The following is a 56,822-nucleotide window of genomic DNA, read 5'->3' on the forward strand; positions in this document are numbered from 1 at the left end:
CGCAACATGGGCATCGAATTCCCGGGCAAGTATTTCGAGCCCGGCCGGCCGCAGGACTAGGCCGGTGTTCGAGGGATTCAGCCCGATCTACGTCGTTTACGCCGCGGCGGCGCTCACCGGCATCATGATCGCCGAGGGCCTTTACCTGCTCTATGCCGGGCGCAGCGACAAGCGCATGGCGATCAACCGCCGCATGAAGCTTGCCGAGAACAAGATCAGCCAGGAGCAGGTGCTGATCCAACTGCGCAAGGAGCGCGGGATCGACGGCCACAGCTCCGTCTTCTCCCTCGACCGTTTCCGCGCCCTGCGCACGCAGTCCGGCATGACCACGCCGTTGCCGAAGTTCCTGATGATCACATCGGGGGTCGCTTTCGCGCTGGCGCTTCTCACGATTTGGAAGGGCTTGCCGCTTCTGTTCGGCCTGATCCTGTTTCTCATACTGCTGCCGGTGCTGCCGGTGATGGCGATGCGCTTCATGCGCAAGCGCCGGCACAAGCGGTTCGGGATACAGTTGCCCGAGGCGCTGGAACTGATCACGCGCGGCCTGAAGGCCGGCCATCCGGTGCCGGTGGCGATCGCCATGGTGGCGCGCGAAATGGCCGACCCGATCGGCACCGAGTTCGGCGTCGTCGCCGACGAGGTGACCTATGGCTCGGACCTGGTGTCGGCGCTGAACAATCTGTTCGACCGGGTGGGGCACGAGGACCTGCCGCTGTTCGTCACGGCGGTGTCGATCCAGAGCAGTTCGGGCGGCAATCTGCGCGAGATCCTCGACGGCCTGTCCGCGACGATACGCGAGCGCGGCAAGCTGCGCCGCAAGGTGCGCGCCATTTCGACCGAAGGGCGCATGTCCGCCTACATCCTGACCGCGGTGCCGGTGCTTTTGTTCACCGCCATCATGGTGCTGATGCCGCAGTTCTACCAGGACGTCTGGGACGAGCCGAAGACCTGGTACATGCTGAGCGGAACCATCCTGTGGCTGCTGCTCGGCAACGCCATCATGTTCAAGATGTCGAATTTCAGGTTCTGAAATGGAAGACGTCATCCGCTTCCTCGCCTCGCTCGCGCCGACGTCGCTGATGCCGGTTGCCGTGCTGCTGCTGGTGCTGGGCGGCGGCGCCGTCGCCTGGCCGCTTGTGCTCGCCAAGGGCGATCGCGGCGAGGTCAAGCGCCGGCTGAAGGTCGAGGTGGTGCAGCCGGTCGAGCAGGCGGAAGCGGCGCCCAAGAAGAGCACCAGCGCCGTGCGCGAGAAGGCGGTGAAACGGGCGCAGGAGTTCTATGCCAAGAGCGACCCGGAAAATGTCGCGCGGCTGCGCATGAAGCTCATCCAGGCCGGCTATATGGAGCCGCGCGCCGTCGGCATGTTCTTCCTGATCCGCTTCGCCACCCTGATCGGCGCGGCGTTGGGCGCGTTCCTGATCAACCATTGGGCGGCGAGTGCCGAGTCGACCATGACCAGCCGCTGGACCTTCATCATCCTATCGGGCGCCGGCGGCTACTTCCTGCCGGGCCTGGTGCTGACGCAGAAGGTTCGGGAGAAGATGCGCGAATACCGCAACGGCTTTCCCGATTTCATGGATCTGATGATCGTCTGCTCCGATGCCGGCATGAGCATGGAGGCTGGCATCGAGCGGGTCTCAAGGGAGCTTTCCAGGACCTATCCGTCGCTCAGCCAGAACCTGATCCTGGTGTCGCTGGAACTGCGGGCCGGGCGCAGCCTCGACGACGCGCTCAAGGCGCTCGCCGACCGTCTCAGCCTCGACGAGGTGCGCTCCTTCGCGACGCTGCTGCAGCAATCCAAGGAACTCGGCACCAGCCTGTCGGGCTCGCTGCGCGTCTTCTCCGACGAAATGCGGCACAAGCGCATGTCGCTGGCGGAGGAAAAGGCGCATGCCTTGCCGGCCAAGATGTCGGTGCCGGTGACCGTCTGCATCCTGCCGGTGGTGCTGATGATCGCCATCATTCCGATCATCGTTAAGCTGACCACCCACCACTGAGGATTCAGGTGAGGCCGGTCTGCAAACGGCGGCTTCCTGCGCTTCCGGTGCTCACGCACTTTAAGTACGCTCCGCTTCGGTTCTCGGAAACTACCGTTTTCGACTCGGCCTGACCTGAATCCGGCAGCACCTCAAGGGGCGCTGGTTAACGCATCCTTGGCGGGCAACCAAAATTTAGCTGCATTTCGGCACCGAAGCTTAATCGCTCTGCCGTATCGTCTTTTCCTGAAGAACGACCCGGCAAATCGGGCGATGGGGCAGGGGCATGCGTCAGAGACTTCCCACGGCAGCAGCGGCGTTGGCAGCCATTTTGATGATTGCGGGCTGCACGACGAACAACAACGTCGACACGACCAAGACCACGGCAATCCAGCCGGTGGCCAAGGATGTCAGCGCCGATGATCTCGTCGAAGGCAAGGCGCAGTTCCGCGAGGCGAATTTCGGCCTGGCCGAACAGCATTTCCGCAAGGCGGTCGAGCTCAGATCAGACAATGCCGAAGCCTGGATGGGGCTTGCCGCTTCCTATGACGAACTCGGCCGTTTCGACTTCGCCGACCGCGCCTATGCGCAGCTCTTGAAGGTCGCCGGCCGCAAGCCGCAGATCGTCAACAATATGGGTTATTCGCAGCTCCTGCGCGGCAACAAGAAGAAGGCGCGCGCGCTGCTACTCGAAGCCAAGGCCGGCATGGCTGATCCGACCGTGGTCGACGCCAATCTGGCACTTCTGAACAAGAGCTAGAGCCTTCTCGGGCTTGGGTTGAATCGTTCCGCCCGAATTCCTCGGCCGCCGGCCGAACGCCGTTTCAGCGAAACGGGACAAGTTCCACCCGGTACGATTTTTGTTTGTCGATTGGCGAAATCGAAGCGCCAGGGTGGAACTTCCGGGCTGGCGGACGCATGCCTGTGGATCGCCTCGCGCTGGTGAGAAGAACTGTTTCAATATAAACCAACAATTTCTAGTCTTCGCGTCTGCTGGATGCACTGGTGGATGCTTTGTAAACCTTGTCGGAAGGTTAGGTCGAAAGGTTAGCTGAAAACGGTATCAGCGGGCCGCCGTTAACCTAGAATGCAGCGTCACTGACGACTCCCAAGAGGTGGCGGCTCAACAATGTTGGATTTTAGTTCGCTCCTGCTCGCGGCGGCGTTGTCGGGCACGTGCCTCAGCATCACCATGCTTGCGATCTGGCTCACCGCTCCGCGGGCGCCCTTCGTGCTGACGGTGGCGTGCGGCATCCTTGTGCTTGTCGCGCATGTCATTCTGTTCTGGCAATACACCAAGGAACCCAACCCCTGGCTCTGCCAGGCAGCGCTGGTGCTGCTCAGCCTGGGTTTCCTCATCATCTGCCTGTCGGCGATGCAATATCTAGGCGTCGGCAACCATGGTAGGGTTGTTCTGCCGACATTGGCAGCCATGGCCGCCTGCGCCGTCTTCACCTATCTCGGATTCGACGGCATCGGCTTCCTCATCACCTATTCGGCTGTCACGGCGCTGCTCGCGGCGATCGGAACGATGTTCTGGATGAAGGGCGATCACGACCGCAGGATTCTGTTCGTCGTCTCGTTCCTGAGCGGAGCCTGCGGCTTGTCCTTCGCGCTGTGCGGCCTGGTGTTGCTCGAGCAAGGGCAATGGGTTCTCGGTGCTGCGCCCGACAACTGGGCGGAGCGGCTGAATACCGTCGTCGCGGTCGCCTGCATGACTGGCCTCGGCGCGCTGACGCTTTCGCTGCATCATCTGCAAGCGCAGATCGAGCTCAAGGCCGAGACCATGACCGATCCGTTGACCGGCCTGATGAACCGCAGGGCGCTCAACGAACTCTACGGCGATCGCAGCTTCGGTCCGTTCATGGCGATCGCGATGTTCGATCTCGACCATTTCAAGACAACCAATGACGTCTTCGGCCATCCCGTCGGCGACCAAGTCCTTTGCCGCTTCGCGGCGGTGATCAAGAAATATGGCAGGACAGGGGTCGACGCCTTCCGGCTGGGCGGCGAGGAGTTCGCGATCGTCATGTCGCGGATCACGCCTGAAAAGGCGCATGACATGGCAAGCCGCATCGGCGTCGCCTTCGGCACCGAGGTCGTCGCGACGCATCGCGGCCCGCTGCGCAGCAGCGTCAGTGGCGGCATGGGATTTGGCGCAGCTAGCGGCCGGACCCTGGACGAGATGCTGGCCGAAGCGGACGCCGCGCTCTATGCCGCCAAACGCGCCGGGCGGAACCGCGTTATCGCCCAACGCCAGGAGGGCCGGCCTGATAGCGGGCCGGCCCAGAAAACCGCCTGAACGACTACTCGGCAGCGCCGAGATATTCCGACAGCGGCGGGCAGGAGCAGACCAGGTTGCGGTCGCCGGCGACATTGTCGATGCGAGAGACCGGCGGCCAGTATTTCGCCGCCAGGTCGGCGTCGCCCGCTGGATAGGCGGCCTCCAGGCGCGAATAAGGATGGGTCCATGTACCGGCAAGCGCTTCCGCCGCGGTATGCGGGGCGTTGACCAGCGGGTTGTCGGTGAGCGGCCAATCGCCCTTCGCCACTTTCGCCGCCTCGCCGGCGATGGCGACCATCGCCTCGCAAAAACGGTCGAGCTCGCGCTTAGGCTCGGACTCGGTCGGCTCGACCATCAGCGTGCCGGCGACCGGGAACGACATGGTCGGTGCGTGGAAGCCGTAGTCGATCAGCCGCTTGGCGATGTCGTCGACGCTGATGCCGGCGCGCTCCTTGAGCACGCGGGTGTCGAGGATGCATTCATGGGCGATGCGATCGTGCCTGCCCTTGTAGAGGAGCGGGAAGTGCGGCGCGAGCCGGGTCGCGATGTAGTTGGCGGAAACGATCGCCGTCTCCGTCGCCTGCTTGAGTCCCGAAGCGCCCATCATGCGGATATACATCCAGGTGATCGGCAGGATGGAGGCGCTGCCGAACGGCGCCGCCGCCACGGCATGGGTCGTGCCTTCCGTCACGTGGCCCGGCAGATAGGGCTTCAGATGGGCCTTGACGCCGATCGGACCGACACCCGGCCCGCCGCCGCCATGCGGGATGCAGAAGGTCTTGTGCAGGTTCATGTGGCAGACGTCGGCGCCGATATCGCCTGGGCGGGCGAGGCCGACGAGCGCGTTGAGGTTGGCGCCGTCGAAATAGACCTGGCCGCCATGCTCATGGACGATGGCGCAGAGGTCGCGCGCGCCTTCCTCGTAGACGCCATGCGTCGAGGGGTAGGTGAACATCAGCGCCGCGAGGTCCTTCGAATGCTCGGCCGCCTTGGCCTTGAGGTCCTCGACATCGATGTTGCCGTCCTCGGTGCAGCGCACGACGACGACGCTCATGCCGGCCATCGCGGCGCTTGCCGGATTGGTGCCATGCGCGGAGGATGGGATCAGGCAGACGGTGCGATGGCCTTCGCCGCGCGAGCGGTGATAGGCGCGAATGGCGAGCAGGCCGGCATATTCACCCTGGCTGCCGGCATTGGGCTGCAAGGTCACGGCATCGAAGCCGGTGATCTCCGACAGCCAGGCTTCGAGATCGGCTATCATGGCGCGATAGCCGCCCGAATGGCCGGCAGGCGCGAAGGGATGCAGGTTGGCGACGCTCGGCCAGCTCACCGGCATCATTTCAGCCGCGGCGTTGAGCTTCATGGTGCAGGAGCCGAGCGGGATCATGGCGCGGTCGAGCGCGAGATCCTTGTCGGCCAGCCGACGCAGGAAGCGCATCATGTCGGTCTCGGAGCGGTTCTCGTGGAAGACCGGCTGCGTCAGGAATTCCTTGCCACGCGGTTTGCCGGGCATCGAGCTGGCCCCCGCACCGGGCTTGGCGCCGAACAGGCCGGCGATCGCCTCGAGATCGGCTTCCGTCGAGGTCTCGTCGAAGGCGATACTGACATGGTCCGCATCGATGACGCGTAGCAGCCGGCCTGTCTTCTCGGCGGCAGCAGCAATGGAGCCGGCCTTGCCCTTCACTTCGGCGGTCACTGTATCAAATCGGCTCGCGCCGACCACCGATACGCCGGCGGCCTTGAGACCTGAGGCGAGGCGGTCGGCAAGGCCGTGGATACGACCGGCAATCGCCTGCAGGCCGGCAGGGCCATGCCAGATCGCATAGGCCGTGGCCATACTGGCCAGCAGCGCCTGCGCGGTGCAGATGTTGGAGGTGGCCTTGTCGCGGCGGATGTGCTGCTCGCGTGTCTGCAGCGCCAGCCGGTAGCCGGGGCGGCCCTTGGTGTCGGTCGACTGGCCGACGAGACGGCCGGGCATCAGACGGGTCAACTTGTCGGAAACGGCGCAATAGGCGGCGTGCGGACCGCCGAAGCCCATCGGCACGCCGAAGCGCTGCATCGGACCGACGGCGATGTCGGCGCCAAGCTTCGCCGGCGCATCCGTCAGCGTGAGCGCCAGCGGATCGGCGATGAAGACCACCAGCGCACCGGTAGCGCGGGCCTTCTCGATCGCCGCCTTGTGGTCGCCATAGACACCGAAGGTGTCCGGCCAGGAAACGAGCAGCGCGGCGGTGTTGTCATCGATCGTCTCGCCGTCGACCTCGATGCCGAGTGGCTCGGCTCTGGTGCGCACGACATCCAGCGTCTGCGGATGCGGAGTCCCGGCAAGCGCCACCTTGGTGCGCTTGTCGCGATGGTGGCGCAGCGCAATGCCGACGGCCTCGGCAACGGCGGTGGCTTCATCGAGCAGCGAGGCCGACGCCACCGGCAGGCCGGTGAGCTCGGTGACCAGGGTCTGGAAGTTGAACAGCATTTCCAGCCGGCCCTGGCTGATCTCGGCCTGGTAGGGCGTGTAGGCCGTGTACCAGGCCGGATTCTCGAACAGGTTGCGCTGGATGACCGGCGGCACGAAGACGTCATGATAGCCGGCGCCGATGAAGCTCTTCAGCACCGTGTTCTTCGCCATCATCGCCGACAATTCGGCCAGCGCTTCGGCTTCGCTCGCCGGAGCGGGCAGGTCGAGCGGCCGATCGAGGCGGATCGACTTCGGCACGGCCTGGCTGATCAGCGTTTCGACGGATGGAACGCCGATGGCGGCGAGCATCGCCCTGACGTCGTTGACGGAGGGACCGATATGGCGGGCCGAGAAAGGAATAGGTGCTGCGGTCATTTCCAAGATCCTGTTATCAGCCGATATGGGCTTTGTAGGCGGCCTCATCCATGAGGCTGTCGAGTTGGCTTTCGTTGGAAAGCTTCATTTTCCAGAGCCAACCGTCGCCGGTCGCCGCCGAATTGACCAGCGAAGGGTCGGCCGACAGTGAGCCGTTGGCCTCGGTGATCTCGCCGTCGACCGGCGCGTAAACGTCCGAAGCCGCCTTGACGGATTCGACAACGACGGCTGTATCGCCCTTGGCGAGCTTGCGGCCGATTTCCGGCAGCTCGACGAAAACGAGATCGCCGAGCTGTTCCTGCGCATAGTCGGTGATGCCGACAGTGGCGACGCCGCCTTCGATCCGGAGCCATTCATGATCTTCAGTGAAGTAGGTCTTTGCCATCTGGAAATCATCCTTTGCGGTAGCGGTGTGGGGTGAAGGGCAGGGAGACGATATCGATCGGGATTTTCGTCCCGCGAACATCGGCGAAGAGTTTCGTGCCGGGCTTGGCCAGCGCGCTGTTGACGTAGCCCATGGCAACCGGGTGCCCCGTCGAAGGGCCGAAACCGCCGGAGGTGACGTGGCCGGCCGGGTTGCCGTCGGCATCAACCAGCGCCGCGCCGGCGCGCACCGGCTGGCGGCCATCGGGCTTCAGGCCGACGCGCTTCTGCGACGGCCCGCGCTCGACGATGGAGCGTAGCGCGTCGGCACCGATGAAATGGCCGGTGGCGCGAACCTCCTTCGGGATCGCCCACATCAGCCCGGAGCTTGCCGGATCAATCTCCGGCGTCAGGTCCTGGCCATGCAGGCAGAGACCGGCCTCGAGGCGCAGGCTGTCGCGGGCGGCGAGGCCGATCCATTGCACGCGTTCGTCTTCCAGGAGTTTGGCGACGAGATCCCGCGCGTCCTTCTCCGGCAGGCCGATCTCGAAACCGTCCTCGCCGGTGTAGCCGGAGCGGCTCATGAACCAGTTCTGCCGCGGCTCGACACCGTGCATGAACAGCACCGAGCCGGTCTCGATGCCGGCTCGTGCCAAAGCCGCCCAGGCGTCCGGACCCTGGATCGCCAGGAAGACGCGGTCGAGCGGCTCGACTTTGGCGTCGAAATCCGTTGCCAAAGCGCGCAGATGCTTCTCGTCCTCGACAGCGTTGCCGGCATTGGCCACGACCATGAACCGGTCTTCGCCGAGGCGGGTGACGATCAGGTCGTCGATAATGCCCGCGGCCTCGTTGAGGAAGAAGGTGTATTTGGACTGCGAGATGTCCAGCGCGCCTGCATCGAGCGGGCAAGCCCGGTTCAACAGCGCCGCGGCCCCCGGACCACCGACCTCGAACAGCTTCATATGCGAGATGTCGAACAGCCCGGCGTGCTCGCGCGTGTGCAGGTGCTCCTTCATCACGCCGGGCGGATAGGTGAGCGGCATCGACCAGCCGGCGAAAGCGCCGAAGCGCGCGCCCGCGGCCTGATGCAAATCCTCGAGGGGTAGGTGCCTGGTGTCTTCGCCTGTCATGTCTTCTCCAGAGTCGCACGCAATCGACCGCCATTGGCGGCCTAGTCCGTGCCCCTCTGTCTGAAGCCTGAGAGACTCGCGCCCCGTAACTCTGTCGGCAGCGCTTACACCTTCGGCGCGGGGCCAGGCCCCGACTTTCCAGAGTTGTCTTTCCCGTCCACGGTTCTTTTGCCTGAGAGATTTCGGGCGATTTCCCCTTCGGCGACAGCTCTCGCTGCTCTCTCCCGCAAACAGGTGGGACTCACAACCGAGCCCCCGACGCGCCATCCATAGCCCGTCGGCGACACGTTGTCACCTCCCAGCGACATGTTGCTGACAAGTCTTCGCTAACCACGCCATTTGCCGGTTTCTCAAGACAATGCTGATAAACCGGCAAAATGACAAAGGCTCGCCGGCAATAGGCGACAGGGCAGGGACGGCGGATGGGCGAATTGATCATGAGCGCTCCGGTGGCGGGGTTGACCTCGAAGAACAAGATCTCGGCCGAGGACGTGGCGATGCTGCGGCGCGAGGTGTTCGCGGATGGCGTGGTGAGCCGCGGCGAGGCCGAGGCGCTGTTCGCGCTCGACCAGAGCGCGCGCGACAAATGCGGCGAATGGGCGCCGTTCTTCGTCGAGGCGGTGACCGACTACATCGTCCACCAGGAAAAGCCTGAGGGCTACATTTCTCAGGAGAACGCCGACTGGCTGGTTCGCACGATTTCACGCGACGGCATGGTCGACAGCCGCACGGAGCTCGAGCTGCTGGTGCATGTGCTGGAGGAAGCGAAATCCTCGCCCGGCCAGCTTTCGGCCTATGCGCTGGAGCAGGTCGCGCATGCGGTGATCGACGGCAAGGGGCCGTTGATGCTCGGCGGCGAGCTGGTTCCGGGCTTGATCGCCAAGGCCGAGGTCGATCTCCTGCGCCGCATCCTCCATGCCTTTGGCGGCGACGGCAACATCGCCATCACCAAGGCCGAGGCAGAGGTGCTGTTCAGGATCAACGACCGGGCCGCGGCCGCGGACAACGATCCGTCCTGGAACGAGCTCTTCGTCAAGGCGATCGCCAACTATGTCATGTGCTCGGCCGGCTACGAGCCGCCGACGCGCGAGGTGGCACTGCGGCACGAAAACTTTCTCGACGAGGCGGCGCCGACGCTGGGCGGGTTCTTCAGCCGCATGGTCTCGGGCGGGTTCGCCGCGATCCTCGAAGCCTATCATTCTCCCGGCGATATCGAGGCCGAATGGGAAGCCAGGAACCGGGCCGCCGAGGCGCTTGCCCGCCGCGCCGAGACCATCGATGCCGACGAAGCCAAATGGCTGGCCGAGCGCATCGGCGGCGGCCAGCGGCCGCTGCGCGACAACGAGCGCGCGCTGCTGGCGCTGATCAGGCACGCTTCGCCGGAAATCCATCCGGCGCTGAAGCCGCTGCTCGATAAGGTCGCCTAGGCGTTTCCTGGAAGTGTCTTGCACAGGATGATGTTGGAATGGCCTTCGGGCCATCCAGCGAATTCGGCCATACGTTCGAAGCCCGCCTTCTCGTAGAGGCCCGGCGCCTGGAAGTCGTGCGTTGGGACCCAGATGCGTCGCACGCCACGCGCGGTCGCCTCGGCTACGAACGCATCAAGCAGCTTCCTGCCGTGGCCAAGACCGCGATGCGCCTCGTCGACCCACATCAGCGTGAGCTCGGCAATGCCGGCCCAGGAGTAACCGGCGGCGATCCCGACGGCGCGCCCTTGCTCATCCCGCAAGGCAAAGATGAGGGTACGGTCGTCGTCACGACCGGTCAGCCGCCGATTGTCGTCGTGCAGGTGCTCCTCGATGGCATCAAGCTCGGCGGACGGCAGATCGTGCTCGGCCCGCAGGCGAGGGACCATCAAATCCCGCCATACCAGTCGTAGCCATTGTCCTCCCAGTAGCCGCCGCGGCCGCCGCCGACATTGGCGAAACTGTCGACCAGCTCGATCTTGTAGATGTATTTCGGCATCTTGTAGCCAAGCTGGCGTTCGACGCGTACTCTGAGCGGCGCGCCGTTCTCGACCGGCAAGGGCTTGCCGTTGAGACCGTAGGCCAAAATGGTCTGCGGATGGCGGGCATCGATCAGGTCGATGGTGCCGTAATATTTGATGTTGCCGGACAGGCTCTGCTCGATCGTGTCGAGGCAGTGGAACATGACGTAGCGCGCCTGCGGCTTGACCACCGCCTGGTCAAGCACCAGCGACAGCGGCGTGCCGGTCCACTTGGCGATGCAGCTCCAGCCTTCGACACAGTCGTGGCGGGTGATCTGGGTACGGCTCGGCATGTTCTGGAGTTGCTCGCGGGTGAGCGACAGCGGCTTTTCGACAAGGCCGGTCACCTCCAGGCGCCAGTCGGCATAATTGTTGGCGAGCAGGCCCTTGTAAGTGTCGTCGTCCGGCGCGGTGACGCCGTTCGGCCGCTGCGGCTGGAGGATGTCGGCCTCGGTGAATTCCGGCGCCAGCGCGTCGCGACCTGCAAGTAAGCGTTGCGCGCGGTAAGTCAGGCCGTTGGCGTTCTCGAGGAAGCTGCGCAGGCCGCCGCCGATGCCGAGACCGCTGTCGAAGGCATCGCAACCCGATAGCGCGATGCCTGACAGGCCGAGGCTGCCGGCGGTCAGGAATTTACGGCGGCTGATCTGAAATTTGGCCATGTCAGGCGCTCCTCTCGGTAGGCTCGGCATGCTTCGCCGGCGGGTCGGTGCGGTACCAGCCGGTGATGATTGAGCGGAGTTCATTGATCGGGCCGGCGGCCAGGATCATCAGGATGTGGACGATGAAGAAGAGGACGAGCAGCACCATGACTGTGAAATGGATGGTGCGCGCGCTCTGTCGGCCGCCCAGGATTTCGTTGAGCCACGGCAGCACCGAATCCATGCTCGGCGACATTGCGAGGCCGGTCACGATCATCAGCGGCAGCAACACGAACAGCACGCCGCCATAGGCCATTTTCTGCAGCGTGTTGTATTCGCGCGTGTGATGAAACTTCAGCTTGGCGTGTTCGACGATGTCGCGCGGCAGCTTGCGCAGGTCCGACACGCGAGGGGCGAGGTCGCGGCGGATATGACCGTTGACCAGGCCGGCTATCAGCCAGACGAGCAAGGTCGTGGTCAGGATCCAGGCGAAAAAGAAGTGCACCACGCGGGCCGTGCCGAGATCGTAATAGGAGGGGATCGTCGCCCAGGATGGAAAGGCGCGAGGCGTCTCCTGCCCGGGCGGACCCGACCAGCCGAGCACGCCGGTGGTGTCGAAGCGATGGCCGAAGATTTCGGTGAAGCCGCGCGGACCGTTGGCCGTGTTTTCGGCGCCGATCTGGAGGATCGTGTTGTTGAATTGGAAGCCGGATTGCTTGCCGATATAGAGCTGCGGCCGCGCGTTGAAGATCTGCAGGCCGGAAAGCAGCATGAAGAACAACGAGAAAGCCCAGATCCAGTGGGTCAGCCGCGTCCAGCGCGATTGCCGATAGATGAGGGTCTTATCCTTACCGTCCGCCTCGGCGGCGGATTGGTTGTTGGCAGCAGTGTCCATCTTGCCTCCGGCCGCCTCATGCAAGCGGCTTCTCAGGTCATTGTCTTCCCCTCAATACGTCGCCGCACAAGGCAATGTTTCATGCGATCACGGATTTATTACGGAGAGCCCAGGCTGACCGCGAGATTGACCGCCGCCGCAACGATCACCGTGTTGAAGAAAAAGGTCAGGATCGAATGGACGAGCACGACCATACGCATCTGCGAGGTGGTGATGGCCGTGTCGGCGGTCTGCGCCGTCATGCCGATGACGGTCGCGAAATAGAGGAAGTCCCAGCCTTCCGGCCGCTTGCCCCCGGGAAAATCGAGCCCGCCGACCGGCAACTTCTTTTGTGTTTTCTCGTCGGTCTCGCAACCGTCCTTCCAGTAGACATGCGCGTAATGCAACGATGCCATGGCGTGGATCGTGAACCAGCCGAGCGGGATCGACAGAATGGCAAAGCCGAGCTGCCAGGGGTGCGTGGCGGCTTTCTGGTTGATCAAAAGAAACAGCGAGACGATGGCCGCAACGACTACGAAGAACGTAACGGCGAAGATCAGCAGCACGGGCATGTCTGTGGCGCGGGCGTTCTTGCTGAGATAGCGGCCGGTAAGCCGTGGCATCAGCGTCAGGACCAGGACGATATAGCTTGCAAAGAATACATTAGCGCCAATGGAATAGGGGAGCGGCGCGCGCAAAAGCAGGGCTAGGAGCAGTGCGACGACGCCGATGGCAAAGGCCAGAGCGAACTGCATATGCCGATGCATCGGCGTCTTAAGGTCTTCACCCATGGCTCGGGTCCCTGAAGACGTTGGATCAGTTCGGTGTGACGGATTTGAGCGCGCGCCGCAAGATGCGGTCGAGCTCGCCGAGAAACTGCGACCTGTCCTTCTGCGTGAAGGAGGCGTTGAAGCCGCGGCTTTCGCCGGTCTCGCGCAGATGCTGCTTCAGATCGCGCATCGCCATCGCCATGCCGATGGTCTCCGGCGTGAAGGGGCGGCCGGTGGGTCCCAGCACATGCGCGCCGAGCGCCACCGTGCGTGCGGCAAGCGGGATGTCGGCCGTCACCACAACGTCATTGGCTCTTGCGTTCTCGACAATCCAATCGTCCGCCGCATCAGCACCCTTGGAGACCACGACGTTGCGGATCATCGGATCGCGCGACGGCCGCAGCCCGCCATTGGAGACGTAGGTAACGACGACGCCATGGCGCTCCGCCACCTTCTCGACCTCGGCCTTGACCGGACAGGCGTCGGCGTCGACGTAGATCTGCGGGCGAGCAGGCTCCCGCTGAGCCCGGTTTTCATTCGCGTTCATAGGGCGTGAATTTCAAATTATAGCCGCGCGGCTTATCGCCTGGTGGCTCGGTGGGCTCGGTATCATAGACGTAGACGTCGCCGGTACAGGCGAAACCCAGGTGCTCGCCGATTGCCCGCGTCATGTCGATTGCCTGATCGGAATCCGAAGCCCAGACACTCATTCCGAAGAAGGCAGGACCAGGTTGGATTTTGAAGTCCGGATTCAGGGCCGTCACTTCGCCATGGGCTAGAATGGTGAAATGACGGAATTCAGTTTTCGCTCTTCCGTAGCGGAGCTTCAACTTCCAGTTCTTGACGCCGCGAAGATCCATGGAGCGCTTTGTAGGCAGGAAGGGCCGGTCTGTCGATCGGCCCTTCCTATCCTGAATCAGGCCGGAAGCGCGCCGGTCTTCTTCGCCGTCCAGGTGGCCATATAGTCCATCAGGCCGGGATTGAGGCAGTCATAGGGCTCCAGCCCGATCGACTTCAGCTGGCCGCGAATGCCGCCCATGCGGTTCGGGTCGACGCCGGATTCGATGATCGAGGAGACGAAGGCGGCAAAGCCCGGAGGCGACCAGCCGTCCTCCTCGAAACGCTCGGGATGGATGAAGGACAGGCCCTTGAAGGGATGGTCGCGCTCGACGGGGCCATGCATGTGGACGCCGCAGCCGGTGCAGGCGTGCCGCTGGATGAGCGCCGAGGGGTCGACCACCTTCAGCTTGTCGCCGTTCTCGGTAACGGTGACGTCGCCCGTGCCGACGACGGCCACGACCGAGAAGATAGCGCCGTCCGGCTTCCAGCACTTCGTGCAGCCGCAGGCATGGTTGTGGGCGATCTGACCCTTGACCTTCACCTTCACCGGCTTGCTGGTGCAGAGGCAAACCAGCGTGCCGCCGGAGAAGGATGCGCTTTCCTTTGGCAAGCCATTGTCAATCTTCGGATGCAGTTTCTCGGCCATTCCATTCCTCCCATGTTTTACCACAGAGGTCGCCGGCGTTCCGGCCTGCGGCCTGGTGGCTTTCCTCAATAAACCACGACGCTGCGGATCGACTTGCCCTCATGCATGAGGTCAAAACCCTTGTTGATGTCCTCGAGCTTCAGCGTGTGGGTGATCATCGGGTCGATCTCAATCTTCTTTTCCATGTACCAGTCGACGATCCGCGGCACATCGGTGCGGCCGCGCGCGCCGCCGAAGGCGGTGCCCATCCAGGTGCGGCCGGTGACCAGCTGGAAGGGCCGCGTCGAGATCTCCTGGCCGGCGCCGGCGACACCGATGATGACCGACTTGCCCCAGCCGCGATGCGAGGCTTCCAGCGCTTGGCGCATCACCTTGGTGTTGCCGGTGCAGTCGAAGGTGTAGTCGGCGCCGCCGATCTGGTCGGCGCCTCGCTTGGTCATGTTGACGAGGTAAGGCACGATGTCGCCGTCGATCTCCTTCGGATTGACGAAATGCGTCATGCCGAACTTCTCGCCCCAGGCCTTCTTATCATTGTTGACATCGACGCCGATGATCATGTCGGCGCCGGCAAGGCGCAGGCCCTGGATGACGTTGAGGCCAATGCCACCTAGACCAAAGACAACGGCCGTCGCGCCTTGCTCGACCTTGGCGGTGTTGATGACCGCGCCGATGCCGGTCGTGACGCCGCAGCCGATGTAGCAGATCTTGTCGAAGGGGGCGTCCGGATTGACCTTGGCGACCGCGATCTCCGGCAGCACGGTGAAGTTGGAGAAGGTCGAGCAGCCCATATAGTGGAAGAGTTTTTCGCCGCCGAGCGAGAAGCGCGAGGTGCCGTCCGGCATCAGCCCTTGCCCTTGAGTGGCGCGGATGGCGGTGCACAGATTGGTCTTGCGCGACAGGCACGACGGGCACTGCCGGCATTCGGGCGTGTAGAGCGGGATGACGTGGTCGCCCCTCCTGACCGAGGTGACGCCCTTGCCGACATCGACGACGATGCCGGCGCCCTCATGGCCGAGGATGGCCGGAAAGATGCCTTCCGGATCGGCGCCCGACAGCGTGAACTCGTCGGTGTGGCAGATGCCGGTCGCCTTGACCTCGATCAGCACCTCGCCTTCGCGCGGGCCTTCGAGGTCCACCTCCATGATCTCCAACGGCTTTCCGGCGGCTACGGCAACGGCGGCACGCGTTTTCATCGAGGCATTCCTCCCAAGCGATTTGTAAGTCTTAGCTAACGGCAAGCTGCCCGTGGCGAATGCCAGCCTGCCATCCCTTCAGCCTTGTGGGTAACTTTAGCGAGTTCCGCGCTGGCGGCCAACGTCTCTTGCGACGTTTTTCGGCGCGGTTTCCGCAATCGGCGCCAGCCGCAGGGGCCAAGCGGCTGGCACTTGAGGCGCGCCGGAATTGTCCATAGAACTGGTCCGCTTTGCCGGAGGAACGACATCCGAATGTTCAAGAAGATCCTGATCGCCAATCGCGGCGAGATCGCCTGTCGCGTCATCAAGACGGCGCGCAAGATGGGGATTGCCACCGTCGCGGTCTATTCGGATGCCGATCGCGATGCCGTCCATGTCGAGATGGCCGACGAAGCGGTGCATATCGGGCCATCGCCGGCGGCACAGAGCTATCTGCTGCCGGAGAAGATCATCGCCGCCTGCAAGGAGACCGGTGCCGAGGCCGTGCATCCGGGCTATGGCTTCCTGTCGGAGCGAGCCTCATTTTGCGAGGCGCTGGAGCAGCAAGGCATCGTCTTCATCGGGCCGAAGCCCAAGGCCATCAAGGCGATGGGCGACAAGATCGAATCGAAGAAGTTCGCCAGCGAAGCCAAGGTCTCGACCGTGCCTGGATGGCTGGGCGTCATCGAAGACGCCGACCATGCCGAGAGGATCGCCGGCGAGATCGGCTATCCGGTCATGATCAAGGCTTCGGCCGGCGGCGGCGGCAAGGGCATGCGCATCGCCTGGAGCCAGGCGGAGGTGCGCGACGGTTTCGACAGGGCACGTTCGGAGGCGAAAAGCTCCTTCGGCGACGATCGCGTCTTCATCGAGAAATTCGTCGTCGATCCGCGCCATATCGAGATCCAGGTGCTGGCCGACGCGCATGGCACAGCGCTCTATCTCGGCGAGCGTGAATGCTCGATCCAGCGTCGCAACCAGAAGGTGGTCGAGGAGGCGCCTTCACCTTTTCTCGATGCCAAGACAAGGAAGGCGATGGGCGAGCAGGCGGTGGCGCTGGCGAAAGCCGTCGACTACCAGAGCGCCGGCACCGTCGAGTTCATCGTCGACAACGACAAGAACTTCTATTTCCTTGAAATGAATACGCGATTGCAGGTCGAGCACCCGGTGACCGAACTGGTCACCGGCATTGACCTGGTCGAGCAGATGATCCGTGTCGCCGCCGGCGAGAAGCTCGCCATCAAGCAGAGCGACGTCAAGCTCAACGGCTGGGCGGTGGAGAGCCGCCTTTACGCGGAGGATCCTTTCCGCAACTTCCTGCCGTCGATCGGCCGGCTGACCCGCTACAGGCCGCCGGAAGAGGGCACGTTCGGCGACATCGTCATCCGCAACGACACCGGCGTCACCGAAGGCTCGGAAATCTCGATGTTCTATGACCCGATGGTGGCGAAGCTCTGCACCTGGGCGCCGACAAGGCTGGAGGCGATCGACGCCATGTCGGAGGCGCTCGACAGTTTTGTCGTCGACGGCATCGAGCACAACATCCCGTTCCTCTCGGCGCTGATGCAGCACCCGCGCTGGCGCGAGGGGCGGCTGTCGACCGGTTTCATCGCCGAGGAATATCCGAACGGTTTTTCGCCGGTCGCGCCGGATGGCGAGGAGAGGGCCGTTTTCGCTGCCGTCGCAACCGCGATCGAACTTTTGCGCCGCGACCGGCTCGACCGCCTGAGCGGCCGGCTGGCGCCGCATTCCGGCCATCTCAAGCGCGACTGGGTGGTGAAGATCGGCGCGGACTATCTTCCGGTCGTGATCGTCGACGGCATGGTCTCGATCCCGATGGAGGTCGATCTTTCGATCGACGGCGGCAAGCCGCTGACCGTTGCGTCCGACTGGCGGCCGGGCGACGCGCTCTGGCAAGGTAGGATCGGCGGCGACAAGGTCGTCGCACAGATCCGTCCGATGCTCAACGGCTTGAGCATTGCTTGGAATGGCATGTCGGTGATGGCGCGCGCCATGCTGCCGCGCACCGCGGAACTCGAAAGGCTGATGCCGGAAAAACTGCCGCCGGACACCTCGAAGATGCTGCTCTGCCCGATGCCCGGTCTCGTCGTCTCGATCGCGGTCGCCGAGGGCCAAGAGGTCAAGGCCGGCGAGACGCTGGCCGTGGTCGAGGCCATGAAGATGGAAAACGTGCTGCGCGCCGAACGCGACCTCACGATAGCCAAGCTCAACGCCAAGCCAGGCGACAGCCTGGCGGTCGACGCGGTGATCATGGAGTTCGCCTGAGAAGAGGCGGTAGCCGGCCGTAAGCCTGTGCCTTGTCGGTCATTTGTGCTGGACTGGCATGGCCGCGTCCGGGACAATACATCTGCATGGAATTTGAGTCTCTGGAACAGCGCGAAAAAACATGGCGGATGAACGACTTCCACGCGACCCGTTGCAGCGCGAAGCAGCCGTGAAGGCCGCGCGGCCGGAAGCGCCGGCGCGGACCTTCATCCATTTGCGGGTGCACTCGGCCTATTCGCTGCTCGAAGGCGCGCTTCAGCTCGGCGCAATCGTCGGCCATGCGGTCAAGGACGAGGCGCCGGCGATAGCGGTCACCGACACCAACAATTTGTTCGGCGCGCTCGAATTCGCGCAGAAGGCGGTCAAGGACGGCGTCCAGCCGATCATCGGCTGCCAGGTCGATCTCGCCTTTTCCGGAGAGGCGAGCGACGGCCAGCGCGACCGCCGCCGCCACGGCCCCGAGATGGCGCCGGTCGTGCTGATCGCCGCCAGCGAGGGCGGCTACGCCAATCTGGTCAGGCTGATCAGCAAGGTTTATCTGGAGACGCCGCCCGGCGAGCCGGTGCACCTGACCAGCGCCATGCTGGAAGGCCGGTCCGATGGGCTGATCTGTCTGACCGGCGGCCCGCGCGGTCCGATCGGCAGCGCGCTCAAGGCCGATCGGCGCGACCTCGCCGAACAGCGGCTGCTGTTCCTCAAAGGCTTGTTCGGCGACAGGCTTTATGTCGAGCTGGAGCGGGTCGCCGGCTATGACCGCATGATCGAGAAGTCGACGGTCGACCTGGCCTACACGCACGACCTGCCGCTGGTCGCCACCAACGAGGCGTTCTTCTCCAAGCGACAGGATTACGAGGCGCATGATGCGCTGATCGCCATCGCCGAAGGCTCGGTGGTCGCCGCGGACAATCGCCGGCGGCTGTCGCCGGACAATTTCCTGCGCAGCCAGGCCGAGATGGCGCGGCTCTTCTCCGATCTGCCGGAAGCGATCGACAACACGGTCGAGATCGCCATGCGCTGCTCCTACTATCCGAAGAACCGCAGCCCGATCCTGCCGCGCTTCACCGGCGCCGACGCGGCCGACAAGGATGCCGCCGAGAAAGCCGAGGCCGCCGAGCTTGCACGCCAGGCGCGCGAGGGGCTGGAGGCGCGGCTTGCCGCGCATGGGCCGACGCCGGGCTACACGGTCGAGCAGTATCGCGAGCGGCTGGAATTCGAGCTCGGCATCATCGAGAAGATGAAGTTTCCGGGCTACTTCCTTATCGTTGCCGACTTCATCAAATGGGCCAAATCGCAAGGCATCCCGGTCGGGCCGGGGCGCGGTTCGGGCGCCGGCTCGCTGGTCGCCTACTCGACCACCATCACCGATATCGACCCGCTGCGTTTCTCGCTGCTGTTCGAGCGCTTCCTCAATCCGGACCGCGTCTCGATGCCGGACTTCGACATCGACTTCTGCCAGGACCGGCGCGAGGAGGTGATCCGCTACGTCCAGCAGAAATACGGGCGCGACCAGGTCGGCCAGATCATCACCTTCGGTACGCTGCAAGCGCGCGCGGTGCTGCGGGACGTCGGCCGCGTGCTGCAGATGCCTTACGGTCAGGTGGACAAGCTCTCCAAGATGGTGCCGCAGAACCCGGCCAATCCGGTCAAGCTGGCGGACGCCATCGCCAACGAGCCGCGCTTCGCCGAGGAGGCGGAGAAGGAGCCGATCGTGCAGACGCTGCTCGACACGGCGCAGAAGCTCGAAGGCCTCTACCGCCATGCCTCGACGCACGCCGCCGGCATCGTCATCGGCGACCGGCCGCTGTCCGAGCTGGTGCCGATGTACCGCGATCCGCGCTCGGACATGCCGGTCACCCAGTTCAATATGAAATATGTCGAGCAGGCGGGCCTTGTGAAATTCGACTTCCTTGGCCTCAAGACGCTGACCGTGCTGGAAACGGCGGTGAAGCTCATCCGCCGGCGCGGCGTCGACATCGATCTCGCCACGATCCCGCTCGACGACAAGGACACCTACGCCATGCTGTCGCGCGGCGAGGTGGTCGGCGTGTTCCAGGTTGAAAGTGCCGGCATGCGCAAGGCGCTGATCGGCATGCGGCCGGACTGTATCGAGGACATCATCGCGCTGGTCGCCCTCTACCGCCCCGGCCCGATGGAGAACATCCCGACCTACAACGCCAGAAAGCATGGCGAGGAGGAGATGGCCTCGATCCATCCCAAGATCGACCATCTGGTGAAGGAGACGCAAGGCGTCATCGTCTACCAGGAACAGGTGATGCAGATCGCGCAGGAGCTGTCCGGCTATTCGCTCGGCGAAGCCGACCTTCTGCGCCGCGCCATGGGCAAGAAGATCCGCGCCGAGATGGACAAGCAGCGCGAGCGCTTCGTCTCCGGCGCGGTCGAGCGCGGCGTCTCCAAGCCGCAGGCCGACTTCATCTTCGATCTTCTGGCCAAGTTCGCCGACTACGGCTTCAACAAGTCGCACGCGGCGGCCTATGCGGTGGTTTCCTACCAGACCGCCTATCTCAAGGCGCATTACCCGGTCGAGTTCCTGGCGGCGTCGATGACGCTCGATATGAGCAACACCGACAAGCTGGCCGATTTCCGCCAGGACGCCATGCGCCTTGGCATCGAGGTGGTTGCGCCGTCGGTGATGACCAGCTTCCGCCCCTTCGAGGTCGGCGACAACAAGATCTTCTATTCGCTGGCGGCGCTGAAAGGCGTCGGCGACGCGGCAGTCGAGCATATCGTCGCCGTGCGCGGCGAGAGGCCGTTCAAGAACCTTGCCGATTTCTGCGAGCGCGTCGATCCAAAGATCGTCGGCAAGCGCGTCTTCGAAAGCCTGATCATGGCCGGCGCGCTGGATTGCTTCGGCCATGACCGCGCCCAGATGATGGCCGGCGTCGAGCGGATGATGGGACTGGCCTCGCTGGCGCAGCAGAACGCCGTCTCCGGCCAGGCCGATATTTTCGGCTCCTCTCTCGGCGCGCAATCGCAGGCGCTCAACCTGCCGGCGACCGATCCTTGGCTTGCGGCCGACCGGCTGCATCGCGAGTTCCAGGTGGTGGGCTTCTATCTCTCCGCGCATCCGCTGGACGAGTACAAGGCAGCACTTCAGAAGATGCGGGTGCAGAACTGGGCGGAATTTTCGGCCGCGGTCAAACGGGGCGCAGCCGCAGGCCGGCTCGCCGGCACCGTCACCACCAAGCAGGAGCGCAAGACGCGCACCGGCAACAAGATGGGCGTGGTGCAGTTCTCCGACACGACCGGCCAGTACGAGGCGGTGCTGTTTTCCGAAGGCTTGGCGCAGTATCGCGACATGCTGGAGCCCGGCCGCTCGGTGGTGATCACCGTTTCGGCCGAAGACCGGCCGGAAGGCATCAATCTGCGGATTCAAACCGTGCAGTCGCTGGAGGACGAGGCCAGCCGCATCCAGAAGGCGCTGCGCATCTTCGTGCGCGACGCAGCACCGCTCGGCACGCTGGCCAACCAGCTTTCGGTCAAGGGCGAGGGGCAAGTAAGCTTCGTGCTGATCAAGGAGGCAGGACTGGGCGAAGTGGAGATCGAGCTGCCCAATCGCTACCGTATTTCACCCCAGGTGGCGTCGGCCATGCGGGCGGTGCCGGGCGTGGTGGAAGTGGAGTTGGTTTAGCTCAGGGCGTTGCCGCTTCAGCCTCCGCCACTTGCGGCGTCTTGCGCTGCAGGTTGAGCAAATTGCCGGCCAGAATCAGCGCCGCGCCGCCGGCGGTGAAGATGTCGATCTGCTCGCGATAGAGCAGCCAGCCGACCAGTGCCGACAGCGGCACGCGCAGGAAATCCATTGGCGAGATGAGGGTGGCGTCCGCATAGGCCAGTGCACGCGCCATGCAGAAGTGTGACGACATGCCTGTGAAAGCGATCACCACGATCCATGGCCAAAGCGCAAGCGGCGGGTTGCGCCACTCGTAGAGCGCGGGCAGCAGGCCGAGCACCGACTGGATGATCAGCATCCAGAAGATAATGCGCACGACGCTGTCGGTCCTCGTCAGCGACTTTACCATGACCACCGAAGTGCCGAAGCAGACCGCGGCGCCCAGCACTATGAGTTGCCCCGGGTTGACCGAGCTGACGCCTGGACGCACGATGATGATCACCCCGATCAGGCCGAGCACGATAGCCGTCAGCCTGGGCCTGGAGAGCCGTTCGCCAAGAAAACCAACCGCGAAAACCGCGGTCCAGATCGGTGTGGTGAATTCAATGGAAATCAGCACGGCGAGCGGGATCAGCGAGAGCGCATAGAGCCACGCCGCCTGGCCGGTATAATGGATGACATTGCGGGCGATATGCGTGAACGGGCGTTTCGTGAGCATCGCCGGGAAGCCGCCGCTTGTCATCACCAGCGGCAGCAGGATGAAGAAACCGATCACCGAGCGCAGTTCCAGCACCTGGAAGACGTTGAGATCGCTGGTCGTGGCGCGGCCGGCTACGGTCATCGCCAGGAAGGAGGCGATTGACAGCGCCATCCAGAATGCGGCTTTGGGGATCGAGGGAGCGGGTGCCATTTGGGACTCTATCTCGCAAGCCCGGACCTGGGCTGCAACCGTTAGCGGCGTCATTCCACTGGGCCAGGGGATTCGTGTCAAAAAACAGTCATCGCCACGGCGGAACCTGACGCTCCAGGCATCCGTTAAGCCCACGCCTTCCATCGGCAGGTGCCGACCGAAACCGTTTCAAACTCTTCCTGGAATTGTACTAGTGATCGCGAGAGGGAGACATTTTGATGAAATCGACCGCTGCTTTGCTGGCCGCCGCCTGTCTTTTCTGCGCGAGCGGCGCGCATGCCGACGAGGCGGCTTTCCTGCGTTCGCTGCAGGGCAAGTTTTCCGGGAAGGGAACGGTGAGGATCAGGACGAACACGCCGGTGATGAACATCGACTGCACCTTCACCTCGGACGCGACGGCGGACTCGCTGTCGCTTGATGGCACCTGCCGTGCGTTCTTGATCATGTCGCGGGAAATCCGCGCCGACCTGAAGGTAAGCGGGGCGGGGTACACCGGCACCTATATCGGCTCGCGCAGCGGACCCGCCGGGCTCAACGGAAGCCGCAAGGGCGATGCGATCGACCTCGACATCCACTGGGCGAAAATCGTCAATGGCGACCGCGACGCCGAGCTGACGGTTGAAAAGATCGGGCCGGACAATATGCGCATGACGGTGACTGACATGGATCCGGCGACCGGCAAGATGGTGGTGACCAGCCGGATCGATCTGAAGCGAAACTGACCCCTCAATCCTCCAGCGGCTCGGGCGGATTGGCGGCGCGGCCCTTGCCGAATGTATAGCCGGTCTCGACGGCTTTCCTGCCGAACTTGTCGCGCAACGCGTCCATGGCGCCTTCGGCCAGCGCGCGCTTGCGCGACTGCTGGTCGACCAGATCGGGCGGATCGGCCTTATCGTCGCCGGAGAGGTCGCTGACGCCGATGCCGAGCAGGCGGAACTTCGTGCCGTCGGCCTCGCGGCGCAACAGGTCGAGGCCGGTCTGGAAAATGCGGTCGGCCAGCCGGGTCGGATCGCCGAGCTGGCGGTTGCGGGTGCGGAGCTTGAAATCCTGCGTCTTCAGCTTCAGCACCACGGTTCGCCCCGCAATGCCGGATTTCTTTAGCCGCGCCGAGACCTTTTCCGACAGGCCGCGCAGCACCGGCACCAGCTCCGCCAGAGCGGCGATGTCGGTGTCGAAGGTGGTCTCGGCCGAGACGCTCTTGGCATCCCCGCCGGGATCGACCGGGCGGTCGTCCTCGCCGCGCGACAGCCGGTAGAGCCGGTCGCCCATGACGCCATAGCGGCGCATCAGGTCGCCGCGCTCCATGCGCTGCAACTGGGCGATCATGCGGATGCCGTCGCGCTCCAGCGTCGCGGCCAGCGCCTTGCCCACGCCCCAGATCATCGTCACCGGCTGCGCGGCGAGGAAGCTCGGGGCCTCCGCCTCGCCGATCACCGAAAAGCCGCGCGGCTTGCGGAAATCCGAGGCGATCTTGGCCAGGAACTTGCAGTAGGAAAGGCCCGCCGACACGGTGATGCCGAGTTCCTTTTCCACCGTCTGCGCGAAGCGCGCCAGCACCAGCGCCGGCGGCATCCCGTGCAGCCGCTCGGTGCCGGCGAGATCGAGAAAGGCCTCGTCGATCGACAGCGGCTCGACCTGCGGCGTCAGCGCCAGCATCAGCGCCCGCACCTGGCGGCCGACACCGACATATTTTTCCATGTTGGGCGGGATCACCACCGCTTCCGGGCAGAGTTCCAGCGCCCTGAACATCGGCATGGCCGAGCGAACGCCCTGGATGCGGGCGATGTAGCAGGCGGTGGAGACAACGCCGCGCCGGCCGCCGCCGACGATGACCGGCTTGTCCTTCAGCGCCGGATTGTCGCGCTTTTCGATCGCCGCGTAGAAGGCGTCGCAATCGATATGCGCGATCTTGAGCCGGTAGAGCTCGGCGTGGCGGACGAGGCGCGGGCTGCCGCAGCGATCGCAGCGGCGCGTCTCCGAGCGTTGGAGCGCCAGGCAGTCACGGCAAAAACCGTGTTCGGGATTGTTGACAGGAGCCACCATCGCTGCGAACATAAAGAGAACAAACGCAATGGTACGACAGCGCAAGGCTGGCAACAAGCTTGGCCTGGGGAGAACGCATGAGCACGACCATAGCACCGCTGACCCCCGAGCGCTGGGCCGATTTCGAGGACCTCTTCGGTAAGCAGGGCGCCTGTTACGGCTGCTGGTGCACGCATTTCCGGCTGGCGCCGGCGGAGCGCCGCGCCAGCGACAAGGAGCGCAACAAGGACCTTATCAAGGCGCGCATAGAGGCAGGTCCGCCGCCGGGACTCCTGGCGTTCGAGGACGGCAAGGCCGTCGGCTGGATGCAGGTCGGCCCGCGCGCCGACGTGCCCGAGTGGAACAATCAGGGCAGGGGCTCAGCCCCGATCGATCCGGCCGATGCAGGCGACCCGAATGTCTGGGCGATCTCCTGCTTCTTCATCCGCGTCAAGGCGAGGGGCCGCGGGGTCTCGCATCGGCTCGTTGCGGGCGGCATCGCCTTCGCCCGCGAGAACGGCGCGAGGCTGCTCGAAGCCTGCCCGATCGACCTGTCGCGCGATTCGCGCTCGATCGGGCTTTTCGTCGGCTCGTCGCGGGTGTTCGAGAAGGCCGGCTTCGAAAGGCTCGTGGAGCGCAAGCCCGGCCGGCCGCTGATGCGGCTGGTGCTTTAGCCGGATGCGCTTTTGGCCTACAGTGGGCGTCTTGCGGCTGTAACGCTTCTTGCCTACCAGAAGCCATTGTTTCGTCTTCCGACAGCACGGAGAATCGACGTGAAGCGTATTTTGCCACTCGCCTTTGCCCTCGCGCTCAGCGCGCCAGCCTTTGCCCAGACCGTGGACAGCCAGGGCGCTAAGCAGCTTTCCGACGATCTGGCGCGCTATTTCGGCAAGCAGGCGTTCGACAAGGGCGTGCTCAAGGTTTCGGTGGAGGGTGACGCCTACAAGATCGCGCTCGACATCAAAGCGCTCGTCAATGCGGTGCCGGAGCAGAAGCTCCTGAAATTCGACATGGCGCCCTACGCGCTGATGGTGAAGCCGCGCAGCGATGGATCATGGGACGTCTCGTCGAATTTCTCGCAGGGCGCGTCGTTCGAGTTCGATGGGCCGGAAGGCCGCCAGAGCATGGAATTCACGATCAAGGACGGCAAGCTGACCAGCGTCTACGATCCGGCCCTTGCGGCCTTCACCAATGCAACCAGCTCGTTGGCCGGGATGACCATGACGTCCCGGGACGCCAAGCAGCAGGCCGAGGCCTCGACCGGCGCCGGCACCGCCACCGTTGTCGCGACCAAATCCGCCAATGGCGGCGTCGACTTCACGGCGACCCAAAAAGTCTCGGACTTCGTTGAGACCATCAAGGTCAACGATCCCGACAGCGGCATGAATTTTCCGCTCACCTTGAAAACGCCGGAGCTTTCCGTCGACGCAACCGGCAAGGGCGTGCGGACGAAGCCGCTGCTCGACCTGCTCGCCTTTGCCGTGGCGAATGAGGACGAAGCCAAGCTCAAGGCGAACCAGGCAGAGCTCAAATCGCTGATGCTGGCGGCGCTGCCGATCTGGCAAAGGGTCGACGGCAATTACGGCTTCAAGGATTTCATCGTGGAAAGCCCTGTCGGCGAATTCGGGGCGAAGCAATTCAGCACCGCATTCGGCATGGATGGCGTTTCCCAGAACGGCAAGGTCGATTACACGATCAAGGCAACCGGGCTGACGATCCCGCATCAGACCCTGCCTGAATGGACGGTGCCGCTGTTGCCAACGGACATCGACCTGAATTTCGGCGGCGCCAATATCGATCTCGATACGATGGCGAAAAAGGCGATCGAAGCCTTTGATCTCAATAAGGAACCACCGCTCTCGGATGAATTCGGCAAGGCTCTGGTCGCCGATTTCAAGGCCAAGAATCCCAAGGTCGTCATCGGGCACAGCACGGTGAAGAACGGCGACATCGAAGTCGCGTTGGAAGGCGAGATGACGTTTCCCGGCGAGAAGCCTGATGCGACGGTGACCATCGACGTCGCCGGCTATGACAAGATCGTCCATGCCCTGAAGGAAGGGGCCAAGAGCGACGAGCAGATGGCGCAGGCCTTCCCGTTTGCGTTGGCTGTCAAGGGCTTCGGCAAGACGCTGCCGGACGGCCGCCTGGAGTGGGTGATCAACACCAAGGCCGATGGGTCCGTTGCCGTCAATGGCGCCATGCTGAAGGGGCCGGACGAGGTCCAGGACAACAGCGCAGGACAGGACGACAATTCGAGCGGCGATGACGGCGCGAACGGAACGGATGATTCCACCGGAGGCGATGGCTCGGACGGCGGCGACGATGGCGGGGCTGGCGCGAAGCTGCAGCCCTGAGCGCCTGAGCTAAAGCCCGAGCGCGGTCGCGATCTTGGGCGTGGCCTCGCGCCAGTCCTCGACCGAGACGATGTCCTCCGGCGTCGGCGGCAGGAAGGCGCGTAGCGAGTTGTCGGCCATCAGGTGGAAGAGGTGGGCATCGGCCACCGAATTGCGGGCCGAGACCAGGTTGGAAGGCTGGTCGTCGACGAAGGCGACCGGCCGACCCTTGAGGCCGCGCAATTTGGCGATGGCAGGCCCCTTGGCCATCTCCGTGGTCAGCAACGGGTACTCGAGCCCCAGCGCATCGAGATGCGCGCGGCGCACGGCGCGATGCTTGTGCGGCATGGCGGTCAGCAGGACGATCTCGGCGCCTTGCCCGAGCATGGCCAGGGCGTCCGCGGCACCCTCGGTGATGCTTTGCCAATCCGACTGGCTATCGAAGAAATCGCCCAGCAGCGCCGTCACTTCGGGCTGCTCGATCAGCCGGCCGGTCGCCATTTCGGCGATGTTGCCGGTCAGTCGGAAGGACGAGAGCGTCAGCCCGAAGCCGCGCGTTTTGAGGAAATGCGGAAAGGGCCGGACGAATTCGAGCACGACATCGTCGACGTCGAGCACCAGCAGCGGCCGGTCGTCGGCGGCAAGCTCTTCGATCTGCCGCGCCGTCTCGGGATCGTCGCTCATGTCGAACGCTCATGATCGTCGTTGCCGAGCGGAAGCGCGCGCAATGCCTTGCCGACAGCGGCCGGCGGCGTGCCGGTCTCCTCGGCGAAGCGCAGCAGCGTCGGCTCGTGGGCCAGGATGAATTGCAGGACGCCGGCAAGGAAGCCGGGCTCCGCGGCGGCCTTGCGGATCGAGTTGGCCTCGATGCCGGTGATCGCCAGGAAGCGGGGCAGAAGTTCGGGATCTGCGGCGACGAAGCCCAGCGCCTTGACGGCAATGGTTTCCGCTTCCTCGCGCATTGACGCTGCGTTCGCCATCATTACCTTTGGAATGGTGGATTTTTGAGTCTCCTACCGCAGTAACGGCAAGCGTCGCTTGCGGCAAGCCTCCGCTCTCTCTCGTGCAACGTCCGAAGCTGGAATTGGTGCAGCTTTCCAACCTCCGGTTTCCGTTTCGTCAATTATATTGGGCTAGGGTGGAAAAGGGTTGGGTGCGGTCCGAAGGGGACGCATTACGACGGTCTTCGACTTCGAGGGCGGTCGGGACGGGAAATTGATGGCTAAGAAGGTCATGATCGTCGAGGATAACGAGCTCAACATGAAGCTCTTTCGGGACCTCATCGAAGCCAGCGGTTACGAAACGGTCCGCACGCGCAATGGGCTGGAGGCGCTGGATCTGGCGCGCCAGCACCGGCCGGACCTCATCCTGATGGACATCCAGCTGCCCGAAGTCTCCGGCCTGGAAGTGACCAAATGGCTGAAGGAAGACGACGAATTGCATTCGATCCCCGTCATCGCCGTCACCGCCTTCGCCATGAAGGGCGATGAGGAGCGCATCCGCCAGGGTGGCTGCGAGGCCTATATCTCCAAGCCGATCTCGGTGCCCCGCTTCATCGAGACGATCAAATCCTATCTGGGCGATGCCTGATGCCCGTGACCAGCAGAACCGGAGCCTTTTGAGATGACCGCGCGGATCCTCGTCGTCGACGATATCCCCGCCAATGTGCGGCTGCTGGAGGTTCGGCTGCTTGCCGAGTATTTCGAGGTGCTGACGGCCAATAACGGGCCGGATGCGATCGAGACCTGCGAGAACGGCAAGGTCGACGTCGTGCTGCTCGACGTGATGATGCCGGGCATGGACGGGTTCGAAGTCTGCAAACGCCTGAAGGGCGATCCGGCGACCTCACATATACCGGTGGTCATGATCACCGCGCTCGACCAGGTCTCGGACCGGGTGCGCGGCCTCGAGGCCGGCGCGGACGATTTCCTTACCAAGCCGGTCAACGACCTGCAGTTGATGACGCGCGTGAAGAGCCTCGTCAGGCTGAAGTCGCTGACCGACGAGCTCAGGCTGCGCGCCTCGACCACGCGCAATATCGGCATCGAGGAACTTCTGAGCCGCGATTTCGCGACCGACGACGTCAAGCCGAAGGTGCTTCTTATCGACGAGCGCAGATCCTCGGTCGAACGCATCCAGAAGATGCTGCGCAACAGCGCCGAGCTCGATGTCGCGGCTGATCCCAACGCAGGGTTTTTCCAGGCGGCCGAGACACCGTATGAGTGCGTGCTGATCTCGACCGCCTTCGCCGGTTTCGATGCGCTGAGGCTCTGCTCGCAACTGCGTTCGCTCGACCGCACCCGCTTCCTGCCGATCATGCTGCTCGCCGATGAGGGCGAGGAGGGCCGCATCCTGCGCGGGCTGGAGTTAGGCATCAACGACTACCTGATCCGGCCTATCGATCAGCACGAGTTGACGGCGCGGCTGCGCACACAGGTGCGGCGCAAGCGCTACAACGATCAACTGCGCGCCAGCGTCGCCCAGACGATCGAGATGGCGGTGATCGACGGTCTGACCGGGCTTCACAACCGGCGCTATCTCGACAGCCATCTGCAGACCCTGTTCGATCGCGCCGCGGCGCGGCGGCGGCCGCTGTCGGTGATGATCACCGACCTCGACCGCTTCAAGTCGATCAACGACACCTATGGCCATGACGGCGGCGACGATGTGCTGCGCGAATTCGCCAGGCGGCTGCGCAAGAATGTGCGCGGCATCGATTTGGCCTGCCGCTTCGGCGGCGAGGAGTTCGTCGTGGTCATGCCGGACACCGACGGCGCGGTCGCCGAGAAGGTGGCCGAGCGCATCCGCGCCGAGATCGCGCAGGCGTCTTTTGCCATCGGGAGCGACGGCAAGACGATCGAGGTGACGGTCAGCGTCGGCGTATCCTCGCTTCTGAAGGGAACCGACAGCGTCGCGGCGCTGATGAAGCGCGCCGATCTTGCGCTTTATGAAGCCAAAAGCGGCGGCCGCAACCGGGTGGTCGCCAAGGCGGCCTAAAGCGCCCTCGCGATCTTCCAGACCCGCTGTTTATGCTCTAGATTTAGATTTTGCGCATGTTCGCGCTTCGGCGGCATGCCTGCAAAGGGCGCCGATTAGCGACTGTCCCCACAGGGTTACGAATTTACCTTAACCCGAGCGATTCGCGAGCGGTGGTTAAGAAATGGTTGATTTTTATAAGGTCTTGCGCAAATCTGCGGCCCATAGACAGAAGACGAGGCCGGCACGAGGGTAGACTAGCCGGCTCGATCCGAAAAATACCCCATGATGCTCAGGTCCGCCGCATCTCCTGGGTCCGTGGGGTCGGCCGGCCGGCGCTGGCACATAGTGGCCTCCTCGTACCGCTGCCAAACGCCGACCGGCCCCCTTTTCCTACAAAAGCCGTCGACCGACCTTGCGCTGGCAGCCGCGCGGGCCCTTCCGCCGCCCGATCTTTCCTCCTGCCGGAAAACCGTGCCGGACTTTTCCTGGAATTGCCCCAAAAACAAAAACGCCGCCCGGAGGGCGGCGCTTCGATTTCTCAGGATTACCAGATTACTTGATCTTGGTTTCCTTGAACTCGACGTGCTTCTTGGCGATCGGATCGTACTTGCGGAACGAGAGCTTGTCCGTCTTGGTACGGCTGTTCTTGCTGGTCACGTAGAAGAACCCGGTGTCGGCGGTCGACAGAAGCTTGATCTTGATGTTTGCGGCTTTGGCCATGATGTTCGTCCGTTAATGTTCGTGGAGTTTTGGCCGCTGGAGCACGGGGAAAACACCCGGACGCGGGAAACTTGGCGCGACACATAAAGAACGCGCCCGGAAAGTCAAGCCCGGGCGCCGTCCTTGCCACATTTCGGTGTGGTTCGAGCTCACCGCGTCAGGCGTTCTGCTCGACCAACTGTCCCTTCTTTTTCCAGTCGCCCGTGGTGTTCCACCAGCGGTTGGGATTGGCGCGGTCGTCAAGGCCCTTGGAGCGGCTGGCGAGCAGCGGCTGGATGCGGATGACGGGTTCCTGGTAGGAATGGGCCTGGAATATCGCCTCGACGACTCGGGCGGCGAGTGCCTGGTCGTCGGCAAGCTCGAACGACACTTCGACGGTGCCGGGTCGCCGGCGCAGTTCGCTCTCGGCACCGGCGGCGGCGCCCTCGAGCGGCCGGTAGCGCTCGATGCCTTGCGCCGACTGATAGGCGTTGCTGTCATATTTGCCCATGCGCAGCGGCGTGATCGCCACCACCGCCTCCATGATGCGCTCGACATCGGCGGCCGGCGCCTGGAATGTGACGAGCAGAAGCAACTCCATTCTGAGGGATCTGGTTTCAAAGCCGCTGTCGATCATCGCAATTCTCCTGCCTGGCGTCGGAGGCAGGGTATAGCAGGGGTGCTGCTGACACTGTGATGTCAGGATGCTCGACGTTCAGGACATTCGCCTAGAGAATCCTGCGCACCAGCCTGACCAGGACCAGCAGCATGTAGGCGGCGAAGAAGACGGCCAGCGACCAGCCGAAGCCGGAGGGGCCGAAGGCGTCCATGCCGATGCCGATCGCCTGCGGGCCGATCACCATGCCGACACCGTAGCACAACACGAAGGCCGCGTTGGCGGATGCCAGCTCATGGCCGGAAAGCTGGGAACCGAGATGGGCAAGGCCGATCGTGTACATGGCCGCGACGACGCCGCCCCAGACAAACAGCAGGGCGGCCATAAGATGCCAGTTCTGCGCGAAGAAGGGCATGAATACGGTGCCGATCAGGCCGACGGTGGCGCAGGCCAGGAGCAGGTAACGGCGGTCCGAAACACGGTCGCTGATCATGCCGATCGGGATCTGCAGGAGCACGTTGCCGAGCCCGATCATGGTCAAAAGAAGCGCTGCGTCGGCCTCTGAATAACCGATGCGGCTGCCATAGATGGGGAAGAGCGAGAAGCCGCCGGTCTCGACCGCACCGAAAACAAGCACGGCGAAGGTCGCGGTCGGCACTAGCCAGACGTAGCGCAGGAAATGGCTGGTCTCGCTGTCGGCGACGATGGTCGGGCTCTCGTTGCGGGCCGCCAGCACCGGAATCGCAGCAAGCGTGACCAGCGCTATGGTGACGCCGAATGGCAGGAAGCCCGAACTGCCGAGATGGGCGAACAGCCACGGTCCGGCGGCGAAGCCGAGCGACAGCACGGTGGCGTAGATGCCAAGCACAAGGCCGCGGCGGTTCGGCGGGGCGGAGGTGCTGATCCAGAATTCCGACAGGATGAACAGCACCGTCAGCGAGATATGCAGGGCGACGCGGAGCGGGAACCACATCCAGAAATCCGGCGCGAAGTGAAAGCCGACAAAGGCGAGCGCGCCGATGGCGATCATCAACAGCATGGTCCAGGCGACGCCAAGCCGCATGGCAAGCGGGGTTGCAAGCGGCGCGCCGGCGATCGAGGCGAGGCCGGCGACGGCCGTGTTGAGGCCGATCATCGAAGCGGAGTGGCCGCGGCTTTCCAGAATGACGCTGAGCAGAGGCATGCCGAGGCCGATGGCGATGCCGACGACGCTGATCGAGGAGATCGCCGCGACCATCGGCAGCCAGTGTACGCGTTCGCCGCCCTGTTGTTGGGTATCGACCGTCATGGGATCAAAATGCTCTGCTTCTAAAGGACTTCGCGGACGAAGCGGTTGCGGACGAGCCGGAAGAACGGCACGGCGCCGCCCGGCCGCAGCAAGGGATCATCGGCAAGCCGACCTTCCAGTTCTTCCAGGATCATGCCGGTAATGTCGGGAATGTCGGCCTTGCGGGCATCGGCAAGCGGCAGCCAGACGAGTTCCTCCAGCTCGTTGGTCGGGCCGCCGCCGGGCAATTCGACGGCAACGTCGTGGCGCCAGGCGCTGAAGAAACGCGTGTCGAAACGGCGCACGCGATTGGGCGGGGTGATGGCGCGGGCGATGAAGCGGAGCACGTCCAGCGACGGGATGACGCCATGTTCGGCGAAACCCTGCCAGTCGCGCTTCGTGGTCGAGAAGGCGCCCTTGCAGCCGATCAGCAGGCCGGCTTCCTCATAGGTCTCGCGAATCGCCGACAGGGCGATTGCCCGCGCCCGCGCCGGACTGGCGCGGCCGGGGCCGGCGGCCAGCTTTTTCTCTTCTTCGCCGCGCAAAGGGGAGCCGACGGCAATGCGGCTGTCCGCCGGATCGGTGCGGCCGCCGGGGAAGACGAATTTACCGGGCATGAAGGCATGGCCGGCATGGCGCCGGCCCATCAGCACCAGAACGTCCTTGTTCTTGCGATCGAGCAGGATGAGGGTCGCGGCATCGCGCGGACGCAATGCCCGGCCGCTGCGTACGGCCAGGCCTTTATCGAGCCTGTCGACATCCGCCTTGGTCATTCGTTCCATGCGCTCGACCTAGCGGAAACTTCTCGGATGTGAAAGTGGCTTGCGCGCCATGGTCTTTGCACCAGGACGGACAGCCGCGCATTCCGGCTTATCAATGGCTCTCGAACTCGTCCTTCTCGTCGCCGAAGCCGTGCATATAAAGCGCCCATTGCAGGCCGATGACAGCGCCCTTGACCGGCTGCAGCAGCGCGACGGCCAGAATGATGGTCAGCGGCACCCAGATCAGCGCGTGCTGCCAGGTCGACAGCGTGGTGGTCGCCTCCACGGCCATGAAGGAGCCAACCACGATGTGGCCGACAATGACGATGACCAGATAGGCAGGCAGGTCGTCCGCGCGATGGTGGTGCAGCTCCTCGCTGCAGACCTCGCACTTGTCCACGGATTTCACAAACGCGCGGAACAGCTTTCCCTTGCCGCAATGCGGGCAGCGACCGAGCAAGCCGCGCTTGATAGCTGTCCACAGCGGGCGGGCGACGTGGCCCGAATGATGCTCGCCGCCGAAAACCTGTTCTTCCACTTGGAAGTTGCCTGGCATTACCGTCTCCTGCCGCGCGGTCCGACGCGCGATTGCGACGCGCGGGCGCGGCCCTTGGCCTTGTGGAACGACCGCCTTGAGCCGGGCAGGGGCTTCGGGTCGGTCAGCATCTCGAAACGCATCGCGCCGGCCAGCGGCGCGACCTCTACCAATCGAACCTCGACGCGATCGGCAAGCTGGTAGCCTTTGCCGGTGCGTTCTCCGAAGAGCGATCGGGCGGTTTCGTCGTAGATATAGTAATCGCCGCCCAGAGTTGACACCGGAATAAAGCCGTCGGCGCCATACTGCGGCAATTGGACAAAGAGCCCCGCCTTGGTGACGCCGGAGATGCGCGCGTCGAACGTGTCGTTGACGCGCTCGGCCAGATAGGCGGCGATCAGCCGGTCGACCGTGTCGCGCTCGGCGGCCATGGCGCGGCGCTCGGTGGCAGAGATCAGCGCGGCGACTTCTTCCAGCCGGTCCGCCTCCTGCTGCGTCAACCCGCCTTGCCCCAGACCAAGCGCCGAGATCAGCCCCCGGTGCACGATCAGATCGGCATAGCGGCGGATCGGCGAGGTGAAATGCGCATAGCGGCGGAGGTTGAGGCCGAAATGGCCGATGTTCTTCGGCGAGTACTCGGCCTGGCTCTGCGAGCGCAGCACCACTTCGTTGACCAGCGCCTCGTTGTCGGCGCCGCGCACCCGTTCCAGAATGCCGTTGAACTGGCTGGGCCGCATCTGCGCGCCGCGCGCCAGGGACAGGCTAAGCGTCTGCAGGAAGTCGCGCAGCGATTCCTGCTTGGCGAGCGACGGCGCATCGTGGATGCGGTAGACGAGGGGCTCTTTCTTACCCTCCAACGTCTCGGCGGCCGCGACATTGGCCTGGATCATGAACTCCTCGATGAGCTTATGCGCGTCGAGGCGCTCCGGCACCACGACCCGGTCGACGGTGCCGTCGGGCCTCAGCAGGATCTTGCGTTCCGGCAGGTCGAGTTCCAGCGGCTGGCGGGCATCGCGGCCGCGCTTGAGCACCGAATAGGCTTCCCAAAGCGGCTTCAGGACGCTGTCGAGGATCGGCCGCGTCTTGTCGTCGGGAACGCCGTCGATCGCCGCCTGCGCCTGCGGATAGGCGAGCTTGGCAGCCGACTTCATCATGACGCGATGGAAGGAATGCCTGAGCTTGCGGCCTTCCGAGGAGAAGGTCATGCGCACGGCGATCGCCGGCCGGTCCTCGCCCTCGCGCAGCGAGCAGAGGTCGTTCGAGATGCGTTCGGGCAGCATCGGCACGACCCGATCCGGGAAATAGACCGAATTGCCGCGCTTTAGGGCCTCGCGGTCGAGCGGCGTACCGTAGCGGACGTAAGCCGCGACATCGGCGATCGCCACGGTGACGATGACGCCGCCGGGATTCTTCTCATCCGAATCGGATGCGGCGAAGACAGCGTCGTCGTGGTCCTTGGCGTCGGCGGGGTCGATGGTCACCAGCGGCAGGTCGCGCCAGTCCTCGCGGTGAGCAAGCGTGGCCGGCTTCACCGCGTCGGCTTCGGCAATCACGTCCGCCGGAAAGACATGGGGAATGTCATGGGCGTGGATGGCGATCATCGAGACCGCCTTCTCGCTGGTGAGCGACCCCAGCACCGCCAGCACCTTGGCGCGCGGCAGGCCGAAGCGCGAAGCGCGCGCCGGCTCGACCTCGACGAGGTCGCCGTTCTTCGCGCCGTTCTGGAATTCCTTGTCGACGATCAATTCCGGCTGGCGGCGTTCGACGGGCTCGATGCGGAACGTGCCGTCCTTCAGCACGCGGAAGACGCCGAGCACCGCGTCGCTGCGCTTCTCGAAGATCTTCATCACCCGGCCGGCATAGGCAGGGCCTGACGGATCGTCGGTCGGGAAGGTTTTGGCAAGCACGCGGTCGCCGATGCCAGGCGCCGGGCCGCTGGCGCCGCGCGACATGCGGATGGCAATGACGGGCGGCGAGCCGGCGCCGGTATATTCGCTCGGATTGGCCAAGAGCACGCCGTCGTCGTCGCGGCCGAAAATGTCGAGCACGGCGACGTGCGGCACGGCGCCCGCGCGGGTGAGGCGCTTCCGCTCCTTGTTGAGCAGACCCTCGTCCTGCAGGTCGCGCAGCATGTCCTTCAGCCAGACGCGATCCTCGCCGCGCAGCGCAAAGGCCTTGGCGATTTCGCGCTTGCCGGAACGGTCGGGATTTTCGGCGATGTAGCGCAGGATCTCGTCGCGCGAGGGCCGATAGTCGTCCTTGACCTTGGCTCTGGTGTCGGCGTGGCGCGGATCGCCGTGACTTCTTCCGGAGATCCTGCGCGCCACGTCCTGCTACCCTTTCTTTGCCGCCCTGCGGAAGGGCTTCTTGCCGCCTCCGCCCTTGGCTTCCTTTTCGGCGATCAGGGCGAGCGCCTCTTCCATCGTCACCGATTGCGGGTCCTTGCCCTTGGGCAGCGTCGCGTTGACCTTGCCGTAATTGACATAAGGCCCGTAGCGGCCGTCGCGCACGACGATCTTGCCGCCGCCGTCGGGATGGTCGCCAAGCTCCTTCAGCGCTGCCGGCGTGGCGCCGTTGCGGCCGCCCTTGCCCTTCTGCTGCTTCTCGGCGATCACCGAGACGGCGCGGTTCAGGCCGATCGAGAACACGTCCTCGATGCTCTCCAGATTGGCGTAGGTGCCGTCATGCAGCACGAACGGGCCGTAGCGCCCGAGGCCGGCCGAGATCATCTTGCGGGTCTCAGGATGTTTTCCGACATCGCGCGGTAGCGACAGAAGCGCCAGCGCCTTCTCATGGTCGATCGACTCGGGCGTCCAGCCCTTGGGCAGGCTGGAGCGCTTGGCTTCCTTGCCTTCGCCGCGCTGGATATAGGGGCCGAAACGGCCGCTCCTCAGCGTGATTTCCTCGGCCGTGTAGGGATCCTTGCCGAGCAGCTTGACGCCGTCCTCGCCATTGCCATTCTCGCCATTGGGATTGGCGGCGTCGCCGAGCTGGCGGGTGTAGGAGCACTCCGGATAGTTCGAGCAGCCGACGAAGGCGCCGAACTTGCCAAGCTTCAGCGACAGGTTTCCGGTGCCGCATTTCGGGCAGATGCGCGGATTGGAGCCATCCTCGCGCTCCGGGAAGACAAGCGGCGCGAGCTCTTCGTTGAGCGCATCGAGCACGTCGGCGACACGCAGCTCCTTGATGTCGTCGACGGCGCCGGAGAAATCCTTCCAGAAATCGCGCAGAACGTCCTTCCAGGCGAGCTTGCCGTCGGAAATCTCGTCGAGTTTTTCCTCGAGCGAAGCGGTGAAATCATACTCGACGTAACGCTCGAAGAAGCTCTCGAGGAAGGCCGAGAGCAGCCGGCCCTTGGCCTGCGGCACCAGCTTGCGACGATCGATGGTGACATAGTCGCGGTCCTCGAGCGTCTTCAGGATCGCTGTGTAGGTCGACGGCCGGCCGATGCCGAGCTCTTCCAGCTTCTTGATCAGCGACGCCTCGGAGTAGCGCGGCGGCGGCTCGGTGGTGTGCTGGGTGGCGTTGATCGCCTGGCGGGCGAGCTGCTCGCCGGAGCGGATCTCGGGCAGGCGGCGGCTCTCCTCGTCCTCCGCGTCCTCGTCCTTCTGGTCGGTGTAGGCGGCGATGAAGCCGTCGAAGCGGACGACCGAGCCGATCGCGCGCAGCTCCGCGGTGCGGGCGCCGTTGACGGCCTCGATCTCGACCGTGGTGCGCTCGGTCTCGGCCGGCTGCATCTGGCTGGCGATGGCGCGCTTCCAGATCAGCTCGTAAAGACGGGCCTGGTCGGCGTCGAGATATTGCCGGACGGAAGCCGGCGTGCGCCGGAAATCGGTCGGGCGGATCGCCTCATGCGCTTCCTGGGCGTTCTTGGCCTTGGTGGTGTAGAAACGCGGCTTTTCCGGCAGATATTTCGCGCCGAACTCGCTGACGATGGCGTTGCGGGCGGCCTCGATCGCCTCGGGGGCCATCTGCACGCCGTCGGTACGCATATAGGTGATGAGACCGGCAGTCTCGCCGCCGACATCCATGCCTTCATAGAGCTTTTGCGCCACCTGCATGGTACGCGTCGCCGAGAAGCCGAGCCCGGACGAGGCGGCCTGCTGCAACGTCGAGGTGGTGAAGGGCGGGCCGGGATTGCGTTTTGTCGGCTTGGCCTCGACCGACAATGCCTTGAAGGTCGCGCCTTCCAGCATCGCCTTGATGTCGTCGGCCTGCGCCTTGTTGGCGATATCGAGTTTTTGCAGCTTCTTGCCGGCAAAGGCGGTCAGCCGCGCCTCGAAACTGTCGTTGCGCGGCGTGTTGAGGATGGCGGCGATCTGCCAGTATTCCTCGCGGATGAAGCGCTCGATCTCGGATTCGCGGTCGCAGACGAGGCGCAGCGCCACCGACTGGACCCGGCCGGCGGAACGAGCGCCCGGCAACTTGCGCCACAGCACCGGCGACAGGGTGAAGCCGACAAGGTAATCGAGCGCGCGGCGGGCGAGATAGGCGTCGACCAGCGGCGCGTCGATCTGGCGCGGATTGGCCATCGCGTCGAGCACCGAGGCCTTGGTGATGGCGTTGAAGACGACGCGGCTGACCGGCTTGTCCTTCAGCGCGCGCTTCTGCTTCAGGACTTCCAGCACATGCCATGAAATCGCCTCGCCCTCACGATCCGGGTCGGTGGCGAGGATCAGGCCGTCAGCGTCCTTGACCGCCTTGGCGATGTCGGCGAGGCGCTTGCCGGAGGCCGTGTCGACCGACCAGGACATGGCGAAGTCCTCGTCAGGGCGCACCGAGCCGTCCTTGGCCGGCAGGTCGCGGACATGGCCGAACGATGCCAGAACCTTATAGTTCTTGCCCAGATATTTGTTGATTGTCTTCGCCTTGGCCGGCGATTCGACGACGACGACGTCCATGAGGTCTCTTTAATCAGCTGTGAGGTGGCGGAAGAACTCCGCGACGCACGACGAAATCCCACTCTTTTCGTCGCTCACATGGCCGTGCTTTTGCAATCGGTCAAGGGGAAGCGGCCAATTTGGGAAGCGGCCGCAGACGATACACTCTTAGAGTGTATGGCAAAGATCACTTTTTTGGCGATGGAGGCATGCGCGCGCCGAACCGGCGGTGACCAGCGGAAAGATGGCTGGCTGCCGGATCAAGGAACCCGGCAGCCGGATCGCTCGGTGGGGCGAGTTCAATCGGCCTTGACGACATGCCAGGCGCCGGCCACGCCTTCGCCGTTCATGTCGCCGGCCTTCTTGTCCTTGACGAAGGTGTAGACCGGCTTGCCGTCATAGGCCCACATATGGGTGCCGTCGGTGCGCTTGACGACAGACCATTCGCCTTCGGTCTTCGCGCTCGCCTTGGCTTTCAGCGGCGGCCAGTTGGCGGCGCATTTGTCATAGCAGTTGGACTTGCCCTTCTCGTCCTTGTCGAAAGTGTAGAGCGTCATGCCCTTGGCGTCGGTGTAGATCTTCGTGCCGCCAACCTCGGCTTCCTTCCAGGCCTCGGCGGCCTGAGACGCGGCGGTGCCGAGCAGAAGGGCGGCAAACCCGAGTGCGATCGTTTTCATGCTGAATCTCCCTGAGAACGAGCGCGCCGCAATCGCGCGCTCATCCCGACAACGCGTTGGAAAGCCTGTTTCTTCCTGCGGCGAAGCGGCGACGTGCCACACAATGGCGCCTGCCACACAATGGTGATTGGCAGGCGCACGCCCGCATCGCTATATCGACGCGAGCACAATCGGGACTCATTGGATGGCATTGGACATCGGCTATGTCAGCGCGGTCGGGGCGGGGGCGATCTCGTTCCTGTCGCCTTGCGTGCTGCCGCTGGTGCCGCCCTATCTCTGTTACATGGCCGGCGTGTCGGTCGACGATTTCCGCGGCAATCATGGCGTGACGGCGCGGGAAGGCACGCGCGGCGCGCTGCTTTATGCCTCGCTTGCCTTCGTGCTCGGCTTCTCCACGGTGTTTGTCGCGCTTGGCGCGGGCGCCTCGACCATCGGCAGGCTGCTGCGCGTCTGGCAGGAGCCGCTGGCGATGGCGGCAGGCGCGCTGATCATCATCATGGGGCTGAACTTCCTAGGCATTTTGCGCATTCCGCTGTTGTCGCGCGAGGCGCGCTTCCAGTCGCAGGGCAAGCCCGCAAACATGGTCGCCGCCTATGTCATGGGGCTCGCCTTCGCCTTCGGCTGGACGCCCTGCATCGGCCCGGTGCTGGGGCCGATCCTGACGCTCGCCGGCGGGCGCGAGACGGTGGGCGAGGGCGCGCTGCTGCTTGCCGCCTATTCGCTCGGGCTCGGCATTCCATTCCTGGTCGCGGCTCTGTTCTCCGGCGCTTTCATGCGTTTCCTCGGCAAATTCCGCGTCCATCTCGGCCGGGTCGAGAAGGGGATCGGCGCGCTGCTGGTTGTCGCCGGCGTGTTTTTCCTCACGGGCGGCGTGCAGAGCGTGTCGTACTGGCTGCTGGAGAATTTCCCGGTGCTGGGACGGCTGGGGTAGGCCGCCATTTTATCCGCGACGATCACTCCGGCACGCCGGCGACGCCCAAGGCCTCGACGTAACGCTCGCCGAACATCTTGTCCTGCCATGGGTTGATCTGTCTCTGCAGGGTGAGCGTGTAGGTCGGGAACGCCTCCATCAGCCGCTGCGCAGCCGCCCGCGCCTCGTCCAACCGATTGAGTTTGACCAGCGCCATGATCACCACCCGGTGCGAGGAGCCGTAGTTCGGCATCTCGTGCAGCGCGCGTTCACCCCATGCCAGCGCTTCCTCGTAGTGCTCGAGCATCAGGTAGCTCATCCCGATGCCCGAGAGCGCGATGCCCTTCTCGGGATCGACTGGGCTCAGCCGCATTGCCCTATGAAAATGCTCGATCGCGACGAGCGGGCGGCCGGAATGTGCGTTGACCCAGCCGCAGCTCGTATGCCCCTGCGCCGAATTGGGGTTGAGCAGCAGGGATCGTTCGATCGTGCCCAGCGCCATTTCGTAGTCCTTCGCGCTGTAGGCAATCACCTGCGCGGCGAAGCGCAGGCTCGTGGGGTCGTCGCGCGCTTCCGCCAGTACCTCGCGCGCCATGCGCGTGGCGACCCTGGTATCGTCAGGCTCGTGCCAGCACTGGCTCACTGAGATGCTGCGGATATAAGCGCCGAGTGCCTTCGCCAAGCTGAAGCCAGGGTCGATGCTGAGCGCCTCATTAGTGAGCCGACGCACATCGGCAAAGCCCTCGCGGGTCATGCTGTAAAAGCGCGGCAGCGCGCGAAGGTAGAGGTCGTAGGCGCTCATGTAGTCGGTCGGCTTCATGCGCGCCTGCTTGATTTCTTCCAGCCGGATGCTCGGCTCGACCGCGCCGACGACGCTCTCGGTCACCTTGTCCTGCAGGTCGAAGATGTCGCTCAGGTCGCCCTCGAAGCGGCCGGTCCAGACATGGTGTCCGCTGATCGCGTCAACCAACTGCCCACTGATGCGAACCCGCGAACCTGCTCTGCGGATGCTGCCTTCAAGCACGTAGCGGACGCCCAACTCGCGCCCGACCTGGCGCAGGTCCACCGCTCGGCCTTTGTAGGTGAAGGACGAGTTTCGGGCGATCACGAAGAAGGAGTCCACCCGGCTCAATCCCGTGATGATGTCTTCCACCAGCCCGTCGGCGAAGTATTCCTGGTCGGGGTCGCCGCTCATGTTGGTGAAAGGCAGAACCGCGATCGAGGGTTTCTCGGGCAGGGGAGGCGGTGCAGCGCTGGCGTCGGCCTCGACGCGGTAAGCGCGGACCGGCCGCTCGATGTTCTTGAGGCGGAGGTCGCCAAGCGGCGTGAAGCCGCAGTCGAGCTTGCCCTGAAGGTGGTCATAGGCGGTACCCGAGACGACCACGGTGCCTGGATCGGCGACGCTTTCGAGGCGGGCGGCGATGTTGACCCCGTCGCCGTAAAGGTCGCCGTCCTCCTCGCAGACCACGTCCCCGAGATTGACGCCGATGCGGAAGCGAATCCGCTCTTCCTCGGGCGTCTCCGCCTCGTGTTCCGCCAAGGCCTGCTGGATCGCCATCGCCGAGGTCACCGCGTTAACGACGCTCGCGAACTCGCACAGCATGCCGTCGCCGGTGCGCTTGACGACCCGACCGTGGTGCTCGGAGACCAGCGGTTCGAGGAGATCCTTGCGGTAGATCTTGAGCCGCTCGAGCGTGCCACGCTCGTCGCGCTCCATCAGGCGCGAGTAGCCGACCACGTCGCAAGCCAGGATCGCTGCGAGGTGGCGCTGCGTGCTCGGCCATACGCCTGCACGCGGGCCGCCCCGCGTCCATGTCCTGCCAACTTCCAGACGCGCCACGCGCATGGTACACATCTCTCCCAGTCCGCGAGATCTCGCTGTGCCGCTTGCAAGGCGTGGAGCGTTCCAGTCGCCGCGATCGAGCGTTTCAGCGTTTCACAGAAGCGCCGAATTTTCCTGGATTGCTCTAACAGTCAACCGACGACACGTTTCGCGCAGCCTCTGGGCACGCTGACACAGCAATCCCAGATGGCCGGAGATATCTCCTGTTTGTGTAACCGGCTAACGCCACCAGGGCAGCGCCTTTGTATCGGTCATCCCCCCAGACGTCCGCGCTCGAAGACTTCGCTCTACCATCTCACCGGAATTTAACCGCATTGGTGCAGCATCACGCGGCTGCTAGCATGCATTGATTCAAACCATTTCATACGGTTGCCATCCATGAGCCAGAGATCCTGCCTGTCCGTCATCCTCGCCGCCGGCGAGGGCACGCGCATGAAAAGCGCGATGCCAAAAGTGCTGCATGCCATTGCCGGCCTGCCAATGGTGGCTCACGTGGTGAAGGCGGCCGAGGCGGCCGGCGCGACGGGCCTGGCGCTGGTGATCGGGCACGGCGCCGACGAGATGCGCAAGGCGGCACAGAAATTCGCGCCCAAGGCGGAGACTTTCGTTCAGGAGAAGCGGCTCGGCACTGCCCATGCCGTGCTCGCCGCTCGCGAAGCGATATCAAAGGGTTACGACGACATCCTCGTCATGTTCGGCGATACGCCGCTGATTGACGCAGGCGCGCTGGCCGCCGCGCGGCAGAAGCTCGCCGAAGGTGCTGCGGTGGCGGTGATCGGCTTTCGGCCGCCGAGCCCGACCGGCTATGGCCGGCTGATCGAGAAGGGCGGCAAGCTCATCGCCATTCGCGAGGAGAAGGACTGCTCCGACGAGGAGAAAAAGATCGGCTTCTGCAATGCCGGGATGATGGCGGTGGCGGGCAAGCATACGCTTCGCTTGCTCGACAAGGTCGGCAACAAGAACGCCAAGGGCGAATTCTACCTTACCGACATCGTCGAGATCGCCGGCGCTGAGGGCCTCGACGTCGTGGCCACGGAAGCGAGCTTCGAGAATGCGCTCGGCATCAACAACCGGGCCGAGCTTGCCGAGGCGGAAGCTATCTGGCAGGCGCGCCGGCGGCGCGAGGCGATGCTGTCCGGCGTCACTTTGATCGCGCCGGAGACAGTCTATTTTTCGCACGACACCGAGATCGGCGCCGACACGATCGTCGAGCCGAATGTCTGGTTCGGGCCGGGCGTCAGAATAGCCTCGGGCGCCAAGATCCATGCTTTCAGCCATATCGAGGGCGCAACGATTGCGTCCAATTGCGATGTCGGGCCGTTCGCGCGGCTGCGGCCGGGCGCAGATCTTCGAAACAAGGCAAAGGTCGGCAATTTCTGCGAGGTCAAGCAGGCGACGATCGAAGAGGGCGCCAAAGTCAACCACCTGACCTATATCGGCGATGCGCGCGTGGGCGCCGCCGCCAATATCGGCGCCGGCACCATCACCTGCAATTATGACGGCTACTCGAAATTCTTCACCGATATCGGCGAAGGCGCCTTTGTCGGCTCGAATTCCTCGCTGGTGGCACCGGTCACGATCGGCAAGGGTGGTTATATCGCCTCGGGCAGCGTGATCACCGAAAGCGTGCCGGACGACGCGCTGGCCTTCGGTCGCGCCCGCCAGAAGACGATCCCCGGCAAGGGCAAGGAATTGCGCGAGCGCTTCGCCTCGGCCGCAGCGGCAAGGAAGAAGGCGGCGGCGGAATAGCTTTCAGCCGGTGCCTTCGTTAGCCTTGCCGAAACTGGCTGTCACCTCGATCCTGCCGACGATCGCCTTGTTGAATTGAGGCAGGTCCTCGGCGGGTATCCAATATTCGAGATGCGCTTTGCTGCCGGCATGTTCGACCCGGTAGCCGTCAAGAAAGCTCTTCAGGACCTCAAAGCGGGTGACGAAGCCGGAGCCGCTCGCCGGAACGTTCCAGTCGCGGGCGATCTGGACCGCATAGGCTTCGGTGAGCACGGGATAGAAAATCGGCTGATCGGGCAGGCGCGGTGGAAATTCGCGCATGCCCGAAGCCTGGATCAGTTCCAGCTCCTTCGGTCCGACCGGGCGCCAGAGTGTCGTGGTGGCTTCGCTCATGGCCGGACATTTAGCCAAATCTTGCCGAAAAGAGAACCAATTGCCCGAAAAGGCGAACAACTGCAGTAACTGGATTGCAAGCGCTGTCCGGCATGGTGCATGGAACAAAAGACCGTTCCGCTGACACGGAACGAAACGCAAAGTGACTTTCGCGGCAGGCCGGCAACCCCTAGATAACGCCGGGTTTTCCGCTGGGAATCGGGGTCTATCGCATGTGCGGTATAGTTGGAATCGTCGGCCGAGGCCAAGTTGCGCCGCTCATCGTCGACGCGCTGAAGCGGCTCGAATATCGCGGCTACGACTCGGCCGGCGTCGCCACCATCGAAAAGGGCGAGCTCGGACGTCGCCGCGCCGAAGGCAAGCTCATCAATCTCGAACGCCGGCTTAAGGACGAGCCGCTCGACGGCACCATCGGCATCGGCCACACGCGCTGGGCCACGCATGGCGTGCCCAACGAGACCAACGCGCATCCGCATTTTTCCAACGGCGTCGCCATTGTCCACAACGGCATCATCGAGAATTTCGCCGAGCTGCGCGACGAGCTCACCCGCGATGGCTACAAATTCGCCTCGCAGACCGACACCGAGGTCGTGGCGCATCTTGTGGCGCGCGAGCTCGCCAAGGGGCTGAAGCCGGTGGAGGCCGCGCATGCGGCGCTTAAGCGGCTGTCCGGCGCGTTCGCGCTGGCGATCATGTTCAAGGGCGACGAGGACCTGATCGTCGGCGCCCGCAACGGTCCGCCTCTGGCCGTCGGCCATGGCGAGGGCGAAATGTTTTTGGGCTCGGACGCCATCGCGCTGGCGCCCTTCACCAACTCGATCACCTATCTCGAGGATGGCGACTGGGCGGTGGTGCGCCGCAACGGCGTCGTGATCTACGACATCGACGGCAACAAGGTCGACCGCAAGCGCCAGCAGTCGCTGTCGACCAGCTTCATGGTCGACAAGGGCAATCGCCGGCATTTCATGGAGAAGGAGATCCATGAGCAGCCGGAGGTGATCTCGCACACGCTGGCGCATTACGTTGATTTCGTCTCCGGCCAGTCCAAGCCGCTCGACCTGCCGTTCGACTTCGCCAGGATCGGCCGGCTGGCGCTGTCGGCCTGCGGCACCGCCTATCTCGCCGGGCTGATCTCGAAATACTGGTTCGAGCGCTATGCGCGGCTTCCCGTCGATATCGATGTCGCTTCCGAATTCCGCTATCGCGAGATGCCGCTGTCGGCCGATGACGCGGCCTTCTTCATCTCGCAGTCGGGCGAAACCGCCGACACGCTGGCCTCGCTGCGCTATTGCCGCCAGGCCGGCATGAAGATCGGCGCCGTGGTCAATGTGCGCGAATCGACCATGGCGCGTGAATCCGACGTCGTGCTGCCGACGCTTGCCGGCCCGGAGATCGGTGTCGCCTCGACCAAGGCTTTCACCTGCCAACTGTCGGTACTGGCTGCGCTTGCGGTGCGCGCGGGCGTGGCGCGCGGCACCATTTCGCCCGAAGAGGAAAAGCAGCTGGTGCGCGAGCTTTCCGAAGCGCCGCGTTTCGCCACCCAGGTGCTGAAGCTCGAGGAGCAGATCGAGCGCATCTCGCGCGAGCTCTCCCGCTACAAGGACGTGCTCTATCTCGGCCGTGACACAAACTTCCCGCTGGCCATGGAAGGCGCTCTGAAGCTCAAGGAGATTTCCTATATCCACGCCGAAGGCTATGCAGGCGGCGAGCTCAAACACGGGCCAATCGCGCTGATCGACGAGAACATGCCGGTAATCGTGATCGCCCCGCATGACCGCATCTTCGAAAAGACGGTCTCGAACATGCAGGAAGTGGCGGCGCGCGGCGGCAAGATCATCCTGATCACCGACAAAAAGGGCGCGGCGCAGGCCGGCATCAAGACGATGGAGACGATCATCCTGCCCGAGGTGCCGGAGATCATCTCGCCCATCATCTACGCGCTGCCGATCCAGATGCTCGCCTATTTCACCGCCGTGTTCATGGGCACCGACGTCGACCAGCCGCGCAATCTGGCGAAGTCGGTGACGGTGGAGTAGGTTATGCGGCGTTCGTTACAGCGCATTCTTTAAAAACTTCGCAGTTCCAAACTGGCTCGCGGTTCATTAATCTTGCAGCGCAACATGCGCCGCGGTGAACCCATGTCCGACGCCCTGAAGACTTCTGGCATGACCCGGCTGAGGAACTATTTCCTGACCGGCTTCGTCGTCTGCGCGCCGCTGGCGATCACGGCCTATATCGCCTGGTCGCTGATCGGCTGGGTCGATTCCTGGGTGAAGCCTTACATCCCGGCCCGCTACAATCCCGACACCTATCTGCCGTTCCCGGTTCCGGGCTTCGGGCTGATCGTGGCGCTGGTGCTGATCACGCTGATCGGTTTCCTGACGGCCAACATCGTCGGCCGCGCCATCGTCAATTTCGGCGAGCGGCTGCTCGGCCGCATGCCGCTGGTGCGCGGCATCTATGGCTCGCTAAAGCAGATTTTCGAGACGGTGCTGTCGAACAAGGGCGACATGTTCCGCCAGGTCGGGCTGGTCGAATATCCGCGCAAGGGAGTCTGGTCGCTGGTCTTCGTCGCCAGCGAGAAGGAAACCGAGATCAACCAGAAGCTCGACCAGGAAGGCGATCCGCTGATTGCGGTGTTCATGCCGTGCACGCCGAACCCGACCACCGGATTCCTGATGTATGTGCACAAATCCGAGATCGTGCTGCTCGACATGTCGATCGAGGACGGCGCCAAGCTGATCGTCTCGGCAGGCATGGTGGCCCCTGAAGTCAAGGCCAAGCTGGTGACGCTGAATGGCGAACCCGTCGAAGGTGGTCTCGCCAACCCGCCGCTTGGCGCTCAGCCGGCGCGCAGCAGCCGTACCGCCTCGTCGCGGCCGAACAGGTAAAGCAACAAGCGCAGCGCCTCGCCGCGTTGGGACTGCAGTTCCGGGTCGCGCGACAGGATCAACCGCGCGTCGTTGCGTGCCGCTTCCAGGAGGTCGGCATGGAACTCGATCCGCGCCACCTGGAAGCCGGGCGTGCCGGACTGGCGGGTGCCCAGCAGTTCGCCTTCACCGCGCAGTTTGAGGTCCTCTTCGGCGATGCGGAAGCCGTCCTCGGTCTCGCGCATCACCGAAAGCCGGCGCTTCGCGGTCTCGCCGAGCGGGTCCTTGTAGAGCAGCACGCAGGAGGAGGGCTTGTCGCCGCGCCCGACACGGCCGCGCAGCTGGTGCAACTGCGCAAGGCCGAAGCGCTCCGCATGCTCGATCACCATGATGGTCGCATCAGGCACGTCGACGCCGACCTCGATGACGGTGGTGGCGATCAGGATGCGTGTCTCACCGTCCTTGAAGGCGCGCATCGCCTCGTCCTTCTCCGCGCCCTTCATGCGGCCATGCACAAGGCCTATCCGGTCGCCGAACAGCGGTTTCAGCGAAGCAAAGCGATCCTCCGCCGACATTAGCTTGATCTCTTCGGATTCCTCCACCAGCGGGCAGATCCAGTAGATTTTCTGGCCCTCCGCAACCGCATCACGCATGCGGCCGACCAATTCGTCCAGCCGTTCCATCGGCAGGGTCACGGTGCGGATCGGCTGGCGCCCGGCAGGTTTCTCGGTCAGCTTCGAGACGTCCATGTCGCCGAAGGCGGTCAGCACCAGCGTGCGCGGGATGGGTGTGGCCGTCATCACCAGCATGTCGGGCGCATCGCCCTTGGCGGTGATGGCCAGGCGCTGGTGAACGCCGAAGCGATGCTGCTCGTCGATGACGGCGAGCACAAGATCGTGGAACGTCACCGTTTCCTGGAACAGCGCATGCGTGCCGACGACGATGTCGATCGCGCCGCTGGCAAGGCCTGCAAGCGTTTCGGTGCGCTCGCGGCCCTTCTCGCGCCCGGTGAGGATCGCGAGGCGCAAACCGGCTTTCTCGGCCAGCGGCGTGATGGTCGCCAGATGCTGGCGCGCCAGGATTTCGGTCGGCGCCATCAGCGCCGCCTGGCCGCCGGCCTCGACCGCGCGCGCCATGGCTAGCAGCGCCACCACCGTCTTGCCGGAGCCGACATCGCCCTGCAGCAGGCGCAGCATCCGTTCGGGATCGGCAAGGTCGGCGTTGATCTCGCCGAGCGCGAATTCCTGGCTGGGGGTCAGCCTGTAGGGCAGGGCGGCGCGCAGCTTCTCGACGATGCGGTCGTCGCCGATGAGCGGCCGGCCCGAGAGGCGTCGAATTCTGGCCCGCACCAGCGCCAGCGACACCTGGCCGGCCAACAGCTCGTCATAGGCAAGGCGGCGCCAGGCGGATCCCTCGACGGCGACGTCGATCGGGTCGTTCGGGTGATGGATGCGGGAAAGCGCATCACCGAAGGATGGAAAGGTGTGCCGACGCATGAAGGCGTCGTCCTGCCATTCGGCCAGTTCAGGCAACCGGCCGAGCGCCTGTCCGATGGCGCGGCGCAGCACCTTGGCCGACAGGCCGGCAGTGAGCGGATACACCGGCTCGACCAGCGGCAGGCCCTCGGCCTCGTCGATCGGCGCGATATGGTCGGGATGGACCATGGTCGGGCGGCCGTTGAACCATTCCATACGGCCGGAGATCACCACACGGTCGCCTTCGGGAAGCATCTTCTGCAGATAGGCGGCATGGGCATGGAAGAAGGTCAGCGCGACCTCGCCGGTGTCGTCATGGGCGTAGACCCGGTACGGCACCGATCTGTTGCCGCGCGGCGGCGGCTGATGGCGATCGATCCGCACTTCCAGCGTGACGATCTGGCCCTCGGCCGACAGCGCGATGCCGGGCCGGTTGCGGCGGTCGATCACGCTATTGGGTAGCAAGAACAGAAGATCAGCGGCGCGCGCGGCGCGATCGCCGAGATCGGCCGGCACGACACGCTCGATCAGCAAGCCGACCTTCGGGCCGACGCCGGCGAGCGAAGTGATCGGGACGAACAACGGATCGAGGATGGTGGGACGCATCGTGTCAGCTTATGTCGCGACGGCGGCAGCGCAAAGGCTGACACCGGTCTCTATCCACGCTATATGCGCCGCTTCGAACAAGGATAGCGTGCCATGACCGGAACACAGCGATCAAGCGAGGGGTTGGATGCCCGCCGCCGCAAGCTCCTGTTCCGCTCCTGGCATCGCGGCATGCGCGAGATGGACCTGATCCTCGGTTCCTTCGCCGACGCCGAGATCGGCGCCTTGACCGGCGATGAAATCGACCAATATGAGAGGCTTCTCGAAATTTCCGACACCGATTTCCTGCCGATGGTCACGGGCGAGCACCCGGTTCCGCCCGATGTCGATTGCGCGGTGCTGCGGAAAATCATGGCGTCGCGCCGGACCATGACATTTTGAAAAACGCATAGTTCATGAGCCTCATTCCTTCCATCGGCCTGCCCAAGGGCCGCGCCGGCCAGTTCATCGTCGACGGCGTCGCCGACGGCTACGAAGCCTTCGCCCTGGTCCAGACGGCGCAAGAGATCGCGCCCGGCAAGCCGGTGCTGTTCGTCGCGCGCGACGGCCAGCGGCTGCCGGCGATCATCGAGGCGCTCGCCTTTGCCGCGCCTGGCCTGCCGGTGCTGGAACTGCCGGCATGGGATTGCCTGCCTTACGATCGCGTCTCACCTGGAGCGGATGCCGCGGCGCGGCGGCTCGACGCGCTTTCCGCCATGATCGCGCTGGCGAAGAAGCCGCATCGCGCCGTGATCCTCACTACCGCCAATGCGCTGTTGCAGCGTATCCCGCCGGCGGAGTTGATCGAAGCGCAGACCTTCCATGCCAAGCCCGGCAACCAGATCGACATGAACGCGCTGATTGCGCGGCTGGAGACTTCCGGCTTCGAGCGCGTGCCGACCGTGCGCGGACTTGGCGAATTCGCGGTGCGCGGCGGCATTCTCGACCTGTTCGCGCCGGGCTGGAGCGAGGCGCTCAGGCTCGACTTCTTCGGCGACACGCTGGAGTCGATCCGTGTCTTCGACGTCGCCACCCAGCGCACCACCGGGCAGCGCAAGTCGATGTCGCTGCAGGCGATGAGCGAGGTGGCGCTGACGCCGGAGACGATCAGCCGCTTCCGCCGTTCCTATATCGAGGCTTTCGGCGCGCCCTCGCGCGACGACGCGCTCTATGCGGCGGTCAGCGAAGGCCGGCGCTTTGCCGGCATGGAGCACTGGCTGCCCTTCTTCTACGAGCGACTGGAGACGGTGTTCGACTACCTGCCGGATGCGCCTGTCGTGTTCGACCATCTGGCGCATGAGGCGCTGGCCGAACGTCACACGCTGATCCTCGACCATTACGAGGCGCGCCGGAAGCAGGCCGACAGCGCGCTGAAGGATGCCGTGCCCTACAAGCCGGTGGCGCCGGACCTGCTTTACCTGTCGCCGGAGAACCTCAAAGCCTCGCTCGGGCCGCGCGAGGACATCGACTTCACCGTGTTCGACGCGCCGGATGTCGGTGGCAAGAAGGTCTTCCATGCCGGCTCGCGGCAGGGCCGCAGCTTTGCGGAAGAGCGCGCCGACCCGAACATTAATGTCTTCGATGTCGTCGTGAAGCACATTGCCGACGAGCGCGCCGCGCGTCGCCGCGTTATCGTCGCCGGCTGGACGGAGGGCTCGCTCGACCGGCTCGGCCAGATTCTCGCCGAACACCATCTCGGCAATCTGAAGACCGTCGCGACGCTTGCCGAGGTCGAAAAGCTCGAGCCGGGGCAGGCGGGTCTTGCCGTTCTGCCACTCGAATCCGGCTTCGAGACCGACGACATGGTGGTCGTCGCCGAGCAGGACATCCTCGGCGACAGGCTGATCCGGCGTTCGAAGCGCAAGAAGAAGGCTTCCGATTTCATCGCCGAGGCCTCGTCGCTGTCTTCCGGCGACATCGTGGTCCATGCAGACCATGGCATCGGCCGCTTCATCGGCCTGCGCACCATCGAAGCGGTCGGCGCGCCGCATGACTGTCTCGAAATCCACTATGCGGGCGACGACCGCCTGTTTCTGCCAGTCGAGAACATCGAGCTTCTGTCGCGCTACGGCTCGGATTCGGCCGAAGCAACGCTCGACAAGCTGGGCGGCGGCGCCTGGCAGGCGCGCAAGGCGCGGCTGAAGCGGCGCCTGCTCGACATGGCCGGGCAATTGATCCGTATCGCCGCCGAGAGGCAGATGCGCGCCGCGCCCGCGATGATCCCAGCGGAAGGGCTCTATGGTGAGTTCGCCGCACGCTTCCCCTATGAGGAGACCGACGACCAGCAGACGGCGATCGATTCCGTCATGGACGATCTCGGCGCCGGCAAGCCGATGGACCGGCTGGTTTGCGGCGATGTCGGATTTGGGAAGACGGAGGTGGCGCTGCGCGCCGCCTTCATCGCGGCGATGGAAGGTTTCCAGGTCGCGGTCGTGGTGCCGACGACGCTTTTGTCGCGCCAGCATTTCAAGACCTTCTCGCAGCGCTTCTCCGGCCTGCCGATCCGCATCGCCCAGGCGTCTCGCCTGGTCGGCTCCAAGGAACTGGCCGAAACCAAGAAGGGTGTTGCCGAAGGCACGGTCGACATCGTCGTCGGCACGCATGCGCTGCTCGGCAGCTCGATCTCGTTCAAGAATCTCGGGCTGCTGATCATCGATGAGGAGCAGCATTTCGGCGTCAAGCACAAGGAGCGGCTGAAGGAGCTCAAGAACGACGTGCATGTGCTCACGCTTTCGGCGACGCCGATCCCGCGCACGCTGCAACTGGCGCTGACCGGCGTGCGCGAGCTGTCGCTGATCGCCACGCCGCCAGTCGACCGCATGGCGGTGCGTACCTTCATCTCGCCCTTCGATCCGCTGGTCATCCGCGAGACGCTGCTGCGCGAGCGCTATCGGGGCGGCCATTCCTTCTATGTCGTGCCGCGCATCAGCGATCTGGCTGAAATCCATGATTTCCTGAAGGAATCCGTGCCGGAGCTGAAGGTCGCGGTCGCTCATGGCCAGATGCCGCCGGGCGAGCTCGACGACATCATGAACGCCTTCTACGACGGCCAGTACGACGTGCTGCTGTCCACCACCATCGTCGAATCCGGCCTTGACATCCCGACGGCCAACACGCTGATCATCCATCGCGCCGACATGTTCGGCCTGGCCCAGCTTTACCAGTTGCGCGGCCGCGTCGGTCGCTCGAAGGTGCGCGCCTATGCGCTGTTCACGCTGCCGGCCAACCGCAAGCTGACCGATACGGCCGAGCGCCGCCTGAAGGTGCTGCAGTCGCTCGACACGCTCGGCGCCGGCTTCCAGCTCGCCAGCCACGACCTCGACATCCGCGGCGCCGGCAATCTTCTGGGCGAAGAGCAGTCGGGCCACATCAAGGAGGTCGGCTTCGAGCTCTACCAGCAGATGCTGGAGGAGGCGGTGGCAGAGGTGAAGGACACCGGCGAGGTTCAGGACAGCGGCTGGTCGCCGCAGATCGCGGTCGGCACCGCGGTGATGATCCCGGAAAGCTACGTGCCCGACCTGCAGCTCCGCATGGCGCTTTACCGGCGCCTCGGCGACCTCGAAACCACCGAGGAGATCGACGGTTTTGGGGCCGAACTGATCGACCGCTTCGGGCCGCTGCCGGAAGAAGTGACGCATCTGTTGAAAATCGTCTTCATCAAGGCGCTCTGCCGCAAGGCCAATGTCGAGAAGCTTGACGCCGGGCCGAAGGGCGTCGTCATCCACTTCCGCAAGCGCGAATTCCCCAATCCGGTGGGGCTGGTCAAGTTCATCGGCGAGCAGGGCTCGCTGGCCAAGATCAGGGCCGACCACAGCGTCGTCTTCATGCGCGACTGGCCGAATGCGGAGAAGCGGCTGGCGGGGGCCGCAGTTGTTATGACTCAATTGGCGCGGCTGGTCGACAAGGCGGCCTGACGGCACCCGGACCATTCGCCACTGCTGAAAAACCCGGCTAGAATAGGCAATCGGCTTCGTGTAAGGAGCCGCGACCTCGTGTTGGGGCGCAAATAACGGGCGAGGGTGCTCGTTGAGAAGAGTATTGGGTGCAGCGATGACGAAATGGTCGCCGAATTCGTGGAGAGAAAAGCCGATCAAGCAGGTTCCGGCCTATCCGGACCTTGCCGCGCTGAAGGCGACGGAGGCCCAGCTCGCCACTTTCCCGCCGCTGGTTTTTGCCGGTGAAGCGCGCAAGCTGAAGAAGCAGCTGGCGGCGGTCGCCGCCGGCGAAGCCTTCCTGCTCCAGGGCGGCGACTGCGCCGAGAGCTTTGCCGAGCACGGCGCCGACAACATCCGCGACTTCTTCCGCGTCTTCCTGCAGATGTCGGTGGTGCTGACCTTCGCCGGCGCGCAGCCGGTGGTGAAGGTCGGCCGCGTCGCCGGCCAGTTCGCCAAACCGCGCTCCTCCGACAACGAGACCAAGGGCGGGGTGACATTGCCGAGCTACCGCGGCGACATCATCAACGGCATCGAGTTCGACGCCAGGTCGCGCATTCCCGACCCAGCCAGGCAGGAGATGGCCTACCGCCAGTCGGCCGCAACGCTCAACCTTCTGCGCGCCTTCGCGCAGGGCGGCTATGCCAGCCTGGAGAACGTGCATCGCTGGATGCTGGGCTTCGTCGCCGACAGTCCGCAAGGCGAGAAGTATGAATCGCTCGCCAATCGCATCACCGAGACGATGGAATTCATGCGCGCGGTGGGCATCACGTCGGAAACCAATTTCGCGCTGCGCGAGACGGATTTCTACACCAGCCACGAGGCACTGCTGCTCGGTTACGAAGAGGCGCTGACGCGGGTCGATTCCACCTCCGGTGACTGGTACGCCACGTCGGGCCACATGATCTGGATCGGCGACCGCACCCGCCAGCCCGACCATGCCCATGTCGAATATTGCCGCGGCATCAAGAACCCGCTTGGCCTTAAATGTGGACCTTCGCTGACGCCGGATGGTTTGCTGGAACTGATTGACCTGCTCAATCCCGAGAATGAGCCTGGCCGGCTGACGCTGATTGCGCGCTTCGGCTCCGACAAGGTGGCCGAACACCTGCCGAAGCTGGTGCGGGCGGTGAAGAAGGAGGGCCGCAGCGTCGTGTGGTCGTCCGATCCGATGCATGGCAACACCATCGAGGCGGCCGGCTACAAGACGCGGCCGTTCGACCGCATCCTCAAGGAAGTGCAGACCTTCTTCGAGGTGCACCGTGCCGAAGGCACGCATCCGGGCGGCATCCATGTCGAGATGACCGGCAAGAACGTTACCGAGTGCACGGGCGGCGCCCGCGCCATCACGGCCGAAGACCTGCAGGACCGCTATCATACCCATTGCGATCCGCGCCTTAACGCCGATCAGGCGATCGAGCTCGCCTTCCTGGTCTCGGACCTGCTCAAGAAGAGCCATCCGATCCAGCACAAGCAGGTCGCCAACGCCTGAGCGGCGCGCGGCGCTTGATCATTGGAGGCGCCGGCAAAACCGGTGCCTTTTCAATTCGGGCGGGTGGATCAAGCCTGGCTGGTCATTCCGGGTCGGGCGGCCCGGGCGGGTCTCCCGGGAAACTGGCCCTGCCGGGTGGAATGACGGCAAAGTTGATCAACAGGGGCGGCGCCCTGAGCGACCAGTCGAAAGACACCGTCTTGACCGGCAGGCCGTCGGTCCAGGCCATTTGCTGCGGACTGAGTTGCCAGCCCTTCGGCCACACCAGCAGCATTCCCTGATCCCGCAGGCGCTGGTCCGTGATCCACGGAGCGAGGCGCCTGTCGAGCATCGTGAAGATGGAAGGCTGGTCCGCGGCTTCCAGTCCGGCAAGTCTGGCCACGCCGTCTTCGCCGCCGACAATGCCCAACGGCCCGGGCACCGCCTCATGCCAGATCGCCTCGGCCGTCCGTGAAATCGATTGCGCCGGCCAGCACATCGGCTGCAGGCGACCGCGGACGTTGCAGCCGGTCCAGCGGGTGACGGCGTAGGCGCTTGATATGGCGACCACGCATAGCAGCGCCAGCACCGTCAGCCGGCGCAATTCCGCTGCTCCCAGCCGGTGGCCCAGGAGCGCGACCGCCAGGGCGCCCACGAGATTGTACATCGTCGCCCCCCAGGACTCGCCGGTGCCTGTGAACAGCGAGGCGATCATGATGAGGAGCGCTGGCCCCAGGCCTATCCATGCCAAGTAGATGACCGCGCGTCGCTCGGGAGCCGGCTGGGGCTGCAAGGGTTCCCGCGCGGGGCTTGTTCGCCGCCGCAGCAGGCCGGAAAGAGCAAGAACGACGGGAACAGCGGAAAGCCCGGCAAGCTGAACGCCGATATAGTAAAGCCGGGCGCGGTGGGCGAGAACCCACTCGTTGCGGTGCTCGGCGTAGGTCAGCGGCAGGAAATCGAGTCGGAAAAGCTCGACCGCCAGCGGTGCCGCGATGCCAACGAAAACCGCAAGGCCAAGCCACGGCCATGGGGTGGCGAGCCGGCTCCGGGCACGGCGATCGTATAAGAGCCAGATGCCGCCGAAAGCCAGCAGCAAGGCCGTCGAGAACTTGGCGTAGAGTCCCAGGCCGGAGACGACGCCGAGGGCGAGCCACCAGCCGGGCCGTCCGTCGCGCGCCGCGCGCCACAACAGCCATGAGATGCCGGCCCAGAAAGGCATCTGCGCATAGTCGTGGTTGAATTGCGGGGTCGGCCAGCCAAAGAAATAGATCGCGGGCATCAGCAACACCGCGGCGAGAGCGCGGATCGAACCCATGATGTCGCGCGCGAGCAGGTAGACCAGGACGAAAGTCGTCGAGATCAGCAGTTGCGAAAGCATATATTGCGGCCAGCGGAACGAGCCGGTCAGGAGATGGCTGATCTCGAGCAGCCAACAGGGCAACTGCGGGTGTTTGTAGGTCAGCAGAACCCATTCGCGGCCCCACATGAACCCCTCGGCGACGTCGTATGGCGGCCCAACGTTGACGAGCGCCGGCATGACGGTCCAGCAAGCGATCTGGGTGAGGCACAAAAGCGCCAGCAATCGCCATGGATGCTCGACGAGGCCGTTCCAGATCGAAGGCGCGTTGCCTTGCGCGGCGGCTGCCGCCGGCCAAAGATGAACGGATTCGCTGGTTCTCGACATGCGGGCCTAAAATCACACCGACGGATTTCTGAACAGTCCGATAGCAAAAGCTTACGAAAATGTATGCTGCCGCAACATTGTAAAACCAAGATTGCGATGGAACCCGTCCGCCGGCGCTTCGGGCAGAACCGGCCAGTCCATCGTTGCCGGAATCGGCCTTCGGCGCCGCGATTCCAGCAATACAGGTTCCTCCATGCGCCACCAGCATGCCGTCATCCATCATCGTGCGCTCGACTTCTGGTCGGCGCGCGCGGCGGTTCTCGTCATCATCTGTCTTCAGCTTCTGGTCATCAACAAGTTGTCCTTCGGTTCGCGCTGGCTGGCTCCTACCGTCGAGGCGGCGCTGCTGGTGCCCTTGTCGGTGGCGACGGCCTGGACGCAGATGCGGACGCAGAAGGCAGTCGACCATGAGCACTGGTACGCGATCGGCCGATTGCGCCTCTATATACGCCGCACGGCATTGGTGATGACCGGCGTCATCAGCGTCATGAATTGCGGATCGCTGGTCTTCCTGGTGCGGGCACTGCTGGAAGGGCGTGCCGGCGCCGGCACGACGCTGCTTGTCGATGCCCTCAACATCTGGGTCACCAATGTGATTGTCTTTGCGCTCTGGTTCTGGAGCACCGACCGCGGCGGTCCGCCGACCTGCGGGCTGGTCAAGCGGGCGCAGGCCGACTTCCTGTTCCCGCAAATGACGCTGCCCGATCGCGAGATACAGGGCTGGCTGCCGGGCTTCGTCGACTACGTCTTCCTGGCCTTCACCAACGCCACTGCCTTCTCGCCGACCGATACCTTGCCGCTCACGCAGCGCGCAAAGCTCCTGATGAT

48 protein-coding genes and 1 riboswitch (2 of these 49 cut by a window edge) are annotated in these 56,822 nt (G+C 64.3%); of the genes, 21 read left to right on the forward strand and 27 right to left on the reverse strand.

The genetic code is table 11. The annotated features are described in order from the left end of the window. From EN852_RS08385 to EN852_RS08405, 5 genes are all read left to right on the forward strand, one after another. Positions 1-60, forward strand: the end of a protein-coding gene (locus EN852_RS08385; protein WP_127874056.1) for a CpaF family protein. 1,362 nt of this gene lie to the left of the window's left edge; the window shows 60 of its 1,422 coding nt (coding positions 1,363-1,422); its start codon lies beyond the left edge, outside the window; the stop codon is at positions 58-60. A gap of 4 nt (positions 61-64) precedes the next feature. Then, positions 65-1,030, forward strand: coding sequence for a type II secretion system F family protein (locus EN852_RS08390; protein ID WP_127863629.1), 966 nt, complete (start codon positions 65-67; stop codon positions 1,028-1,030). A gap of 1 nt (position 1,031) precedes the next feature. Beyond that, the gene (locus EN852_RS08395) at positions 1,032-1,997 is read left to right on the forward strand and encodes a type II secretion system F family protein (protein ID WP_127863630.1); all 966 of its coding nucleotides are present in this window, start codon (positions 1,032-1,034) and stop codon (positions 1,995-1,997) included. Between the two features lie 265 nt (positions 1,998-2,262). Beyond that, positions 2,263-2,736 carry a hypothetical protein gene (locus EN852_RS08400; RefSeq protein WP_127874055.1) on the forward strand — a complete coding sequence of 158 codons (474 nt, stop codon included), beginning with the start codon at positions 2,263-2,265 and terminating at the stop codon, positions 2,734-2,736. 369 nt (positions 2,737-3,105) lie between these two features. Continuing rightward, positions 3,106-4,278, forward strand: a complete 1,173-nt coding sequence (locus tag EN852_RS08405) for a GGDEF domain-containing protein (protein ID WP_127874054.1) — start codon at positions 3,106-3,108, stop codon at positions 4,276-4,278. A gap of 4 nt (positions 4,279-4,282) precedes the next feature. Here EN852_RS08405 and gcvP read toward each other — a convergent pair whose 3' ends face one another. The 3 genes from gcvP to gcvT are packed head-to-tail and all read right to left on the reverse strand — an operon-like array spanning position 4,283 to position 8,583. Next, complete coding sequence (gene gcvP, locus EN852_RS08410; protein ID WP_127874053.1) at positions 4,283-7,090, reverse strand: aminomethyl-transferring glycine dehydrogenase; 2,808 nt, start codon at positions 7,088-7,090, stop codon at positions 4,283-4,285. A gap of 16 nt (positions 7,091-7,106) precedes the next feature. Next, on the reverse strand, positions 7,107-7,475 hold the full coding sequence (gene gcvH / locus EN852_RS08415) for a glycine cleavage system protein GcvH (RefSeq protein ID WP_127874052.1): 369 nt from the start codon (positions 7,473-7,475) through the stop codon (positions 7,107-7,109). Positions 7,476-7,482: 7 nt separating this feature from the next. After that, positions 7,483-8,583, reverse strand: a complete 1,101-nt coding sequence (gene gcvT / locus EN852_RS08420; protein ID WP_127874051.1) for a glycine cleavage system aminomethyltransferase GcvT — start codon at positions 8,581-8,583, stop codon at positions 7,483-7,485. A 150-nt stretch (positions 8,584-8,733) separates the two neighbouring features. Continuing rightward, positions 8,734-8,820: riboswitch (glycine riboswitch) on the reverse strand. A gap of 185 nt (positions 8,821-9,005) precedes the next feature. Here gcvT and EN852_RS08425 point away from each other — a divergent pair. Then, complete coding sequence (locus tag EN852_RS08425) at positions 9,006-10,010, forward strand: hypothetical protein (protein WP_127874050.1); 1,005 nt, start codon at positions 9,006-9,008, stop codon at positions 10,008-10,010. Here EN852_RS08425 and EN852_RS08430 read toward each other — a convergent pair. From EN852_RS08430 to EN852_RS08465, 8 genes are all read right to left on the reverse strand, one after another. After that, positions 10,007-10,438, reverse strand: coding sequence for a GNAT family N-acetyltransferase (locus EN852_RS08430; protein WP_127874049.1), 432 nt, complete (start codon positions 10,436-10,438; stop codon positions 10,007-10,009). The genes EN852_RS08425 and EN852_RS08430 overlap by 4 nt on opposite strands. Next, positions 10,438-11,229: a molybdopterin-binding protein gene (locus EN852_RS08435; RefSeq protein ID WP_127874048.1), complete on the reverse strand. Its 792-nt coding sequence runs from the start codon at positions 11,227-11,229 to the stop codon at positions 10,438-10,440. The genes EN852_RS08430 and EN852_RS08435 overlap by 1 nt, the downstream gene beginning before the upstream one ends. A gap of 1 nt (position 11,230) precedes the next feature. Continuing rightward, positions 11,231-12,103: a cytochrome b/b6 domain-containing protein gene (locus EN852_RS08440; RefSeq protein ID WP_127874047.1), complete on the reverse strand. Its 873-nt coding sequence runs from the start codon at positions 12,101-12,103 to the stop codon at positions 11,231-11,233. A gap of 98 nt (positions 12,104-12,201) precedes the next feature. Further along, positions 12,202-12,873, reverse strand: coding sequence for a DUF1345 domain-containing protein (locus EN852_RS08445; protein ID WP_127874046.1), 672 nt, complete (start codon positions 12,871-12,873; stop codon positions 12,202-12,204). A gap of 25 nt (positions 12,874-12,898) precedes the next feature. Beyond that, positions 12,899-13,399 carry a YaiI/YqxD family protein gene (locus EN852_RS08450; RefSeq protein ID WP_127874045.1) on the reverse strand — a complete coding sequence of 167 codons (501 nt, stop codon included), beginning with the start codon at positions 13,397-13,399 and terminating at the stop codon, positions 12,899-12,901. Continuing rightward, the gene (locus tag EN852_RS08455; RefSeq protein WP_127874044.1) at positions 13,386-13,712 is read right to left on the reverse strand and encodes a hypothetical protein; all 327 of its coding nucleotides are present in this window, start codon (positions 13,710-13,712) and stop codon (positions 13,386-13,388) included. The genes EN852_RS08450 and EN852_RS08455 overlap by 14 nt, the downstream gene beginning before the upstream one ends. Positions 13,713-13,768: 56 nt before the next feature. Beyond that, complete coding sequence (gene gfa / locus EN852_RS08460) at positions 13,769-14,338, reverse strand: S-(hydroxymethyl)glutathione synthase (protein ID WP_127874043.1); 570 nt, start codon at positions 14,336-14,338, stop codon at positions 13,769-13,771. Positions 14,339-14,403: 65 nt separating this feature from the next. Beyond that, a complete protein-coding gene (locus EN852_RS08465; protein ID WP_127874042.1) occupies positions 14,404-15,531 on the reverse strand; it encodes an S-(hydroxymethyl)glutathione dehydrogenase/class III alcohol dehydrogenase in 1,128 nt (375 codons plus the stop codon). 252 nt (positions 15,532-15,783) lie between these two features. Here EN852_RS08465 and EN852_RS08470 point away from each other — a divergent pair, with 252 nt between their 5' ends. Together EN852_RS08470 and dnaE are read left to right on the forward strand one after the other, a co-directional pair. Beyond that, complete coding sequence (locus tag EN852_RS08470) at positions 15,784-17,796, forward strand: acetyl/propionyl/methylcrotonyl-CoA carboxylase subunit alpha (protein ID WP_127874041.1); 2,013 nt, start codon at positions 15,784-15,786, stop codon at positions 17,794-17,796. A 121-nt stretch (positions 17,797-17,917) separates the two neighbouring features. After that, positions 17,918-21,445 carry a DNA polymerase III subunit alpha gene (gene dnaE, locus EN852_RS08475; RefSeq protein ID WP_127874040.1) on the forward strand — a complete coding sequence of 1,176 codons (3,528 nt, stop codon included), beginning with the start codon at positions 17,918-17,920 and terminating at the stop codon, positions 21,443-21,445. Between the two features lies 1 nt (position 21,446). Here dnaE and EN852_RS08480 read toward each other — a convergent pair whose 3' ends face one another. Next, a complete protein-coding gene (locus EN852_RS08480) occupies positions 21,447-22,334 on the reverse strand; it encodes a DMT family transporter (RefSeq protein ID WP_127874039.1) in 888 nt (295 codons plus the stop codon). Positions 22,335-22,552: 218 nt separating this feature from the next. Here EN852_RS08480 and EN852_RS08485 point away from each other — a divergent pair, with 218 nt between their 5' ends. Then, positions 22,553-23,056 (forward strand): hypothetical protein, encoded by a 504-nt coding sequence (locus tag EN852_RS08485; RefSeq protein WP_127863655.1) that lies wholly within the window; start codon positions 22,553-22,555, stop codon positions 23,054-23,056. 4 nt (positions 23,057-23,060) lie between these two features. Here EN852_RS08485 and EN852_RS08490 read toward each other — a convergent pair whose 3' ends face one another. Further along, positions 23,061-24,389, reverse strand: a complete 1,329-nt coding sequence (locus EN852_RS08490; protein ID WP_127874038.1) for a DNA polymerase IV — start codon at positions 24,387-24,389, stop codon at positions 23,061-23,063. 65 nt (positions 24,390-24,454) lie between these two features. Here EN852_RS08490 and EN852_RS08495 point away from each other — a divergent pair, with 65 nt between their 5' ends. After that, complete coding sequence (locus EN852_RS08495; RefSeq protein WP_127874037.1) at positions 24,455-25,030, forward strand: GNAT family N-acetyltransferase; 576 nt, start codon at positions 24,455-24,457, stop codon at positions 25,028-25,030. 99 nt (positions 25,031-25,129) lie between these two features. Beyond that, complete coding sequence (locus tag EN852_RS08500; RefSeq protein ID WP_127874036.1) at positions 25,130-26,710, forward strand: hypothetical protein; 1,581 nt, start codon at positions 25,130-25,132, stop codon at positions 26,708-26,710. 9 nt (positions 26,711-26,719) lie between these two features. Here the strand turns inward: EN852_RS08500 and EN852_RS08505 are convergent, their stop codons facing one another. Next, positions 26,720-27,373: a hypothetical protein gene (locus EN852_RS08505; RefSeq protein WP_127874035.1), complete on the reverse strand. Its 654-nt coding sequence runs from the start codon at positions 27,371-27,373 to the stop codon at positions 26,720-26,722. Beyond that, positions 27,370-27,669 (reverse strand): DUF3572 domain-containing protein, encoded by a 300-nt coding sequence (locus EN852_RS08510; protein WP_112127631.1) that lies wholly within the window; start codon positions 27,667-27,669, stop codon positions 27,370-27,372. Before EN852_RS08510 ends, EN852_RS08505 begins: the two co-directional genes overlap by 4 nt. Positions 27,670-27,907: 238 nt before the next feature. Between EN852_RS08510 and EN852_RS08515 the strand changes: the two genes are divergently transcribed. Both EN852_RS08515 and EN852_RS08520 read left to right on the forward strand, forming a co-directional pair. After that, the gene (locus EN852_RS08515) at positions 27,908-28,279 is read left to right on the forward strand and encodes a response regulator (protein ID WP_027166515.1); all 372 of its coding nucleotides are present in this window, start codon (positions 27,908-27,910) and stop codon (positions 28,277-28,279) included. 33 nt (positions 28,280-28,312) lie between these two features. Next, a complete protein-coding gene (locus EN852_RS08520) occupies positions 28,313-29,686 on the forward strand; it encodes a PleD family two-component system response regulator (RefSeq protein WP_127874034.1) in 1,374 nt (457 codons plus the stop codon). A 534-nt stretch (positions 29,687-30,220) separates the two neighbouring features. On the opposite strand, the gene rpmG is transcribed toward EN852_RS08520, so the two are convergent. The 8 genes from rpmG to EN852_RS08565 all read right to left on the reverse strand — a co-directional run bounded on the left by rpmG (position 30,221) and on the right by EN852_RS08565 (position 39,103). Continuing rightward, positions 30,221-30,388: a 50S ribosomal protein L33 gene (gene rpmG, locus EN852_RS08530; protein ID WP_040995604.1), complete on the reverse strand. Its 168-nt coding sequence runs from the start codon at positions 30,386-30,388 to the stop codon at positions 30,221-30,223. Between the two features lie 157 nt (positions 30,389-30,545). Continuing rightward, complete coding sequence (locus EN852_RS08535; RefSeq protein ID WP_127874033.1) at positions 30,546-31,004, reverse strand: hypothetical protein; 459 nt, start codon at positions 31,002-31,004, stop codon at positions 30,546-30,548. Between the two features lie 91 nt (positions 31,005-31,095). Next, complete coding sequence (locus EN852_RS08540) at positions 31,096-32,271, reverse strand: MFS transporter (RefSeq protein WP_127874032.1); 1,176 nt, start codon at positions 32,269-32,271, stop codon at positions 31,096-31,098. A 20-nt stretch (positions 32,272-32,291) separates the two neighbouring features. Beyond that, positions 32,292-33,032 carry an NUDIX domain-containing protein gene (locus EN852_RS08545; protein WP_127863662.1) on the reverse strand — a complete coding sequence of 247 codons (741 nt, stop codon included), beginning with the start codon at positions 33,030-33,032 and terminating at the stop codon, positions 32,292-32,294. Positions 33,033-33,123: 91 nt separating this feature from the next. Further along, positions 33,124-33,567 (reverse strand): DUF983 domain-containing protein, encoded by a 444-nt coding sequence (locus EN852_RS08550; RefSeq protein WP_127874031.1) that lies wholly within the window; start codon positions 33,565-33,567, stop codon positions 33,124-33,126. Beyond that, positions 33,567-35,873: a ribonuclease R gene (gene rnr / locus EN852_RS08555; protein ID WP_127874030.1), complete on the reverse strand. Its 2,307-nt coding sequence runs from the start codon at positions 35,871-35,873 to the stop codon at positions 33,567-33,569. The genes EN852_RS08550 and rnr overlap by 1 nt, the downstream gene beginning before the upstream one ends. A 6-nt stretch (positions 35,874-35,879) precedes the next feature. Next, positions 35,880-38,447, reverse strand: coding sequence for a type I DNA topoisomerase (gene topA, locus EN852_RS08560; RefSeq protein WP_127874029.1), 2,568 nt, complete (start codon positions 38,445-38,447; stop codon positions 35,880-35,882). 278 nt (positions 38,448-38,725) lie between these two features. Next, a complete protein-coding gene (locus EN852_RS08565; protein ID WP_127863666.1) occupies positions 38,726-39,103 on the reverse strand; it encodes a hypothetical protein in 378 nt (125 codons plus the stop codon). Between the two features lie 184 nt (positions 39,104-39,287). On the opposite strand from EN852_RS08565, the gene EN852_RS08570 reads away from it, so the two are divergent. After that, positions 39,288-40,034 carry a cytochrome c biogenesis CcdA family protein gene (locus EN852_RS08570; protein ID WP_127874028.1) on the forward strand — a complete coding sequence of 249 codons (747 nt, stop codon included), beginning with the start codon at positions 39,288-39,290 and terminating at the stop codon, positions 40,032-40,034. A gap of 22 nt (positions 40,035-40,056) precedes the next feature. On the opposite strand, the gene EN852_RS08575 is transcribed toward EN852_RS08570, so the two are convergent. Continuing rightward, positions 40,057-41,859, reverse strand: coding sequence for an adenylate/guanylate cyclase domain-containing protein (locus EN852_RS08575; RefSeq protein WP_127874027.1), 1,803 nt, complete (start codon positions 41,857-41,859; stop codon positions 40,057-40,059). A 375-nt stretch (positions 41,860-42,234) separates the two neighbouring features. Here EN852_RS08575 and glmU point away from each other — a divergent pair, with 375 nt between their 5' ends. Continuing rightward, positions 42,235-43,605, forward strand: coding sequence for a bifunctional UDP-N-acetylglucosamine diphosphorylase/glucosamine-1-phosphate N-acetyltransferase GlmU (gene glmU, locus EN852_RS08580; RefSeq protein WP_127874026.1), 1,371 nt, complete (start codon positions 42,235-42,237; stop codon positions 43,603-43,605). Between the two features lie 3 nt (positions 43,606-43,608). On the opposite strand, the gene EN852_RS08585 is transcribed toward glmU, so the two are convergent. After that, a complete protein-coding gene (locus EN852_RS08585) occupies positions 43,609-43,977 on the reverse strand; it encodes an ADP-ribosylation/crystallin J1 (RefSeq protein WP_127874025.1) in 369 nt (122 codons plus the stop codon). 212 nt (positions 43,978-44,189) lie between these two features. On the opposite strand from EN852_RS08585, the gene glmS reads away from it, so the two are divergent. Together glmS and EN852_RS08595 are read left to right on the forward strand one after the other, a co-directional pair. After that, a complete protein-coding gene (glmS, locus tag EN852_RS08590) occupies positions 44,190-46,013 on the forward strand; it encodes a glutamine--fructose-6-phosphate transaminase (isomerizing) (RefSeq protein ID WP_127874024.1) in 1,824 nt (607 codons plus the stop codon). A gap of 102 nt (positions 46,014-46,115) precedes the next feature. Continuing rightward, positions 46,116-46,868 carry a DUF502 domain-containing protein gene (locus EN852_RS08595; RefSeq protein ID WP_095815218.1) on the forward strand — a complete coding sequence of 251 codons (753 nt, stop codon included), beginning with the start codon at positions 46,116-46,118 and terminating at the stop codon, positions 46,866-46,868. On the opposite strand, the gene recG is transcribed toward EN852_RS08595, so the two are convergent. Next, positions 46,820-48,928, reverse strand: a complete 2,109-nt coding sequence (recG, locus tag EN852_RS08600; protein ID WP_127874023.1) for an ATP-dependent DNA helicase RecG — start codon at positions 48,926-48,928, stop codon at positions 46,820-46,822. The genes EN852_RS08595 and recG overlap by 49 nt on opposite strands. 93 nt (positions 48,929-49,021) lie before the next feature. Here recG and EN852_RS08605 point away from each other — a divergent pair, with 93 nt between their 5' ends. From EN852_RS08605 to EN852_RS08615, 3 genes are all read left to right on the forward strand, one after another. After that, on the forward strand, positions 49,022-49,309 hold the full coding sequence (locus tag EN852_RS08605; protein ID WP_127874022.1) for a succinate dehydrogenase assembly factor 2: 288 nt from the start codon (positions 49,022-49,024) through the stop codon (positions 49,307-49,309). A 14-nt stretch (positions 49,310-49,323) separates the two neighbouring features. Beyond that, positions 49,324-52,821, forward strand: coding sequence for a transcription-repair coupling factor (mfd, locus tag EN852_RS08610; RefSeq protein ID WP_127874021.1), 3,498 nt, complete (start codon positions 49,324-49,326; stop codon positions 52,819-52,821). 136 nt (positions 52,822-52,957) lie between these two features. Further along, on the forward strand, positions 52,958-54,331 hold the full coding sequence (locus EN852_RS08615; protein WP_127863675.1) for a 3-deoxy-7-phosphoheptulonate synthase class II: 1,374 nt from the start codon (positions 52,958-52,960) through the stop codon (positions 54,329-54,331). An 82-nt stretch (positions 54,332-54,413) separates the two neighbouring features. Here EN852_RS08615 and EN852_RS08620 read toward each other — a convergent pair whose 3' ends face one another. After that, entirely contained in the window at positions 54,414-55,994 is a 1,581-nt protein-coding gene (locus tag EN852_RS08620; RefSeq protein WP_127874020.1) for a glycosyltransferase family 39 protein, read from the reverse strand. A 193-nt stretch (positions 55,995-56,187) separates the two neighbouring features. On the opposite strand from EN852_RS08620, the gene EN852_RS08625 reads away from it, so the two are divergent. After that, positions 56,188-56,822 carry the 5' portion of a hypothetical protein gene (locus EN852_RS08625; protein WP_127874019.1) on the forward strand. The gene runs 70 nt beyond the window's last position, so 635 of the gene's 705 nt are visible here — the first part of the coding sequence; its start codon is at positions 56,188-56,190; its stop codon lies off the right edge, out of view.

It is taken from the genome of Mesorhizobium sp. M2E.F.Ca.ET.209.01.1.1 (genome assembly GCF_004010375.2).
Lineage (GTDB): Bacteria > Pseudomonadota > Alphaproteobacteria > Rhizobiales > Rhizobiaceae > Mesorhizobium.

Excerpts from the sequence above, each read along its gene's own strand:
- EN852_RS08395 (WP_127863630.1), top strand. The coding sequence starts at position 1,032 with ATGGAAGACGTCATCCGCTTCCTCGCCTCGCTCGCGCCGACGTCGCTG.
- EN852_RS08400 (WP_127874055.1), top strand. The coding sequence starts at position 2,263 with ATGCGTCAGAGACTTCCCACGGCAGCAGCGGCGTTGGCAGCCATTTTG.
- EN852_RS08405 (WP_127874054.1), top strand. The coding sequence starts at position 3,106 with ATGTTGGATTTTAGTTCGCTCCTGCTCGCGGCGGCGTTGTCGGGCACG.
- gcvP (WP_127874053.1), bottom strand. The coding sequence starts at position 7,090 with ATGACCGCAGCACCTATTCCTTTCTCGGCCCGCCATATCGGTCCCTCC.
- gcvH (WP_127874052.1), bottom strand. The coding sequence starts at position 7,475 with ATGGCAAAGACCTACTTCACTGAAGATCATGAATGGCTCCGGATCGAA.
- gcvT (WP_127874051.1), bottom strand. The coding sequence starts at position 8,583 with ATGACAGGCGAAGACACCAGGCACCTACCCCTCGAGGATTTGCATCAG.
- EN852_RS08425 (WP_127874050.1), top strand. The coding sequence starts at position 9,006 with ATGGGCGAATTGATCATGAGCGCTCCGGTGGCGGGGTTGACCTCGAAG.
- EN852_RS08430 (WP_127874049.1), bottom strand. The coding sequence starts at position 10,438 with ATGGTCCCTCGCCTGCGGGCCGAGCACGATCTGCCGTCCGCCGAGCTT.
- EN852_RS08435 (WP_127874048.1), bottom strand. The coding sequence starts at position 11,229 with ATGGCCAAATTTCAGATCAGCCGCCGTAAATTCCTGACCGCCGGCAGC.
- EN852_RS08440 (WP_127874047.1), bottom strand. The coding sequence starts at position 12,103 with ATGGACACTGCTGCCAACAACCAATCCGCCGCCGAGGCGGACGGTAAG.
- EN852_RS08445 (WP_127874046.1), bottom strand. The coding sequence starts at position 12,873 with ATGGGTGAAGACCTTAAGACGCCGATGCATCGGCATATGCAGTTCGCT.
- EN852_RS08450 (WP_127874045.1), bottom strand. The coding sequence starts at position 13,399 with ATGAACGCGAATGAAAACCGGGCTCAGCGGGAGCCTGCTCGCCCGCAG.
- EN852_RS08455 (WP_127874044.1), bottom strand. The coding sequence starts at position 13,712 with ATGGATCTTCGCGGCGTCAAGAACTGGAAGTTGAAGCTCCGCTACGGA.
- gfa (WP_127874043.1), bottom strand. The coding sequence starts at position 14,338 with ATGGCCGAGAAACTGCATCCGAAGATTGACAATGGCTTGCCAAAGGAA.
- EN852_RS08465 (WP_127874042.1), bottom strand. The coding sequence starts at position 15,531 with ATGAAAACGCGTGCCGCCGTTGCCGTAGCCGCCGGAAAGCCGTTGGAG.
- EN852_RS08470 (WP_127874041.1), top strand. The coding sequence starts at position 15,784 with ATGTTCAAGAAGATCCTGATCGCCAATCGCGGCGAGATCGCCTGTCGC.
- dnaE (WP_127874040.1), top strand. The coding sequence starts at position 17,918 with ATGGCGGATGAACGACTTCCACGCGACCCGTTGCAGCGCGAAGCAGCC.
- EN852_RS08480 (WP_127874039.1), bottom strand. The coding sequence starts at position 22,334 with ATGGCACCCGCTCCCTCGATCCCCAAAGCCGCATTCTGGATGGCGCTG.
- EN852_RS08485 (WP_127863655.1), top strand. The coding sequence starts at position 22,553 with ATGAAATCGACCGCTGCTTTGCTGGCCGCCGCCTGTCTTTTCTGCGCG.
- EN852_RS08490 (WP_127874038.1), bottom strand. The coding sequence starts at position 24,389 with ATGTTCGCAGCGATGGTGGCTCCTGTCAACAATCCCGAACACGGTTTT.
- EN852_RS08495 (WP_127874037.1), top strand. The coding sequence starts at position 24,455 with ATGAGCACGACCATAGCACCGCTGACCCCCGAGCGCTGGGCCGATTTC.
- EN852_RS08505 (WP_127874035.1), bottom strand. The coding sequence starts at position 27,373 with ATGAGCGACGATCCCGAGACGGCGCGGCAGATCGAAGAGCTTGCCGCC.
- EN852_RS08510 (WP_112127631.1), bottom strand. The coding sequence starts at position 27,669 with ATGGCGAACGCAGCGTCAATGCGCGAGGAAGCGGAAACCATTGCCGTC.
- EN852_RS08515 (WP_027166515.1), top strand. The coding sequence starts at position 27,908 with ATGGCTAAGAAGGTCATGATCGTCGAGGATAACGAGCTCAACATGAAG.
- EN852_RS08520 (WP_127874034.1), top strand. The coding sequence starts at position 28,313 with ATGACCGCGCGGATCCTCGTCGTCGACGATATCCCCGCCAATGTGCGG.
- rpmG (WP_040995604.1), bottom strand. The coding sequence starts at position 30,388 with ATGGCCAAAGCCGCAAACATCAAGATCAAGCTTCTGTCGACCGCCGAC.
- EN852_RS08535 (WP_127874033.1), bottom strand. The coding sequence starts at position 31,004 with ATGATCGACAGCGGCTTTGAAACCAGATCCCTCAGAATGGAGTTGCTT.
- EN852_RS08540 (WP_127874032.1), bottom strand. The coding sequence starts at position 32,271 with ATGACGGTCGATACCCAACAACAGGGCGGCGAACGCGTACACTGGCTG.
- EN852_RS08545 (WP_127863662.1), bottom strand. The coding sequence starts at position 33,032 with ATGGAACGAATGACCAAGGCGGATGTCGACAGGCTCGATAAAGGCCTG.
- EN852_RS08550 (WP_127874031.1), bottom strand. The coding sequence starts at position 33,567 with ATGCCAGGCAACTTCCAAGTGGAAGAACAGGTTTTCGGCGGCGAGCAT.
- topA (WP_127874029.1), bottom strand. The coding sequence starts at position 38,447 with ATGGACGTCGTCGTCGTCGAATCGCCGGCCAAGGCGAAGACAATCAAC.
- EN852_RS08565 (WP_127863666.1), bottom strand. The coding sequence starts at position 39,103 with ATGAAAACGATCGCACTCGGGTTTGCCGCCCTTCTGCTCGGCACCGCC.
- EN852_RS08570 (WP_127874028.1), top strand. The coding sequence starts at position 39,288 with ATGGCATTGGACATCGGCTATGTCAGCGCGGTCGGGGCGGGGGCGATC.
- EN852_RS08575 (WP_127874027.1), bottom strand. The coding sequence starts at position 41,859 with ATGCGCGTGGCGCGTCTGGAAGTTGGCAGGACATGGACGCGGGGCGGC.
- glmU (WP_127874026.1), top strand. The coding sequence starts at position 42,235 with ATGAGCCAGAGATCCTGCCTGTCCGTCATCCTCGCCGCCGGCGAGGGC.
- EN852_RS08585 (WP_127874025.1), bottom strand. The coding sequence starts at position 43,977 with ATGAGCGAAGCCACCACGACACTCTGGCGCCCGGTCGGACCGAAGGAG.
- glmS (WP_127874024.1), top strand. The coding sequence starts at position 44,190 with ATGTGCGGTATAGTTGGAATCGTCGGCCGAGGCCAAGTTGCGCCGCTC.
- EN852_RS08595 (WP_095815218.1), top strand. The coding sequence starts at position 46,116 with ATGTCCGACGCCCTGAAGACTTCTGGCATGACCCGGCTGAGGAACTAT.
- recG (WP_127874023.1), bottom strand. The coding sequence starts at position 48,928 with ATGCGTCCCACCATCCTCGATCCGTTGTTCGTCCCGATCACTTCGCTC.
- EN852_RS08605 (WP_127874022.1), top strand. The coding sequence starts at position 49,022 with ATGACCGGAACACAGCGATCAAGCGAGGGGTTGGATGCCCGCCGCCGC.
- mfd (WP_127874021.1), top strand. The coding sequence starts at position 49,324 with ATGAGCCTCATTCCTTCCATCGGCCTGCCCAAGGGCCGCGCCGGCCAG.
- EN852_RS08615 (WP_127863675.1), top strand. The coding sequence starts at position 52,958 with ATGACGAAATGGTCGCCGAATTCGTGGAGAGAAAAGCCGATCAAGCAG.
- EN852_RS08620 (WP_127874020.1), bottom strand. The coding sequence starts at position 55,994 with ATGTCGAGAACCAGCGAATCCGTTCATCTTTGGCCGGCGGCAGCCGCC.